This is a genomic window from Streptomyces qaidamensis (assembly GCF_001611795.1).
GTDB classification, from domain to species: domain Bacteria; phylum Actinomycetota; class Actinomycetes; order Streptomycetales; family Streptomycetaceae; genus Streptomyces; species Streptomyces qaidamensis.
Genome location: NZ_CP015098.1, coordinates 7,526,374 through 7,583,656, shown reverse-complemented (window position 1 = coordinate 7,583,656; position 57,283 = coordinate 7,526,374). Strand labels below are relative to the sequence as shown.

The window sequence follows — 57,283 nt, the reverse complement described above, 5'->3', positions numbered from 1 at the left end:
CTGGGCCTGACGGAGGCGCAGCCGGAGAACAACGTCCAGCGGATCGTGCTGGAGATGCTGGCCGTCACCCTCTCCAAGGACGCCCGCGCGCGTGCCGTGCAGCTCCCCGCCTGGAACGAGGCCCTCGGCCTGCCCCGCCCGTGGGACCAGCAGTGGTCGCTGCGCATCCAGCAGGTGCTGGCGTACGAGAGCGACCTGCTGGAGTACGAGGACATCTTCGAGGGCTCGAAGGTGATCGAGGCGAAGGTGGAGCAGCTGGTCGAGGCGTCGTTCGCCGAGATCGACCGCATCCAGGAGATGGGCGGCGCGATGGCGGCCGTCGAGTCGGGCTACCTCAAGTCGCAGCTGGTCGCCTCGCACGCCGAGCGCCGGGGCCGGATCGAGTCCGGCCAGGAGAAGATCATCGGTGTCAACGCCTTCGAGGGCACCGAGCCGAACCCGCTGACCGCCGACCTGGACACCGCGATCCAGACGGTGGACCCGGCGGTCGAGGCCCGGGTCATCGCCGCGCTGCAGCAGTGGCGCGACAGCCGCTACCAGCCGCCGTTCAACCACCCGCGCCCCTGCAAGGCGCTGGAGCGGCTGAAGGAGGCCGCGCGCGGCAGCGAGAACCTCATGGAGGCCACCCTGGAGTGCGCCCGAGCCGGGGCGACGACCGGCGAGTGGGCCGGGGCCCTGCGCGAGGTGTTCGGCGAGTTCCGGGCGCCCACGGGCGTCTCCTCGGCGCCGGTGGCCGTCCCCGTCGAGGAGGGCAGCACGCTCGCCCTGGTGCGCCGCAAGGTGGATCTGACGGCCGAGGACATGGGCGTGGGCAAGCTGCGCTTCCTGGTCGGCAAGCCCGGCCTGGACGGGCACTCCAACGGCGCCGAGCAGATCGCGGTCCGCGCGCGCGACGCCGGCTTCGAGGTGGTCTACCAGGGCATCCGGCTGACGCCGGAGCAGATCGTGGACGCGGCCCTCGCCGAGGACGTGCACGCGGTCGGCCTGTCCATCCTGTCCGGCTCGCACGCCCAATTGGTGCCGGACGTACTCGAACGGCTCCGTGTGGCCGGTGCCACAGATATACCGGTGATCGCCGGTGGCATCATCCCGAACGGTGATGCCGAGCAGCTCAGGGAAGCCGGAGTGGCCGCGGTCTTCACCCCGAAGGACTTCGACATCACCGGAATCATCGGCCGCATCGTCGACGAGATCCGGAAAGCGAACAAGCTCGACCCCCTGGAGGTCCCCGCATGACCAGCCCTGCTCCGCAGGTCAACCGCCTTCGCCCCCGGCGTTCCTGCCTGGCGGTACCGGGCTCGAACCCGCGCTTCCTGGAGAAGGCCCAGGGCCTCCCCGCCGACCAGGTCTTCCTCGACCTGGAGGACGCGTGCGCCCCGCTCGCCAAGCCCGAGGCGCGGCACACCATCGTGAAGTTCCTCAACGAGGGCGACTGGACGGGCAAGACGCGGGTCGTGCGCGTCAACGACTGGACGACCGAGTGGACGTACCGCGATGTCGTCACGGTCGTCGAGGGCGCCGGCCAGAACCTCGACTGCATCATGCTGCCGAAGGTGCAGACGGCCGAGCAGATCGTCGCCCTCGACCTCCTCCTCACCCAGATCGAGAAGACGATGGGCTTCGAGGTCGGCAAGATCGGCATCGAGGCGCAGATCGAGAACGCCCAGGGCCTGAACAACGTCAACGAGATCGCGACGGCCTCCCAGCGCGTCGAGACGATCATCTTCGGCCCGGCCGACTTCATGGCGTCGATCAACATGAAGTCGCTGGTCGTGGGCGAGCAGCCGCCCGGCTACCCGGCGGACGCCTACCACTACATCCTGATGAAGATCCTGATGGCCGCCCGCGCCAACAACCTCCAGGCGATCGACGGCCCCTACCTGCAGATCCGCAACATCGACGGCTACCGCGAGGTCGCCCAGCGGGCCGCCGCGCTCGGCTTCGACGGCAAGTGGGTGCTGCACCCGGGCCAGGTCGAGGCGTCCAACGAGATCTTCTCGCCGTCGCAGGAGGACTACGACCACGCCGAGCTGATCCTGGACGCGTACGACTACTACACGTCCGAGGCGGGCGGCAAGAAGGGCTCGGCGATGCTCGGCGACGAGATGATCGACGAGGCCAGCCGCAAGATGGCCCTGGTCATCTCCGGCAAGGGCCGCGCGGCCGGCATGCAGCGCACCAGCAAGTTCGAGATCCCGGAGGGCTGAGCGCGATGCAGTTCGGACGCACCTACGAGGAGTTCGAGGTCGGGGCGACGTACAAGCACTGGCCGGGCAAGACGGTCACGGAGTACGACGACCACCTGTTCTGCCTCCTCACCATGAACCACCACCCGCTCCACATGGACACGAACTATGCGGAGAAGACGACGGACTTCGGCAAGAACGTCGTCGTCGGGAACTACATCTACTCGCTGCTGCTCGGCATGTCCGTACCGGACATCTCCGGCAAGGCGATCGCCAACCTGGAGATCGAGTCGCTCAAGCATGTGGCGCCGACCTTCCACGGCGACACGGTCTACGGCCAGACGACCGTGCTCGACAAATGGCCGTCGAAGTCGAAGAACGACCGCGGCATCGTCTACGTCGAGACCAAGGGCTACAAGCAGGACGGCACGCTGGTCTGCGTGTTCCGCCGCAAGGTGATGGTGCCGACCGAGACGTACATCAAGGAGCGCGGCGGCGAGCAGCCCGGCCGCCCCGAGCTCAGGGAGCAGGAGAAGTAGCCATGGCGCGACTCGCCCAGACCGCCGGTCTGACGGACGTCCAGCAGGAGATCCTGTCCACCGTCCGGGACTTCGTGGACAAGGAGATCATTCCGGTCGCCACGGAGCTGGAGCACCGCGACGAGTACCCGCAAGCGATCGTCGACGGGCTGAAGGAGTTGGGCCTGTTCGGCCTGATGATCCCCGAGGAGTACGGGGGTCTGGGCGAGTCGCTCCTGACCTACGCGCTGTGCGTGGAGGAGATCGCCCGCGGGTGGATGTCGGTGTCCGGCATCATCAACACCCACTTCATCGTGGCGTACATGCTCAAGCAGCACGGCACGCAGGAGCAGAAGGACCACTTCCTGCCGCGCATGGCGGCCGGCGACATCCGGGGCGCGTTCTCGATGTCGGAGCCGGGCCTCGGCTCGGACGTCTCGGCGATCACGTCGAAGGCGGTGAAGGACGGCGAGGAGTACGTCCTCAACGGCCAGAAGATGTGGCTGACGAACGGCGGAACGTCGTCGCTGGTGGCCGTCCTGGTCAGAAGTGACGAAGGTCACCCCGAGGGCACCGCGCCGCACAAGTCGATGACGACCTTCCTGGTCGAGAAGGAGCCCGGTTTCGGCGAGGTCCGGCCCGGCCTCACGATCCCCGGCAAGATCGACAAGATGGGTTACAAGGGGGTCGACACCACCGAACTCATCATGGATGGCCTGCGGATTCCTGCGGATCGTGTGCTCGGCGGGGTCACCGGCCGTGGTTTCTACCAGATGATGGACGGCGTGGAGGTCGGCCGCGTCAACGTGGCGGCGCGTGGTTGCGGCGTCGCTCAGCGTGCGTTCGAACTGGGCGTCCAGTACGCGCAGCAGCGTCACACCTTCGGGAAGCCGATCGCGCAGCACCAGGCGATCCAGTTCAAGCTGGCCGAGATGGCTACCAAGGTCGAGGCCGCCCATGCGATGATGGTGAACGCAGCACGCAAAAAGGACTCCGGGGAGCGAAACGACCTGGAGGCCGGGATGGCGAAGTACCTCGCCTCCGAGTACTGCAAGGAGGTCGTGGAAGACGCTTTCCGTATCCACGGGGGCTACGGCTTCTCCAAGGAGTACGAGATCGAGCGTCTCTACCGTGAGGCTCCGATGCTGCTCATCGGTGAAGGTACCGCCGAGATCCAGAAAATGATCATCGGCAGGCGGCTGCTCGAAGAGTATCGATTCCAGGGCTAGATGTCCGGATACGGGGTGTTTTCTTGGAGAAGAAGATCACACCCCGTCAGCACTCTTCTGCCGCCGACTCGGCTGCCTGGCTTACCCAGTTACGGCCCCGAGCCGCTACGATCGCCGGAAAGCCGCCGTCCCCCGTCAGAGTGCGGCATCATCTCCGCTACGAAGGTCATCCATGCCCCACAGCCAAACCTCTGCACCTCGCGACAGCCGGGCCGGCGTACGCCTCGCGCGCGGAGCATCGCCGTGGCTCCTTCCGACCGTCGCCACCGCAGCCCTCAGCCTGGCCCGGGCCCGCCGCTCCGGCGCCGCCAAGGCCGTCGCCGTTCCCGCCACCGCGCTCGCGGCGGGAATGCTGTGGTTCTTCCGCGACCCCGAGCGCGAGATCACCCAGGGCCGGGTCATCTCGCCCGCCGACGGTGTGGTGCAGAGCATCATGCCGTGGAAGGACGGCCGCACCCGCGTCGCGATCTTCATGAGCCCGCTCAACGTCCACGTCAACCGCGCGCCGCTGGCCGGCACGGTGACGTCCGTGGAGCACGTACCCGGTGGCTTCGTTCCCGCCTTCAACAAGGAGAGCGAGAACAACGAGCGGGTCGTCTGGCACTTCGACACGGAGCTCGGCGACATCGAGATGATCCAGATCGCCGGCGCGGTGGCCCGCCGCATCGTCCCCTACCTGCCCCAGGGCACGAAGGTGGAGCAGGGCGAGCGGATCGGCCTGATCCGCTTCGGTTCGCGTGTCGACCTGTACCTGCCCGAGGGCGTGGAGGTCGCGGTCGAGGTCGGTCAGAAGACGGTGGCTGGGGTGACTCGCATTGACCGTGATTGATCCGGATACCAAGGCCGGCTGGGTCCCGGAGGCGGACGAGGTCGACGAGGAAGAGGAGATGCCCCTCTCCCTCCGCCTGTCGATAGCGGACACCCTGACCCTCGGCAACGCCACGTGCGGCTTCATGGCGGTGTACTTCACCACCACCGGCATCCTGATCCCGCACCTCACGGGCAGCCAGGAGACCGGCATGGCCCGCCACAGCGCGGCCACGGCGGTCATCCTCATGCTCTGCGCGGCGGTCTTCGACCTCTTCGACGGCCTGGTGGCGCGCAAGCTGCGCTCCTCCCCCATGGGCGCGGAGCTGGACAACCTGTCCGACCTGATCAGCTTCGGCCTGGCACCGGCGTACTTCGTCCTCGTCTACGGCATGGTCGCGAACGACGCCCACCAGCGGGTGGCGGCGGTCGGGGCGATCGTGGTGCTGCTGGCGGTGGTGCTACGGCTTGCGCGGTTCTCGTGCGTGACGGTGAAGGACGGCACGTTCCAGGGCATGCCCTCGCCGTTCGGTGCGCTGACGGTCGTCGCGATCGTGCTGCTGGAGCTGCCGTTCGAGGCCACGCTGCTGGCGATCGTGGGGACGGCGTGGCTGATGGTGAGCCGCGTCGAGTACCCGAAGCCGCGTGGCTGGCTCGCGGTGGCGATGCTGACCTGGATCGTGCTGTCCATGGGTCTGCTGGCGGCCTGGGCGTTCGGCGCGCCCGGCGGGCAGCTCCTCCTGCAGACGGGGTGCGCGCTCCAGCTGGTCACGGGCGCGGTGATTCCGCTGTTCGCGACGGCTCGGCGGGTGAACAACTTCCGCGACAACCGCCGCGAGGCGCGGGCGGCGCAGCTTCCGTAGCGACCGTACGACGATGAAGGCCACGACGACGATGAAGGCCCCGAGCTGAGCTCGGGGCCTTCTTCATGCCTGCGGCGGCGGGAACCGCGCGGCTCAGGTCAGGAAATCCCTGGCGATGCGTTCCGCGACCCGTTCCAGGATCGGGCCCGCTTCGGCGATGCACTTGGCCACGTCCGGCTCCGCGTCCGTCAGGGGGTAGGCCCGGCGGAACCCTGCGCGGCCGAGCACCTGGGGCGGCAGGGCGAGGCGTCCGCAGACCGCCACGACGTCCTTGTCCGCGGCGCGGGCCGCGGCGGCGACCCCCGCCGGGGCCTTGCCGTGGAGGGTCTGCTCGTCGAGGGAGCCCTCGCCGGTGATGACCAGGTCGGCGCGGTCCAGGGCGCGTGCGAAGCCCAGGACGTCGAGCATGACCTCGATGCCCGGGCGGAACCGGGCGCCGAGCAGCAGGGCGCCGTAGCCGATGCCCCCCGCCGCGCCGGCGCCCGGCGCCGCCGCGTACGCGGCGGCCTTCGGACCGGCCGGGCCCTGGAGCACCTTCGCGAAGTGTGCGAGGGCGCTGTCCAGGGCCTCCACGTCCTCGGGTGAGGCGCCCTTCTGCGGACCGTAGACCGCGGGTGCGCCCTTCGGGCCGGTCAGGGGGTTGTCGACGTCGCTCGCGAGCACCAGCTCGATCTCGGCCAGACGGGGGTCGAGTCCCGACAGGTCGGCGGTGGCCAGCTCGGCGAGTCCGCCGCCGCCCGGTGGCACCGGCTCCCCGGCGGCGTCCAGGAACCGGGCGCCGAGCGCCGACAGCATCCCGGCGCCGCCGTCGGTGGTGGCGCTGCCGCCGACCCCGAAGACGATCGTGCCGGCGCCCGCGTCCAGCGCGGCCCGCAGCAGCTCGCCGGAGCCGTACGTGGACGCCGCGAGCGGGGCGAAGACCCCGGCGGGGAGCCGCTGCAGCCCGCTCGCCTCGGCCATCTCCACGACCGCGGTGCCGTCACGCAGCGCGAACGCCGCCGTCACCTCGTCGCCGAGGGGGCCGGCGACCCGTACCTCCCGGCGCTGGAACCCGGCCGCGACCGCCGCCGCCACGGTCCCGTCTCCGCCGTCGGCCACCGGAAGCGCCTCGACCTCCAGCTCCGGCAGGACCCGGCGCAGCCCGGCCGTGACCCGCTCGGCGACCTCCACGGCCGTCAGCGACCCCTTGAACTTGTCCGCGGCGACGAGCACCCGCTCGGCCTTCCGGGTGCCGCTCACTGCAGCGTCCGCCACTTGTACTCCCCTTGCTCTCCGGGCCCTCACGCACGTCAAGGCCAGTCGCGCCGCTGTGACCTTAACCGGAGGACGCCCCCGTCGTCAGCACGTGCCCAGCCCCTGGACCGGGGCTCCGGGGGCGCGGGGAACCGCGTGACCGGCCACGACGGCCCCGCAGCCACGAACGCACCGCACACCCCCACCCCCGTAGGCACCTCGTGAAACGGGTAGACAATCATCATGGGCCCCGCACACACCGACACAGACGTCACCGACCGCATCCTCGGCGGCTGGACGGGCCGCATCGCAGGAAACATGCTGGGCAAGCCGGTCGAGCAGGGCGAGCTCTGGACGCGCGAGCGCATCGACCGCTACCTCCGGCAGGCCGCCGCCCTCCCCCTGACCGACTACCTGCCCGAGCCCACCGGCGACCTGGAAGTCGCGCTGCGCCCCGAATGGCCCCAGTGCGTCCGCGGCCGCATCCACGGCAGCTGCCGTGACGACGACGTCGACTACGCGATCCTCGGCCTCGACCTGCTGGAGACCCACGGCTTCGGCTTCAGCACCGAGCAGGTCGGCGACCTGTGGCTGTTGCGGCTGCCGTTTCTGCAGACGTTCACCGCCGAGCGGGCCGCCTACCGCAACCTCGCCAACGGGCTGAAGCCGCCGCTGACGGCGACGTACGACAACCCGTACCAGGAGTGGATCGGCGCCCTCATCCGCGCGGACATCTTCGGCTGGGCCTGCCCCGGCGTCCCGCGCCGCGCGGCCCAGCTCGCCCGGCGGGACGCGGTGCTGTCGCACACCGGGAACGGCGTCTACGGGGCGATGTGGGCGGCGGCGCTGATCGCGGCGGCGTTCACGGCGCCCAGCGTGCGGCACGCCGTCGGCGAGGCCCTGGCCGTGATCCCGGCGAGCAGCCGCCTCGCGCGTACGGTGCGCCGGGTGGTCTCCCTGCACGCCACCCGGATGTCCTGGGAGGACACGCTCACCACCGTCGCCGAGGAGACCGGCGGCATGGGGTGGATCCACACCGTCCCGAACGCGGCCGTCCTCACCGCGGGCCTGCTCTACGGCGACGGTGACTTCACCCGCACCATCACCCTGACCGTCCGCGGGGGCCTGGACACCGACTCCAACGGAGCGACCGCGGGTTCGGTGGCCGGCGTGTTCGGCGGGGCGGCGGCCATCCCCGACCAGTGGAAGGCCCCGCTGGAGGACACGGTCCGCAGCGCGGTGTTCGGCTACGACGGGGTGCGGATCAGCGAACTCGCGGAACGGACGCTGCGGCTGGCGGAGCCGGCGGCCTGACCGCGGGGTGGCGAGGCGGGACGCGGTGGTTACCCTGCACTGATGACCTCCTCTCCTGACTACGCCGCCTACATCGCCTCCCTGCCCCGCGTCCTGGCCGGTGCCGCCGTGCTGTTCCGGGACGGCGAGGGCCGTGTGCTGCTCGTCGAGCCCAACTACCGGGAGGGCTGGACGCTGCCCGGCGGCACCGTCGAGTCCGACGACGGTGAGACACCGCGCCAGGGGGCGCGGCGCGAGACGGCCGAGGAGATCGGCCTCGACCGTGAGCTCGGCCGGCTGCTGACGGTGGACTGGGTGCAGGGCGCGGGCCGTCCGCCGCTGGTGGCGTACGTGTACGACGGCGGGGTCCTGAGCGAGGACGAGCTCAAGGCGATCCGCCTCCAGGAAGAGGAGCTGCTGTCCTGGCGGGTGGTTCCGCGCGAGGAGCTGGCCGACTATCTGCCGGAGGCCCACAGCCGCCGTGTCCTGACCGCCCTGGACGTCCTGGCGGAGGGCTCGGGCACGGCGGAGCTGGAGAACGGCCGCCGCGTGTTCTGACCGGCCCCGGCCGCTCTTCCCTCACCCCTCGGCGTCCTGGTCGATAACCGTTCGCCGCCGCCTCGCAGCCCGGCCTACCCCCGGTGACATGGCCAAGCCCCTCGTCGCCCCGCTCGACGGTGCCGGCATCAGCACGGCCTCCGGGATCCCGGACCACCGGGGGCCGGCTGCCAGATCTTCGTCGCCGTCGGCACGAGCCTCCAGGTGCAGCCTGCGGCCGGCCTGGCCGGTGTCGCCGCCGACCACGGTGCCCGGCTGATCATCGTCAACGCCGAGCCGACGCCGTACGGCGACCGTGCCGACGAGATCGTCCGCGATCCCATCGGCACGGCGCTGCCGGAGCTGCTGCGCGGACTCACGGCCGAAGCGAGCCCCGCAGGTCCGCCAGGCGCGTGAGCGCGTCACGGCCCTCGTCGCGTTCGGCCGCGGTGAGGTCGAGCGCGGCGGCCCGGGCGAGGGCGGTGGCGGTGGCCTCCCCGTCGTCGAGCCGTGCCGCGACGTCCGCGCGCAGGACGAGGAGCTGAAGCAGCTGGACACGCGTCGGCGTCTCGTCCGGCAGGTTCAGGACCCGGTCGACGACCTTGGCGGCGCCCGCCGGGTCCCCCTTGGAGTCCGCCAGGAGGGACGCGAAGTGCAGGGCCCGCGCGAACGTCTCCTCGGGGGCGGGCCCGTGGTGCCGTTCCCCGCCAGTGCGCTGCCCGACGCGGACGCAGTTGCCTCCGGGGTCGGTCAGGAGGAACTGCCGTACGCCGTACGTCATGTCCTTGAGCGGCCCGACCCGCGGCAGCCCCCGGGTGGGGATCCTGCCGTACGTCTTCTTGAGACCGGCCCGGAACGCCTGGTAGAGGCCGTCGACGTCGTCGGTCAGGACGTAGCAGGTGCTGACCGACACGGCCGGCTCGTACTGCTTCATCGCGAAGAACTGCAGCTCGATGCCGCCGCGTTGCACGACCGCGTACGGGTTGGGGCTGCGCTGCTGGTACGTCACCTCGAATCCGAGGGCGGTGTAGAAGTCGAGGACGGGCTGGAGGGCCCGGCAGGGCAGGATCGGGATCGTCGTCTCCGGCATGACCCCACTCTAGTCAAATTTGACGAGCCGTGGAGTCAGAAGAGTGAGGCTCCGCGTTCGAAGTCCAGCAGGCGCTGCTTGCGCTCCAGGCCGCCGCCGTACCCCGTCAGGCTCCCGTTCGCCCCGATCACCCGATGGCACGGCACGATGATGCCGATGGGATTGCGGCCGTTGGCGAGGCCGACCGCGCGGGAGGCGGCAGGGGCACCGAGGATGCCGGCCAGCTGGCCGTAGGTGCGGGTCTCGCCGTACGGGATGCGGCGCAGTGCGTCCCAGACCGTGCGCTGGAACGGGGTGCCGTTCAGGCGGAGTTCGACCGTGAACTCCTCCAGGTCACCCGCGAAGTAGGCCTTCAGCTGCTCCTCCGCCTCGGCGAAGAGGGTGTCGTCGCGGGTGCCGAAGGTCTCCTCGGGCGGGCGGTGACGCTGGTCGGTCATGTAGAGGCCGCACAGGACACCGTCGTCGGCGACGAGGGTGAGGGGGCCGTACGGGCTGTCGGTCACGGTGTGCTGTTTCATCGGACGTCCCTATACCGGAAGGAAGTTGATCGGGTGGCTGTCGGTCGCCCAGAGGTACTGGACCGCGTAGGCCCGCCAGGGGCGCCAGGCCCCGGCGCGTGCGGTGAGGGCGGCGGGGGTGGACGGCAGGCCCAGTTCCCGGGCAGCGCGGCGGATGCCGAGGTCGGTGGGGAGGAAGGCGTCGGGGTCGCCGAGCGCGCGCATGGCGATGACGTCCACCGTCCAGGGGCCGAAGCCGGGCAGGGCGAGGAGCCGCTCGCGGGTGCGGGGCCAGTCGCTCTCCACGCCGAGGTGGAGGTCGCCGTCGGCGAGGGCCCGGACCAGGGTGGTGAAGGTCGTGCGGCGGGTGCGCGGCATCGCGAGGGTGTCCGGGTCGAGCGCCGCGAGGGCCTCGGGGGCCGGGAAGAGGTGGGTGAGGCCGCCCTCGGGGTCCTCGACCGGGTCGCCGTACGCGGTGACCAGACGGGCCGCGTGGGTGCGGGCGGCGGCGGTGGAGACCTGCTGGCCGAGCACGGCCCGGACGGCGAACTCGGCCTCGTCGACCGTGCGCGGCACGCGCCGGCCGGGCGCCTTGTCGACCAGCGGCGCGAGGACCGGATCCGTGCGGAGCTGGTCGTCGATGGCGACGGGGTCGGCGTCCAGGTCGAGCAGGCGGCGGCAGCGGCTGATGGCGACGGTCAGATCGCGCAGGTCGCTCAGGGTGAGGCGGCAGGCGATGTGGTCCGGGTTGGGGGTGAGGGCCACGATGCCGTGGCCGTACGGGAGGCGCAGGGTGCGGCGGTAGGAGCCGTCGCGCCACTCCTCCACACCGGGTACCGCTGTCGCGGCGAGGTGGCCGAAGAGGTTGTCGGGGTTCAGCGGGGCGCGGAACGGCAGCCGCAGGGACAGCGCCCCGGGCGTGCTCGTGCCCTGCCGTTGCGGGGCGCGGGCACGCAGCTCACCCGGGGCCAGGGCAAAGACCTCGCGGACCGTGTCGTTGAAGGTCCGGATCGAGGCGAAGCCGGCGGCGAAGGCGATCCGGGCCATGGGCAGGGCGGTCGTCTCGATGAGCAGCCGGGCCGTCTGGGCGCGCTGCGCACGGGCGAGCGCGAGCGGGCCCGCGCCCAGTTCGGCGAGGAGCTGCCGCTCGACCTGCCGGGTGCTGTAGCCGAGCCGGCCGGCGAGGCCGGGCACGCCCTCGCGGTCCACGACCCCGTCGGCGATCAGCCGCATGGCGCGGGCCACCAGGTCGGCGCGCTGGTTCCACTCCGGGGAGCCGGGAGTGGTGTCGGGCCGACAGCGTTTGCAGGCCCGGAACCCGGCCTGCTGGCAGGCCGCCGCACTGGGGTGGAAGACCATGTTCTCCGCCCTGGGCGGCACCACCGGGCAGCTGGGACGGCAGTAGATGCCGGTGGTCAGGACGGCCGTGAAGAACCAGCCGTCGAAGCGTGCGTCCTTCGACCGGACGGCGCGCACGCAGCGCTCGGTGTCGGTGTGCATCCCCATCTGCATGGGTCCAGCATCCGGCACCGGGCGGCGCGGGGCTGGCGAGAATCCGACATCGACGTGCCCGCCCGGCACCGCCCCACGGGCACGGATGAAGATTCATTCATGTGTTCGCGTGGGGCCGCTAGGATGACGTCATGGGTCATGGAGCCGTCACCCCCGTGCAGGACGCCGGCGAGCGCGTACGCCTGGACGCGGACAACGTCGCGAAGGTCGCCACCACGCTCCAGGCCCTGTCCACGCCCTCCCGGCTGCTGATCCTGGCGCGGCTGCGCGAGGGCCCGCTGCCGGCCACGGAGTTGGCCGCCGAGGTGGGCATGGAGCAGTCGGCCTGCTCGCACCAGCTGCGGCTGCTGCGCAATCTGGGCCTGGTCGTGGGCGAGCGGCGGGGCCGTTCGGTGGTGTACGCGCTGCACGACCACCATGTCGCCGAGCTGCTCGACCAGGCCGTGTACCACGTGGAGCACCTGCGACTGGGCATCAGCGACGCCGCCGACTGAGGCGGCGCCGCTGACAGGGTCTACGCGGTGGCGGTCGGCCGTCGCGAGGCCTCCATCGCCTCGCTCACGCGCGTGTGCGGACGCAGCCGGTAGGTGTACGCGTAGTCGCGGCCCGCGAGCAGCTTGAACTCGTCGTGCGTGTGCGCGCCCCAGCTGTTGTCGCCGCCCACGCCCATCTGGCGGTGGTTGAGCCGCAGGACCACCGCGTCCCGGGGGGTGAGCTGGTAGTCGTGGCGGGCGCCGACCGACAGGTCCTCGGGGGTGAAGTGCGAGGCGTTGACCTCCAGCAGCGGCTCACCGGACACGAGCAGTCCGCGGCCCCTGCCGTCGGTCAGCGCCGCCCAGCGGACGTCGGTCTTGTTGCCGTTCTCCTGGGGGCGCAGGTACGGGGTCCACTGCCCGGAGACGGTGCCGGAGTACAGGCCGACGTCGGTGGCGTTGTTGCGGTCCCACATGTTCTCCTCGGGGCCCCGGCCGTAGTAGTGCAGCCGGTCCAGGCCCCGCGGCAGGAACAGCAGGGTGCCGACCTCCGGGATGTACGGCAGGTTCGCCGCCCCCGGGTGCAGGGTGTTGTCGACCTTGATCTCGCCGTTGCCGAAGACCGTGTACGTCGTGCTGTACGTGGACTCCGTGCCGGTGGGCAGCGTGCCGGTGCAGGTGACCTCGACGGCCCGGTCGTCCAGGGGCCGTACCCGTACGTCGGCCACCTTCCTCTTCGCTCCGGCGTCGCGCCACGTCTGGTTGCGGGTGTGCTGGCCGTTGCCGCGGTCGTTGTCGGTGGGCGCCCGCCAGAAGTTCGGGACGGGTCCGGAGGTGATGAGCCGGGTGCCGCCCGCCTCGTAGGAGGTGATGGTTCCGGTGCTCTTGTCGATGGTGACGGCGAAGCCCTTGCCCTTCACGGTGACGGTCTTGTCCCCGTCGGTGTGGGTGAGGGCGGGCACGGTTCGCAGCGGCGCGGGCGTCACGGCCGGGCTGCCCGCGTCGAGTTGGATCTGCCGCTTGGCCACCTCGAAGCCGGCCCTGGCCCACTTGGTGGCTTCCCTGGTGGTGAAGGAGAGCTGGAGGAAGTACTCCGTGCCGGGTTCGGGCTTCGCCGGGAGCCGCACCGGGATCTTGATGTCCTTGCTGCTCAGTGGGGCGACGGTCAGCTGGTCGCGGGTCAGCCGGCCGCGCTGGACGACCTTGCCGTCGGCGATCAGGGACCAACGACCCTCGAACTCACGGAGGTTGGTGAACAGGTGCTCGTTGGTGAGCCTGACGGCGCCAGGGCCTCCCGCGGCCGGGGTGGCGTCGACGGCCTGGTAGATCTGCTTGACCTCGGCGGACTTGCCGGTGAGGGTGCGGTCGGGCAGGACGATGCCGTCGCCGGCGAAGGCACCGTCGTTGGGGTTGTCGCCCCAGTCGCCGCCGTAGGCGTAGAACGTCTTGTCGCGCGGGCGCTTCTCGGTGAGGCCGGCGGTGGCCGCGTCGAACCAGAAGCGCACGCCCTCGTCGTCGGGCCCCCGGGTGTCCGAGGCCAGTTCCGCGGCGCTCAGGGCGCGGGCGTACACGCGGGCGCGGCGGATGGTGCCGCTGAACTCCCGGGTCGGGTTGTCGATGTCGGTGGCGAGTGACAGGGACGCGGTGTTGACGCCGGGGCGGCGGGTGGTGGTCCGGGTGCCGCGCACCTGGCCGTCGACGTACAGGGTGAGTGCCCCCGCGTCCGCGTCGAAGACACCGGCGATGTGATGCTCCTTGCCGGTCCAGCCGTCGGGCAGGGCCCAGCTCGCGGTGACCCACTGGCCGCCGCCGTGGATGAAGAACTCCAGGTTCTTGTCGGTCTGCTTCAGGGCGTACTGGGTGTCGCCCTTGGCGACGATGGGCTGATGGCCGCCGGTGACGCCCGGAGTGACCCAGGCCTCCAGGGTCAGGGAGCCGGTGAGGTCGAGGCGGGTGTCACGGGGGAAGACGGTGCCGCCCGAGACGCCCTTGGCGCGGTCGAAGGTGCCCGAGGGTGCCATGACCTCGCCGCGCAGCGCGCCCGGGCCGGACTCGGTCAGCAGTTTGCGCGCGGGGGTGGGCCAGCTCAGGGCCTGGTCGGCGAAGTCCCAGATCCAGCCGCCCTGGAGGACGTCGTAGCGGCGGACGATGTCCCAGTACTTCTTGAAGTTGCCGTTGGAGTTGCCCATGCCGTGGGAGTACTCGATCATCACGTACGGCCGGGTGTCACCGGTGTCCTTGGCGCGCTGCTCGACCCGCTGCGGGCTGTCGTACATCTCGGAGCGGATGTCGCTGATGCCCGGGCGGTCGTCGCCCTCGTACTGGATGACGCGGGTGGGGTCGTAGGAGCGGATCCAGTCGTGCATGGCGTTGAAGGTCGTGCCGCCGCCCGCCTCGTTGCCGAGGGACCAGATGACCACCGAGGCGTGGTTCTTGTCGCGGTGGACCATGTTCTGGGCGCGGACCACACAGGCCTCGGTCCACTCCGGGTGGCCGCTGCCGGGGAACTCGTCGCGGATGCCGTGGGTTTCGAGGTTGGTCTCGTCGACGAGGTACAGGCCGTACTCGTCGGCGAGTTCGAGCCACAGCGGATTGTTGGGGTAGTGCGAGGTGCGGACGCTGTTGATGTTGAGGCGCTTGATGATCTCGATGTCCTCGACCATCTGCGCGCGGGTGAGGGCCGAGCCCGTGACGGGGTGCATCTCGTGGCGGTTGATGCCGCGGAAGGAGACCGGCTTGCCGTTGATGCGCATCAGGCCGTCCTTCAGCGCGAACTCGCGGAGGCCGACCCGGTGCGAGAGGGTCTCCACCACCTTGCCGGCGGGGTCGCGCAGGCGGAGCACGGCGGTGTAGAGGTTCGGGTGCTCGGCCGACCACAGCTTCGGCGCGGGGACGGCTCTGGACGCCTCGACCGTCACCTCGTCCCCGTCGGGGACGTCGGCGGAACGGTTCAGGGGCCGGGACCAGACCGCGTGGCCACGGGCGTCGTAGAGCTGCGTCTCGACGGTGTAGCGGCCCCCGCCCTTGCCGTCGTAGTCGCGTACGTGGGCGGTGACCTTGAGGTCGGCGGAGGTGTAGCCGTCGCCGAGCGGGGTGTCCAGCTTGAAGTCGCGCAGGTGCACGCTGGGCGTGGAGTACAGGTGGACCGAGCGGAAGATGCCGCTCAGCCGGATCATGTCCTGGTCCTCCAGCCACTCCGCGTCGGAGTAGCGGTACACCTCCACGGCGATCTGGTTGGTGCCCGGCTTGAGGTGGGGGGTGATGTCGTACTCGGCGGAGGTGTAGGAGTCCTCGTGGTAGCCCACCAGCTCGCCGTTGATCCACACGTAGTGGGCGGACTTGACGCCCTCGAAGTGCAGGAAGGTGCGCCGGCCCCGCCAGTTGCGGGGCACGGTGAAGGTGCGGCGGTACTGGCCGACGGGGTTGTAGCGGGTCGGGGCGGCCGGCGGCTGGGCATCCTCGCCCCGGCCGTTGGGGCCCCACCAGGGGTACGTGATGTTGACGTAGATCGGGAAGTCGTAGCCGTGCAGCTGCCAGGCCGAGGGCACCGGGATGGTGTCCCAGCCGGAGTCGTCGAGGTCGGTGCGGTGGAAGTCGGTGTCCCGGTCGTCGGGGCGGTCCGCATAGGCGAACTTCCAGGTACCGTCGAGGCTCAGCCGGTACGGCGAGCGCTCGCGGTCGCCCTTCAGGGCCTGCCCGAGGTCCGCGTAGGGCATGAGGGTGGTGTGCGGCGGCTCGGTGCCCACCCGGTACACGCTCAGGCCGTCGTTCCACTCGGGAGGGCCCTCCGCCGCCGGGCGCCGGCCGGCCGCGTGTGCCGCGACGGGCGACGCGGACAGGGCGAGCGCGCCGAGCACGGCGGCTCCTGACTCCAGCAGTCGGCGGCGGCTGACGACCGGCCGGTCGGCGGGAGAAGGGTGCGAGTGGGGGTGCGGCATGACCGTGGCCTTCCTCGGTTCGACAGGGTGCTGCACGGACTGAGGGCGTGTCAGACGAGAGCCCCAACGCCCCGCCCCTGATGGGTGTTTCTGTTGGGACCCGTGCAACTGACGGTGACGGAGCAACTGCTGAGCAGGCACACCCTAGGACTCGAACACAAACGAAGCAATGACCCCGTCGGACTTTGTGCGATCCTGATGGTTCCCTGGGGTCAGAGGGCCTTCACGCCAAGCGGTCTGCAGGCCGTACCGTGTTCAGGCCACACCGTCCTCAGACCACACCGTCCTCAGGCCATGAGGAAGGTGAGCAACTCGCCCGTCAGCCGGGCGGGCGCGTCCAGCGGGACGAGATGACCGGCCTGCGGGACGGGCACCAATCTGGCTCCCGGGATCAGGGCGGCGAGTTCCTGCCCCCTGACGAACGGGATCCAGGTGTCCTCGGTGCCCCAGCACACCGTGACGGGCAGGTCGATCGTCGGGTAGAGCGGCTGGATCTCGTCGGTGTAGCGCTGGTCGGCCTGCGCGATCTGCCGGTAGAAGGCCCCCTGGCCCTCCTCCCCCGTCCAGGGCCCGACCAGGGCGTCGAGGGTGGCGGGACGCAGGCCGAGGTGGCTCGCGGAGGAGACGTACTCGCGCACCAGGGCCTCGTGCAGTGCCGCCGGGAGCTGCTCGAAGACCCGGCTGTGCTCCCCGACCAGCCGGAAGAAGGGGGAGCCCCAGGGCTTCAGCGCCACCGGGTCGACCAGCGCGAGCCGCCGGTAGCGGGCCCCGTGCAGCAGATGGGCGCGCAGAGCCACGCACCCCCCGAAGTCGTGCGCGACGACCGCCGGCTCCTGAAGTCCCCAGTGCGCGAGCAGCTCGGCGAAGATCCGGCCCTGGGCGCCCAGTGAGACGTCCTGGCCGGCGTGCATGCCGGAGGTGCCGTAGCCCGCCATGTCCCACACGTGCACGCGGTACCCGGCGGCGGCGAGGGCGGGCGCGATCTCGTGCCACACGTACGAGGAGAAGGGCGTCCCGTGCAGCAGCACCACCGGCTCTGCGCCGGGGTCGCCGAGCCGGTCCCAGCGCACGGTCCCCGACCCGGTGACCAGGCTCTCCCGCAGCGTCCAGTCCTCCACGATGCCGCTCCCTCCCACCGCGAGCACCCACCCGCGGCTTTTTGTCATTTCGGCGCGACAGTGCCGCTCCTCCGACCGTAATGTGACCTCATCGGACAGCCAGAGCAACAGATCATGGCGGTACCTTTGCCGCGCCGGAAGGAGCGGCTCGCATGAACGGGTATGCGACCTCGGACCGCGACGCCGTCACGGCCGCGCCCGGCGGGCTGCTGGATCTGCTGAAGGTCGCGGCCGTGGTCCTGGACGCGGGCGGGCGCATCGCGCTGTGGAGCCCCGAGATCGAGCAACTGCTCGGCTGGACCGCGGCGGAGGCCCTGCGGCAGCGCGCCGACACCCTCCTGGTCTCCCCCGAGAACCGGCCCCGCGGCAGGGAGCTCTTCGCCCAGGTCAGCACGGGGGCCCGGTGGGCCGGTGTCTTCCCGCTGCGGCACCGCGACGGCACGGAACGCGCCGTGGAGTTCCGCACGATGCGTCTTCTCGACCCCGAGGGGCAGCCCCACCTGCTGGGACTCGCCACGGACGCGACGACCGTACGGCAGGTGGAGCGCGACCTCGCCCTCTCGCACAGCCTCGTCAACCAGACCCCGCTCGGCATCGCCGTCTTCGACAACGACTTGCGCTGGGTCGGGGTCAATCCCGCGCTGGAGCGGATCAACGGCATGCCCGAGGAGGCCGTGCTGGGGCGCCGGGTGGGTGAGGTGCTGCCGGATCTGGACGTGACGGCCATCGAGGCCCGGATGCGGCACGTGCTGGAGACCGGCAGACCCCTCCTCGACCAGCAGACCGTCGGGCGTACCGCGGCGGATCTCCAGGACCGCGCCTACTCGGAGTCGTACCACCGCATCGAGGACACCGACGGCCGGGTGCTCGGGCTGGCGATGGCCGTGCTGGACGTGACCGAGCGCCAGCAGGCCGCGGCCGAGGTCGCGCAGGCGCGCCAGCACCTGTCGGTGATCGCCGACGCGGGCGTGAAGATCGGCACCACGCTCGACCTCCAGCAGACCGCCCGGGAGCTGGCCGGCGTGGTCGTGCCGCATCTCGCGGATCTGGCCGCCGTGGACGTCCTGGAGTCGGTCGTGGCAGGCGGCACCATCACGCCCGTGTCGGGCGGCGCTCCGGCCGAGTTCCGGGCGCTGGCCGTCGCCGCCGGTTATCCCACCGACGCCATCCACGCCGCCGACCCGGTGGGTGAGCTCGCCACGTACGGCTCGTCGCGGGTCATCATGCAGTGCGTGCGCAGTGCCCGCCCGGTCCTGGTCGAGCGCGTGGACGGCAAGATGCTGCGGCGTCTGGCCCGGGACTCACGGGCCGCCCAGGCCCTGCACGAGGCCGGTGCCCACTCCTACCTGGCGCTGCCGCTGGTGGCCCGGGGCAAGGTGCTCGGCACGCTCTCGCTGTACCGCACGGTCAACGAGCGCCCCTTCGACGACCGGGACCAGGTGCTCGCCTCCGAGCTCGCCGCCCGGGCCGCGATCTGCATCGACAACGCCCGCCTCTACGGCCGCGAGCGCGGCACGGCCCTGACCCTGCAGCGCAGCCTGCTGCCCAGCACGCCCGCCGAGCGGGAGGGGCTGGACATCGCCGCCCGTTACCGTCCGGCCCTCAGCGAGGTCGGCGGCGACTGGTACGACGTCCTGCCGCTGGGCCCGCGGCGCACCGCGCTGGTCGTCGGGGACGTCATGGGCAAGGGCGTCCAGGCCGCGGCGATCATGGGGCAGCTGAGCACCGCGACGCGGGCGCTGGCCCGGCTGGACCTCCCGCCGGCCGAGCTGCTGCGCCACCTCGACGACATCGCCGGCTCGCTGGGTGACGCGATCGCCACGTGCGTGTACGCGGTGTGCGACCTGGAGCGCGGCACCTGCGAGCTGTCCAGCGCCGGGCATCTGCCGCCGGTCCTCGCCGGGGCGGACGACAGCGCGAAGCTCCTCGACGTGCCGGGCGGTGTGCCGCTCGGGGTCGGCGGCGTGGAGTTCGGCACGGTGGAGGTGGATCTCCCCCCGGGCTCCCTGCTCGCCCTCTACACGGACGGGCTGGTGGAGAACCGCGCGGAGCCGATCGACACGGGTCTCGACACGCTGACCCGCCTGCTCGAAAACGCGGGGCCCAGCCTGCAGCGCGCGAGCGACAGTCTGCTCAGCGCGCTGAGTCCCGAACCGGACGACGACGTGGCCCTGCTGCTGGTCCGTACGCGGGCCTGAGCCGCGACGGCTCAGGCATCACCCCTGCTTGGGGTGCACAGGGCCCAGATGATGAACGCGGACATCGCGATCATGACCACCGACCAGACCGGGTAGGCCGGCAGGGAGAGGAAGTTGGCGATGATGACGAGTCCGGCGATGCCCACGCCGGCGACGCGCGCCCAGCCCGAACCCTGGAACAGGCCCATGCTGACGAGCACGGCGACCACGCCCAGGGCGAGGTGGATCCAGCCCCAGCCGGTGAGGTCGAAGGCGAAGACGTAGTTGGGGGTCGAGACGAAGACCTCGTCCTCGGCGATGGCCGCGATGCCGCGCATCACGGCGAGGATCCCGGCGATCATGAGCATGACGGCCGCGAAGACCATCATGCCGGTGGCCAGGCCGTGCTTCGCCGTCCTGCGCCCGTGGGTGGGGTGTGTGGCGGTCATAAGCTGCCTCGTTTCTGCTGCGTCCGGCGCGGTCAGCGACCGGAGGTGGAGGTGGTGTGCGGCGCGGGTGCCGACGGGCCGGCCCCGCTCAGGACCAGGTCCTTGGCCTTGCGGAACTCCTCGTCCGTGATGTCGCCGCGGGCGCGGATCTCGGACAGCCTGGCGAGTTCGTCGACGCTGCTGGGCCGGTCGTCGCCGCCCCGGGCGGTCTGCCGTATGTAGCTGTCCATGGCGTCCTGCTGCTCGCGGGCGTGCGCGATCTCTCTGCGTCCCATGTTCTTGCCGCGGGCGATGACGTAGACGAACACTCCGAGGAAGGGCAGGACGATGCAGAACGCCAGCCAGCCCGTCTTGGCCCAGCCGCTCAGCGAGTCGTCGCGGAAGATGTCGAAGACGATCCGGAAGAGCAGCACGAACCACATGATCCACAGGAAGAACCACAGCATCGCCCAGAAGGCGCTGAGCAGTGGAAAGTCGTACGCCAGGTAGGTCTGCGCACTCATGTCACTCCTCCGTCCCGGGCACCCGCCCGGCAGCCGTTGCGTGCCGTCCTCAGCGTGCTCGCGGCCCGGACCGGGCCGCCTCACCCGGGGCGGGTGATCGTGCGGCCGCCGCGCGGCCGGCGGCGGGCGTCGAGCACCTTGCGGTACCAGCCGGACGTGGCCACCGTCTCGCCGAGCGCCAGCCCCGAGACGGCCACCAGGAAGACCGCGATCAGCCACGACAGAAAGGTGAACACCGGCCCCAGCAGGCCGAACTCCTCCAGGCTGCGGTCCATGGCCGTGGGCATCAGCAGACGGGCCGCCCAGCTGAGGACGACCGTCCCCGTCCCCGCCAGGACCGCTCCCGGCAGCAGCTCGCTCCAGCCGACCCTGGCACTCAGCAACAGGTGCTGCGACCACCACCACAGCAGCGTCGCCCCGAGCAGGGACAGCACCGCTCCGAGAACCGGGCCGACGCCGAAGCCGCCACGCATCGGCGCCTGGAGGAGCAGGTGGACGAGCCAGACCAGCAGCCACAGCGGCCAGCGCCAGGCCGCCTCCCGCAGCGGGGCCCGGGGCGGGTTCCAGCACCGCTGGCACACCGCCTGGAGCGCCCGGCTGAAGGCGGTCGCCGAAGCGAGCGTGACCAGCAAGCCCACAGCCCCGACCGTGTTCGCGGTGGGCCCGGTCGCCTCGAAGGCGCGCCGCACCTCCTCCAGCGTGTCGCCCCGGACCCTGAACAGCTCCTGGAGCGCGTCGGCCAGCAGGTCCTGGACGCCGTCGGGTGCGAACGCCGCCACCGTCATCAGCAGGGGCAGCGCGGCTAGGAAGGCCTGGGCGGCCAGCCGGACCGCCCCTTCCACGATGTTGAGCGCGACCAGCCGGGGCAGCAGCCGGGCCGCGGGGCCGGACCTCAGGTGCGACGAGATCCGCTCGGCCCTCGACCTGCGGGACGGCGGATGCGGGGCGGCGGTGCCGGACATGGCTCATGGAGCCGCGGCCGGGCCCGTTCGCGTCGTGTCCGGGCCCTGTGCGGCAGCGGCGAGCGTCTCCAGGACGATCAGCACGACGACGACCAGGCCCGCCACGAGCGCGACCGCGCCGGCCGTGGGGTGGTTCCACAGGACGAGGGCCAGCACGCCCGAGCCGATGACGATGCCGGTGGTCCACGAGCGGTGCTCCGCCAGGGCGAGGCCGGCGGATCCGGTGCGCAGCCCGGCACGGGACAGGCCCCGGCCGACGGCCGAGGTGCCCCGGCGGGCGAGGTTCCGGACAGCCGGGCCCCGCGCCCGGGGCCGTAGAGGTAGGCGGCCAGTGCGGTGATCACGGCCACCACGAGGAGGGTGCGGGTGCTGTCGCGCAGGAAGCGGACGAAGGTGTCGTAGATCGCCGCGGCGGCGTCCGGCGGCAGCGTCGCGCTCGGCACGGCATCCAGGTAGACCCGCCGCAGGAGGGCGAGCGCCACCAGGAACACGATCATCATCACGCCGACGCCGACAGCCGTGACCAGCAGCATGCGCCGGTGCCGGGGAGCGGTCCACACGGCGAGGGCGGCCAGGGCGACGGTCAGCACGGGCAGCCAGGTACCCATGGTGTCCAGCAGCCTCATCGCATCCTTCGCCTTGCCCAGTTCCTCGGCTTGGAACAGCGTGATGGTCCGGTCGGTGTCCGGGATGGCCGCGGCCTTGTCGAAGCCCGCGTCGACGAGACGCTGTTGCACCTCGTCGACCACCTGGCCGAGGTCGAGTTGCACGGTGTCGCCCTCGGCGCGGAGCGCGCCCTCGCGCTCTCCGGTGAGCATGCTCACCACGGCGGCGTGCGCCCGCGTGTTGGCGCCCTCCCACACCTGCGCGAAGACATCGCTGGTCACGACGCGGCTGATGGTCCGGTCCACGACGTCGCGGACGGCGGAGCGCAGGGGCCCAGCGAGGGACTCGGACGCCTCCACCACGCGCGGCGGCGCCCCGGCGTCCGCCAGCGTCCGCGTGAGCGCATCCGTCACCGCCTCGACATCCACCTGGGCCACGACGCGGTCGGTCATCCGGTCGGTCACCACGTCCTGGACCGCCGGGTCCGAGGCGAGCGGTGCCACGGTCTGCACGTACCGGCCCGTGTCGGAGACCTGCTCGTCCACCCAGACGGCGACGACCGACAGCGGCGCGAGCAGCAGGGCCAGGACGAGCAGCACACCGGCGCCGGAGTAGCGCAGCCGGCGGTGGCGTACGCCGGCGTTCCGGCGCAGCCGCTCGTACTCCGCGTGTTCTTCCGTGCTCAGGAAGCGCCCCGATGCCTCACTCCCCTCGGCAGGAGGTGGCGGGACGGAGCCGTCGGTCGGGGCCATGGCTGCTCCTCGAATGCGGTGAACGGCCTGTCGCCGTCCCGTGTCCCGCCGGCTCAGACGTTCCCGGTGGAGCCGTGCGGAACGGCGGTGGACGATCCACCCAGCGCGGCCCGCCAGGCGAACGCGAGCCCCGCCTCGGCCAGTCCGAGCAGGACGAGCCACAGGCCGAGCAGCCGGGTCAGCGCGCGGGCCGACTCCGCGGGCAGGGCCAGCACCACGATGCCCGCGACGATGCCCAGCACCGCGGCGCCCAGGACGAAGCCGCGGTGCGGCAGGTCCCGGGCGGCGAGGGCGGTGTAGAGCGTGAGGATGCCGGACACCAGCCAGACGAGGCCGACGATCAGCGACAGCGCGGTGATGGTCTGCAGCGGATTCCTCAGGCACAGCACTCCGGCCAGCACGTACAGCACGGCCAGGAGCAGACTGGGCAGGCGGTGGCCCTGCTCCTGCCGGGCGAAGGTCGCGACGAAGCGGAACGCTCCGGCCGCCAGCAGGTACAGGCCCATCAGCACCGCCACGACGTGCAGGGTGGCCTCGGGCCAGACCAGGAGCAGGATGCCCGGCACGAGCGTCGCCACCGCCGAGGCGAGGATCCACGTCCAGGAGCGTCCGAGGGCCGCCAGGAGCTGCGCGGGGTCGCCCGCGGGGCTGTACGCCGGCCCTGCGGGATCGTACTCGGCTCCGGCACGTGGCCCCTGACCCGGTGACGTGGCCATGGCTCCTCCTCACCGGCGATCCGCCGGTCTGCGGGAACGCCCTTGTCGAGCAGCGTCGCGTGCCCCGGCGGCCTCGGGATCACCCCCCACGGGTGATCCCTCTCCCGCGCTGCCGCGGTGAGGTGGTGACGACCCCATGTGCCGGCAAGGAGCACGAGACACGAGATGAACGATCCAGCGGCAGCCCGGACCACGTCCCCCCGGCTCCGGCAGAAGCAGGACCAGGACCAGGACCAGGAGCAGCGTCGGCGGCCGCACGGTCCGCGGCGACGCGCGACGGCCGCGGTCCTCGTGCGTGCGGCGCTCATCGCGACCGGTCTCGTCACCGTCTACTACGTGCTGCCTCTGGACGGGCGGAGCACCACCGGCACCTCGGCGCTGCTCGCCTGCGGCCTGCTGCTGGTCATCGTGATCTTCTCGTGGGAGGTGCGGGCCATCACGAGATCGCCCTACCCGCGGCTGAAGGCCGTCGAGGCCCTGGCCGCCACGCTGGTCCTCTTCCTGCTGCTCTTCGCGGGCACCTACTACCTGCTGGAGCACTCCACCCCGGGTTCCTTCAGCGAACCCCTGACGAAGACGGACTCCCTGTACTTCACGCTCACCACGTTCACCACGGTCGGGTACGGGGACGTCGCTCCCCGCACCCAGACCGGACGCGTACTGGCGATGGTTCAGATGGCGGGCGGACTGCTGCTGGTGGGCGTCGCCGCACGGATTCTCGCCGGTGCCGTGCAGGCGGGCCTGCGCCGTCGGGGACGGGAGCCCTCGGACGACTTCACCTCGCAGCCGGAGGACTGAGCCATGACCGTACCGGGCCCCCTCACGACCTACCTGTCGCCGGCCGAGCGAGCGGCCGAGGGGCGGAACGTGCGCCGGCACGTCCCCCGCTCCTCCCACGGCTACTTCGACGCGGGCCCGCAGCGCTTCGACCCGGTCGAGGTGCTGGAACGTCAGTCGGCCACGCGCATACCGGAGTTGGTGCCGATCCGCTACGCCCGCATGCTGGAGTCCCCGTTCCGCTTCTACCGGGGCGCGGCGGCCATCATGGCGGCGGACCTCGGGGCCGTCGCGGACACCGGACTGCGGGTGCAGCTCTGCGGCGACGCCCATCTGCTGAACTTCCGGCTGCTGGCCTCGCCGGAACGCCATCTGGTGTTCGACATCAACGACTTCGACGAGACCCTGGCCGGCCCGTTCGAGTGGGACGTCAAGCGGCTGGCGGCCAGTTTCGCCATCGCGGGCCGGGCCAACGGCTTCGAGACCGAGGAGCAGAACCGGATCGTGGAGGCGTGCGTACGGGCCTACCGGCAGCGGATGCGGGAGTTCGCGGGCATGCGCACCCTGGACATCTGGTACGCGCAGGACGACGCCGACCAGCTGCGGGAACTGATGGCCGCGTCGATGAGCAAGGAGGCGAGGCGCCGTACCGCCGAGGCGACGGCGAAGGCCCGGACCCGCACGCACCTCCAGGCCTTCGAGAAGCTCACCCGGGTCACGGACGAAGGCCGGCGGATCGCCCCCGACCCGCCCCTGATCACGCCGCTGCGCGACCTGGTGGACGACTCCGCGCCGCGCGGGCAGGAGAAGGAGCTGCGCGCCGTCCTGGAGGGATACGTCCGGACCCTGTCGTCCGAGCGCCGGCATCTGCTGCGCCGCTACCGGCTGGTCGACATCGCCCGCAAGGTGGTGGGTGTCGGCAGCGTCGGCACCCGGTGCTGGATCGTGCTCCTGCTCGGCCGGGACGACGACGATCCACTGCTGCTCCAGGCCAAGGAGGCGCAGGCGTCAGTACTCACCGACCACACCGACGGCATCCGCTACGACAACGAGGGCCGCCGCGTGGTGGCGGGCCAGCGGCTGATCCAGACGACCAGCGACATCCTCCTCGGCTGGACGCACGCCACGGGCCTCGACGGGCACGAGCGGGACTTCTACGTACGTCAGCTGCGCGACTGGAAGGGCATCGCACGGCCGGACACGATGGACCCGGGCCTGCTGCGGCTGTTCGCCGGGCTGTGCGGAGCGAGCCTGGCGAGGGCCCATGCCCGCTCGGGCGATCCCGTAGCCATCGGGGCCTACCTCGGCGGCGGGAACAGCTTCGATCGCGCCCTCACCGCGTTCGCACAGTCCTACGCCGACCGGAACGAGCGGGACTTCGCCGCGCTGGGCGCCGCCGCCCGGTCCGGCAGGATTCGGACGGCGGCCTCGTGAGCCGGTCACTCCGGCAACTGGCGCATCTCCACGACCCTGAGCCCCAGTGACTGGAAGCGGGTCAGCAGCCCGTACAGGTGGGCCTCGTCCACGACCGGGCCGTACAGCAGCGTCTGCCCGGACACCACCACGTGGTCCAGTTCCGGGAAGACCTTCGCCAGTGTCTCCGACATCTGTCCGGCGATGCGGATCTCGTAGCGCATGAGCTGCTCTCCCGCGGGCGGCCCGAGAGGGGGAGGCGCGCCCTTCCTTAGCGATGGTCCGCCCCGGCGGCCCGCGCGCCCTCACCCGGCGCAGGTGAACCTCCGCCCGCCCCGCGGGCCCGCGTCAGTGCTTGACGACGAACTTGAAGGCGATGATCAGCAACCCGAGCAACAGGTTCACCGCCGCCGACCCGGCCAGCTGCCCCCGGGAGGCACCGGCGCGCAGCGACGCGGCCACCGACCAGCCGACCTGCTCCGCCACCGCCACGGCCAGCGCCAGCCACACGGCGCCCTGCACGTCCAGGCCGAGCAGCGGGCTGACGGCGACGGCGGCGGCGGGCGGACCCGCGGCCTGCAGGATCGGCCACTCCTCGCGGCACACATGCAGTACGGTCGCGCGGTCGACGTTCCGCTGCGCCAGTCGCGCCCCGAACAGTTGCGCGTGCACGTGCGCGAGCCAGAACACCGCACCGGTCAGCACGAGCAGCAGCACCAGTTCCAGCCGGGGCAGCGACCCCAGGGTTCCGGCTCCGATCACCACGGAGGCGGCGAGCATGGCCCCGTAGACGCCGCCGGTGTAGTCGGCATGGGCCCGGCGCTCGGCGCCCCGCGCCTTGCGTGCGGCACCGCGGTCCGTGGTCATCGGGCCCCTCCTTCGCCGCCGGGCCGCCGCGTGGAGTGCTGCCCAGCCGTCGGCAGACGCGAGGTGACCAGGAAACTGGCAAGGGTGATCCCGCCGGTGGCGAGGACGGCCGCCTTCAGCCCGTCGAGCTGGGCCGATGCGTAGGAGTCCGTGACCGCCTCAACCTCCGCGGGCGGCAGACCGGCCTGCTCGGCCGCCGAGCGGACCTGGCCCGTGGAGACGAAGCTGACCCCGGCCTCCAGGGCTACGCCGGTCTGTCTGCGGGCCTCGTCCGACAGCCGGGGGTCGGCCTCGACCTGGGCGCTGAAGGCGTGCACCAGGGCTCCGATGAGCAGCGACCCGATGAGGGCGGTGCCCAGTGCGGAGCCCAGGTTCTGGGCCGTGAACTGGAGTCCTCCCGCCTCGCTGCGCTCCTCTTCGCCGACGCCCGACTGGACGACGTTGCCCAGCTGTGAGGCGAGCAGGCCCATGCCCACGCCCAGCAGGGCCATGGCTCCCGCGAACTGGGCGTCGTCGATGGCCGGGTCGATCGTCGCCAGCAGCCACACGACCGCTCCCGCGAGGGTCAGCAGAGCCAGCCGCACGACCCGGCGCGGACTGAGCGACCGGCCGAGCCGCGCTGCGAAGAGGGAGGTCGCGAGCATGGTGAGGGACACCGGGAGCAGGCGCAGGCCTGTCTCGAACGCGTCGAAGCCCTGCACCACCTGCAGGTACAGCGGGATCGCGAAGAACAGCCCCAGCAGGACGAGGTTCTGGCTCACCAGCATCAGCAGGCCCGACCGCAGGACCGGTCTGCCCAGCAACGACAGGTGCACCAGGGCGTCGGCCCCCCGGGCGTCGCGCCGCCGCTCCCAGCGCACGAAGCCGTACAGGACCAGGGCTCCGGCGCCGACGACGAACAGGGTCGGGGCGAAGCCCAGGACGGTGAAGGGCGGGTTGCGCGGCTGCACCCAGCCCCAGGTGCTGCTCTGGAGCACTCCGAGCACGCCCAGTCCGAGGCCGGTGGCGGAGAGCGCCGCGCCCACGCCGTCGAGCCGGGGCCGCGGTTCTCTCGGGGCCGTCCTGGGGATCACCCGGTGGCAGAGCAGCACGGCCAGGACGATCACGACCTCGCCGGCGAAGACCAGACGCCACGTGAGGTATGTCGTCATCCAGCCGCCCAGCAGCGGCCCCACCGCGATACCGGCGCCGGCGAGGCCGCCTATCACTCCGTAGGCGACGGCCCGGTCCCGTCCCCTGTAGGACTCGGCGACGAGTGCCGCCATGGACGGCAGGACCATGGCGGCACCGAGACCCTCGATCACCGACCAGCCCAGGGCGAGGACCCACAGACTGGGCGCCACGGCGGTCAGGGCCGATCCCGTGCCGTAGACCATCAGCCCGAGGAGGAACATGCGCCGGCGTCCCAGGACGTCCCCGAGGCGTCCGCCGACCATCATGAAGGCCGCCATGACCAGGGCGTACAGGGTGATGACCGCCTGGATGGCGGTGACCTCGGTGTCGAAGTCGTCGACCAGCCGGCTGATGGACACGTTCATGACCGAGGTGTCCAGGACCATCAGGAACTGGGCGGTGCCGAGGATGAGCAGGGTGCGCCAGCGTGTCACCCGTCCATCGCAGCCGCCGAGCGGCCGTCGCGCCTCACCCTTCCCGGGCGAGGGGGGCCGGAGCGGGCCGCCTGGTCACAGGATCCGCGCGTCGCGAGCACGGCGTACCGCGTCGCCGCGGCGGCTCACCGCGAGCTTGCGGTAGATGCTCTTGAGGTGGGTCTTCACGGTGTTCACCGACACGTGGAGGTCGGTTGCGATCTCCTCCGTCGACCTCATCTCGGCCAGCCTGCGCAGCACGTCACGCTCGCGCGCGCTCAGTTCCTCCCCCACGGGCGTCGGCTGCCGCTGCAGCTGTCCCGGGAGACCGTGCCCGGGCCCGGGGACGAGCCAGCCGCCCGCCAGCTCCCGCAGGCGGCCGGTGCTCAGCAGCGGGCGGATCCAGGGGCCGGCTTCCAGGAACGGCAGGCGCAGCTGATCGCGCCTGCCGTCCAGGAGGGCCCGGCCGAGCAGGCGGTCGGCGGCGGCGCGGTCGCCGAGCTCGTGGGTGGCCTGGGCGCGGACCAGCGTGGCCCGGACGGTCACCGCCGGCCCGGGCCGCTCGGTCTCCGGGAGGCTGTGGAGCATCGCGAGCGCTGCGTCGGGATGTCCTGCCGCGAGCCGGGCCCGGGCGGCCTGCACGGTGCAGGCGGCCCAGCGGCCGGCCACACCCTCGACGGCCTCGCGGGCCGACTCGGGCTGCCCCTGGGCCAGGTAGGCGGCACAGGCTAGGGCGGCGGCCTGGTCCTCGGCCCAGGGTGAGCTCACGCCGGCCGGGACGATCGCGTCCGCCGCCGCCAGCGCGGCCCGGGCGTCTCCCTTGGCCAGCAGCAGCCGGCCGCGGGTGAGCACCCGGCCCGCTTCCTCGACGGGATCCGCTACGAGCGGGTGCGAGGCGGCGGCCTCGTCGAGAAGCGCCTGCGCCTCGTCGAGTTCGTCACGGTCGATGAGGACAGCGGCCCGGACCAGAGCGCCGAGGCCGGCGCCGGAGCGCTGGGGCAGGCTGTAGCGCTGTGCCTGGCCGGCCGCCGCCAGGGCCTTGTGCTCCGCCCGGCCGAGCCAGCCGTTCAGGTAGTCGATCAGAGCCAGGTGGCCCAGAGCCTCCCACCGGGGCAGCGCCATGGCCGCTCCGCCGGGCCGTCCGGCCACCGCCGACAGGACGGTCCGGGCGTCCTCGAAGCGCCCGGCCCACAGGCGGGCGGACCCCAGGTGGGTGAGCAGCAGGGCGTTCAGCTCCGGGTGCTCGTCGAGCAGGTGCCCGGGAACTTCAGGCCTGAGGGCCAGCGCCTGCTCCGCGGCGCGCTCCGCCCTGCCCGGCGTTCCGGTCAGCCGCGCTGCCAGCGCTTCCAGCAGGGCGCAGGTGAGCCCGGCCGCCGCCGTGTCCGTCGCGCCGTCCCGGGCCAGCTCCTCCTGGGCCCGGTGCAGGTGCGCCAGGCCGTGTTCGACGTCGCGGCCGGCCAGCTCGCGGGCCGCGCGGACGAGGTCCGGGGCCGGGCCCCTGGCGTCGGGGCCCATCCGCTCGAACAGCGCGGCCAGGTCGTCGGAGCGCAGGCCGGTGAAGAGCTGCCCGAGGGCGAGGTCGTCGACCGCGGCCCGTGCGGTGAACTCCCAGTCGTCCGCCGCCGCACCCTGGGCGAGCGCTTCGGGCAGGGCTCCGGAACGCCGTAGCCACTGGGCCGCCCGACTGCGCAGTTCCGGCTCCAGGCCGGGGAAGCGCTCGCGCAGGTGGGCACGGAGGATCTCGGCGAACAAGGGGTGCAGGCTGTACCAGGAGTGACCGAGGTAGTGGACGAATGCGTTCTCGCGCTGCAACGCGGCGAGGACGGTCTCCGCGTCCGTGCGCTGCGTCAGCGCGTTGACCAGGTCGGGGCAGCAGCGTTCCAGCACGCTGATGCGCAGCAGCAGGTCCTGTGTGCCGGGTGCCTGCCGGTCGAGCACCTCGGCCAGCAGGAAGTCGGCCATCGCGCTGCGGTCCGCTTCGAACTGCTTCAGGTAGGCCTGCGGGTCCGTGCCCTGCCGGGCGGCGAGCGCACTGAGCCGGAGACCCGCGGCCCATCCCCGGGTCCGTTCCACCAGGGCCAGGACGGCGCTCCCGGGCAGGTCCAGGCCGTGCCGTGTCAGGAGCTCATGGGCCTCGTCCGGGGTGAAGGCCAGCTCGGCGTCCCGGATCTCCGTCATCTCGCCCGACGCCCGGTAGCGGTGGAGCGGCAGCAGGGGTTCGGTGCGGGTGACCACGATCAGACGCAGGCCCCGCCCGGCGTGGTGCAGGACGAACTCCAGCTGTTCGGCGATCTCCCGGGAGACCACGCGGTCGAACTCGTCGAGGACGACGAGCGTGGAATCGTCCCTGCCTTCGAGATCGGCGGCGAGGCGGGTGAGCGTGCGCTGGTCCACGCGACCGGCCTCCGCGGGGCTTCCGACCTCGCTCGCCACCGGCACGCCGGCGGCCCGCAGAGCCTGCAGCACGTGCGCCCAGAACACGCCGGGTGCCTGATCGGTGCTCTCGGCGGTGAGCCACGCGACCGGGCGGCTCAGGTTCGAGGCCCAGTCGGCGACCAGGAGCGTCTTGCCCGCGCCGGCCGACCCGTTGACCATGGTCAGGGGCGTGGCCAGGGCCTGGTCGAGGTGTCCGGCCAGGCGCGGCCTGCGCACGAAGGTGGCGGGCCTGGCCGGCAGGGCGAACCGGGTGCGCAGCAGCGGGTCGCCGGTGGGGTCGGCGATCCCCTCCCCCGGAGTCTCATCGGTCGCGGCCATGGGGTCCACCCCTGCCTGCCTGCCGTCCGTCAGTCGTTTCTGACCTGGCGATCGTCTCGCTCAGCATCTCAGTGTTCGCTCTGCCGCGCACGCTCTGGCCCGAGCCCCGGGTGCGCCGGAGACCACCCGTGGCGGGCGATGCGGCCACCGCTGCGGCCGGGGTCTCCTGGGGTCACGCACCGCCGCCCGGGCGCGCCGGGCGCATCGGCGATCATCATCCAGAGGCCGGCCGGCTCGGCCGGGGCGGCCCGGAACGGGAGTACCGACCATGTGCCGCTGGCTCGTCTACTCGGGAACGCCCGTGCTGCTCGACGACGTCCTCTACCGCCCCGAGCACTCGCTGATCGACCAGAGCCTGCACGCGCGGATGGGAGTCGAGACCACCAACGGCGACGGCTTCGGCGTCGGCTGGTACGCGTGGCATCTGCGCACCCCGGCCGTCATCCGCGACACGGGTCCGGCCTGGAGCAACCGCAATCTGCGGGAGATCGCCGACCACGTCCGCTCGTCGCTGTTCTTCGCCCATGTGCGGGCCTCGACCGGCACCGCCGTGCAGCAGACCAACTGCCACCCCTTCCGGCACGGACGCTGGATGTGGATGCACAACGGGGCGATCACCGGGTTCTCCGCAATGCGCCGGGATCTGATGATGTCCATAGCGCCGGAGCTGTTCCCTTCTCTCGAGGGCACGACGGATTCCGAGGTGATGTTCCACGTGGCCCTCACGCTCGGTCTCGACGCAGATCCGCCGGGCGCGGTGGCCCGGATGGCGGGGCTCGTCGAGCGGCTCGGGCACGAACACGGGGTGCCGGAGCCGCTCCAGATGACGGTCGCGGTGACCGACGGCGAGCGGGTGTGGTTCTTCCGGTACTCCAGCGGCGGGGCCTCGCGCTCGCTGTACTACAGCAGCCGGGTGGAGGACGTGCGCGCCCTGCACCCCGATCTCGCCTTCCTGAACCACATCTCGGACGAGACCCGGCTGGTGGTGTCGGAACCGCTGGGCGATCTTCCCGGGGTGTGGAACACCGTTCCGGAGAACAGCTACGGCGTCGTCCAGCCCGGCAGGGGCCTGCTGCGGCACTTCGAGCCCGAGCCCGTCTGAGCGCCGCCGTCCCGCGGCTCAGCCGCCGTCCCGCGGCTCAGTGAAGGTGCGCGGCGAACGCCTCGTACGCGGGCCGGTCGAAGAGGACGAACCTGACCTGCCCGACCGTGGTGTCGGCCGCCCGTACGGTCTCGATCGCGATGCGGGCGCCGTCGTCCATCGGCCAGCCGTAGACGCCGGTGGAGATGGCGGGGAACGCGACGCTGCGGGCGCCGAGTTCACCGGCGACGCGGAGCGACTCGCGGTAGCAGGAGGCGAGGAGGGCGGAGCGGTCCTCCGTCGCGCTGAACACCGGGCCGACGGTGTGGACGACCCAGCGGGCGTCCAGGTCGCCCGCGGTGGTGGCGACCGCCCGGCCGGTGGGCAGGCCCTTGCCGAGGTGCGCCGCGCGGAGCCTGCGGCAGTCCTCCAGGATGGCGGGGCCGCCACGGCGGTGGATCGCCCCGTCGACCCCTCCTCCGCCCAGCAGTGAGGAGTTGGCCGCGTTGACGATCGCGTCGACGCTCTCGCGGGTGATGTCGCCCTGGACCAGTTCGATGGCCGTCATATCTGCCTCAGCCGCTTCCAGACGGCCTTCGCCGCGTTGTGCCCCGACATGCCGTGCACTCCGGGGCCCGGCGGGGTCGCCGACGAGCAGATGAAGACGGCCGGATGCGGGGTGTTGTAGGGGAACAGGGTGAGCCTGGGGCGCAGCAGCAGCTGGAGGCCGGAGGCGGCACCGGAGGCGATGTCCCCGCCGACGTAGTTGGCGTTGCGGGCGGCGAGTTCGGGCGGGCCGGCCGTGGCGCGGGCCAGGACGCGGTCGCGGAACCCCGGGGCGAAGCGCTCCAGTTGCCGCTCGATGGTGTCGGTGAGGTCGCCGGTCCAGCCGTGCGGGACATGCCCGTAGGCCCAGAAGACGTGCTTGCCCGCCGGGGCCCGGGTGGGGTCGACGACGCTCGGCTGCACGGTGATCAGGAACGGCTTGTCGGGCGCCCGGCCCTCCCGGGAGACCGCGCGCAGGGCCGCGCCGATCTCCGCGCTGCTCGCGCCGACCTGCACCGTGCCGGCGGCGCGGGCCTCCTTCGCGGTCCAGGGCACGGGGCCGTCCAGCGCATAGTCGACCTTGAAGACGCCCGGCCCGTAGCGGTAGCCGGCGTAGTGGTTGCCGAAGCCGGCGATGCGGGCCAGGGCGGTGGGCGAGGTGTCGAAGACGTACGCCCGGGCCGGTGGCAGGTCGTCGAGGCGCTTGACCTCGTAGTCGGTGTGGACGCTGCCGCCGAGGTCCCGCAGGTAGGCGGCGAGCGCGTCGGAGAGGGACTGGGAGCCGCCGCGGGCGACGGGCCAGCCGCGGGCGTGCGCCGCGAGGGCGAAGACCAGGCCGATGGCGCCGGTGGCGAAGCCGTCGAGCGGGGCCATGACGTGGGCGACGAGCCCGGAGAACAGGGCCTTGGCCGGTTCGTCGCGGAAGCGGCGCATCAGCAGCGTCGACGGGGGCAGCCCGGCCAGGCCGAAGCGGGCGAGGGTCACCGGGTCGCGGGGCAGCGCGGTCAGCGGCAGCGACATGAAGTCCCGGGCGAGGGTGTCCCACTTGGGCAGGAAGGGCTCGATGAACCTGCGGTACGCGCCGGCGTCGCGCGGGCCGAAGGAGGCGGCCGTCTCGCCGACCGTGCGGGCCAGGACGGCCGCCGTGCCGTCCGGGAAGGGGTGCGCCATGGGCAGCTCGGCGTGCAGCCACTCCAGGCCGTACCGCTCCAGCGGCAGGGCGCGGAATGCCGGGGAGTTGATGGCGAGCGGGTGGGCCGCGGAGCACGGGTCGTGCCGGAAGCCGGGGAGGGTGAGCTCCTCGGTGCGGACTCCGCCGCCCACGGTGCTGCGGGCTTCGAAGACGGCGACGGAGAAGCCGCGGCGGGCCAGCTCCACGGCCGCGGTCAGTCCGTTCGGCCCCGCACCCACTACGACGGCATCGAGCATCGACGGCACCTCGGACCCCTTCGTCAGCCGACGGCCACTGGGCATCAGGATATGCCCGGGGACTGACAGTCACCGGTCACCGGTGACTTCCGGCAGGGAAGGCCGCTTTGCGGCGGCCCAAACCCCCTGCGTGCGCACACTGTGTAGTCATCTGTGTGCACCATGCAACGCAGTGACGCTCATGCCCCGCCCGACAGGAGGCTCACCACCCGGCGGGCCGTGGCCGCGTCGCGGGCGGCGGTGAAGGGCAGGGCATTGCCGCCCGCGATGCGGAACGGCTCGCCCGCGAGCGTCAGGTGGGTGCCGCCGGCCTCCTCGACCAGCAGCAGACCGGCCGCGTGGTCCCAGGCGGCTTCCCAGGAGAACGCCACCGCGTCCGACTCGCCGCGGGCGAGGGCGAGATACTCCAGTCCGGCCGAGCCGCACGGGCGCGGTGCCACCCCGTCGGTGCGCAGGCCGAGCAGGGCGTGCTTTTCCTCGTCCGTCGTGTAGTCGGGGTGGGAGGTGGCCACGCGCAGGTCCCGGCCGGGCTCCGGCACTCCGGCGAACAGCCGCTCCCCGTCGAGGTGGGCACCCTTGCCCCGCTGGGCGGTGGCGAGCCGGTCGCGGGCGGGCGCGTACGTCCAGGACGCGAGCAGGGTGCCGCGGTGAGCCAGGGCGACCAGGGTGCAGAACCCCGCCTCGCCGCGGACGAACTGGCGTGTCCCGTCGACCGGGTCGACGATCCAGACCGGGGCGTCGCCCCGTATCGCCTGGTACGACGCCGGGTTGGCGTGGACCGCCTCCTCGCCGACCACGACCGAGCCGGGCAGCAGGGCGACCAGCGCCTCGGTGAGGTACAGCTCGGCCTTGCGGTCGGCGTCGGTCACCAGGTCGTGCGGGCCGCTCTTCTGGTCGACCTCGTGCGCGGCCAGCCGGCGCCAGCGGGGCATGATCTCGGAGGCGGCCGCCTTGCGGATCGCCTCTTCGACGTCGAAGGCGTGCTGTGCGAGAAACTCTTCGATGGTTTCGTTGCTGTCGTTCACCCCTCCATGACAACACGTGCCACTGACACGGCGCGCCCGCCGGGTGCACCGCGGGTGGCATCGCGATGAACAGCGGGGCGTCCGGGCGCGGCCGGAGGGCGGTGCGCATCGCGGGGTCGCGCTCCGGCGACCGTCCGACGGAGTCACCGGCCCACCGCGTACCCCTGCATCCCGCGCGGGTTCGCCGCGGCCGACAGGACGCCCGTCTCCGGGTCCCGCGCGACCGCGCACAGCCGGCCCTCCGACCAGGGGCCGCCCACGGTCACGTCGTGGCCGCGGCGCCGCAGTTCCCCGACGACGGCCGGGTCGGTGCGGGACTCCACGGTGACGCTGCCCGGGCGCATGCCGCGCGGGTAGAAGGAGCCGGGGAAACTGTCGTTGTGCCAGTTCGGGGCGTCGATCGCGCCCTGGAGGTCGGGGCCGCCGCGCACCTGGGCGCGCAGTGCGACCGCGAGGAAGAAGTGCAGCTGCCACTGGTCCTGCTGGTCCCCGCCGGGCGTGCCGAACGCCATGACGGGCACACCGTCGCGCAGGGCGATCGAGGGCGTCAGGGTGGTGCGGGGGCGGCGGCCCGGGGTCAGGGAGCCCGGCAGGCCCTCCTCCAGCCAGGTCATCTGGAGCCGGGTGCCGAGCGGGAAACCGAGTTCGGGCACGACCGGGTTGGACTGGAGCCAGCCGCCGCTGGGCGTGGCCGAGACCATGTTGCCCCAGCGGTCGACGACGTCGAGATGGCAGGTGTCGCCGCGGGTGGTGCCGTCGGCGAGGATCTCCGGTTCGCCCGGGACGGGGGACGCCGGGCTCTTGGCGACGGTCGGTTCGCCGACGCCCAGGGCGTCGAAGCCCTCCTGGACGCTGGCGGCCACGCGCGCGTGCGCGCCCAGGCGCGGGGTACGTCCGCCGGGACTGCCGGGCCGCAGGCCGTTCTCGGCCCGCTCGCCGACGAGGGAGCGGCGGGCCGTGTTGTACGGGTCGGACAGCAGGTCGTCGAGCGGTACGTCGGCGGCGTCCCCGTACCAGGCCTCCCGGTCGGCCATGGCGAGCTTGCAGTTCTCGACCAGGAGGTGGACGTAGTCGGCGGAACCGTACGGGGGCAGTTCGGGCGGGAGCAGGGCGAGTTGCTGGAGGAGGACGGGGCCCTGGCTCCAGGGGCCCGGCTTGCACACGGTCCAGCCGTTCCAGTCGTACGTCGCCGGTGTCTCGTAGGTCGCGGACCAGGCGGCGAGGTCGGCGACGGTGAGGGTGCCGGTGTGCCGCCGGCCGCTGGTGTCCCTGGTCGGGCGACCGGCCTGGCGGACGAGGGCGTCGGCGATGAACCCGCCGCGCCACACCTGCCGGGCGGCCTCGATCCGTGCCTCCCTGTCGCCCGCGCCGGCGGTCTCGGCGAGCAGGCGCCTCCAGGTGGCCGCTAGTGCGGGGTTGGCGAAGAGCTCGCCGGGGCGCGGCGCCTTGCCGCCGGGCAGGTAGACCTCCGCCGACGAGGTCCACTCCGTCTCGAACAGCTCGCGCACGGTCTCGACGGTCTCGCCGACGCGCTCCACGGGCGCGTGGCCGTGCTCGGCGTAGCCGATGGCGTACTTCAGGACGTCGTCGAGGGACCGGGTGCCGTGGTCGCGCAGCAGCAGCATCCAGGCGTCGAACGCGCCCGGCACGGCGGCGGCGAGCGGCCCGGTGCCGGGGACGAGGTCCAGGCCGAGGCCCTTGTAGTGCGCGACACTCGCCCCGGCCGGTGCGACGCCCTGCCCGCACAGCACCCGCACCTCTCCGCCGGCCGGGGCGAGCAGGATCGGCACCTCGCCGGCCGGGCCGTTGAGGTGCGGCTCGACGACGTGCAGCACGAAGGCGCCCGCCACAGCCGCGTCGTAGGCGTTGCCGCCGTTCTCCAGGACGGCCATCGCGGACTGCGAGGCGAGCCAGTGGGTCGAGGAGACCATGCCGAAGGTGCCCTGGAGGGTGGGGCGGGTGGTGAACATACGGCCTTCTCATCTCTCGTCGTCCGGGGCGCTCAGGGGCACGCCACCCGTCCCCCTCCCCTGGTCGGGGTCCTGGCAAAACCTCGGGAAAACCACCCACCGGCTGCTGAACCGACCGATTTCCGGGCGGTGAAAAGGGGTCCCCCGTCACCGCGCAGCCACGGAGCGAGTTCGCACTTCCGCACCACAGACACTCGTGTGAGACTGTCGTCCCGTCCGCCGTGCGGACCCGCTCCGCACCTTCCGTCCCACACGAGAAGGGCGCCGTGCGTTCCCTACCTCTGCCCCTCGCCCTGACCGCCCGCCTGTCCCCGGTGGTGGTGCTCGCCGCGGCGGGCTGGGCGCTGTCGTCCGGTCCGCTCGCCGCGCCGCAGGCCGCCGAGCACAAGCCGGCCCAAGAGAAGACCGAGAACCGGTCCGCGTCCGCCCCGTCGACGTCGACGGTGTCGAAGGCGTACTCGGCCGCGCCCGCCCCGTGCGAGAGCGTCGCCAAGAAGACGATCGAGTCGCTGGTGCCGGGCGCCAAGACGGCCGGCAAGGAGATCCCGTCCACCGACTCGGAGCTGCGCCGCACCTGCTCCTGGAACGCGCTCAAGGGGTACGACTACCGCTGGCTCGACGTGTCCTACGAGGTCATGGAGTCGGACGAGGCCGCGCAGAAGTCGTACGAGGCGCACCTCGACAAGAAGGGCGGCGGCGGGGCCGTCCCCGGTCTGGGCGACAGCGCCTACTCTGTCGTGAACCTCACGACAGAGGACAAGCAGGAGACCCGCGAGGGCGTCGTGATCGCCCGCGCCTCCAACGCGCTGGTGACGATCAACTACAACGGCAGTGACTTCGAGTCGAAGAAGGCGCCCAGCACGGACACGATCAACAAGGGCGCCATCAAGGCCGCGAAGGAAGCCGTGGCCGCGCTGGAGAGCGACAAGGGCTGAGCGGGCCCTCCAGCGCGCCGGGCTTCCTCAGACGGTGCTGCGGCCCCGCGTGGCCATCAGCACCAGGTACAGGACCATCGACGTGCCCAGGCCCACCGCCCAGCCGTAGTCGGCCAGATCGGCCAGCGCCGGGATGGGACGGCCGTCGGTCAGCGGCTTGAAGCTCGCGCCGCCGACGGCGAGGACACCGCCGACGGCGAAGGCGACGACGGCCCGCCAGTTCCAGCCGCCCTCGTACCAGTAGCGGCCGCCGGGGCGGTACAGGTCGGCGAGGTCGAGCCGGGAGCGGCGCAGGATCCAGTAGTCGGCGATGAGGATGCCCGCGACGGTGCCGAGCAGGCCGCCGACCAGGCCCAGCCAGGTGAAGATGTAACCCTGCGGGTCGGAGTACAGCTTCCACGGGAAGATCAGCACACCGAGGACGCAGGTGGCGAGGGCGCCCGCCCGGAAACTGATCCTGCGGGGCGCGATGTTGGAGAAGTCGAACGCCGGTGAGACCAGGTTGGCAGCGACGTTGACGGAGAGTGTCGCCACCAGGACGGTGACCAGCGCGAAGAGCAGGCCCACCGTGCTGTCGGTCTTGGCCGCAAGCTGCACCGGGTCCCAGATGGCCTCGCCGTAGACGGCCTGGGAGCCCGAGGTGACCATCACCGACAGGAACGCGAACAGGGTCATGGTGGTCGGCAGGCCGAGCGCCTGGCCCCGCATCTGCGCCTTCTGGCTCCTGCCGTAACGGGTGAAGTCGGGGATGTTCAGCGACAGCGTGGACCAGAAGCCGATCATGCCCATCAGGGCGGGGGCGAACAGCTTCCAGAAGTCCGCGCCCCAGCCGAGCTTGGAGGGCTGGTCGAACAGCGGGCCGAAGCCGCCCGCCTTGTCGCTCATCCACCACAGCATCACGAACGCGCCGACGAGCACGAAGGGCGCCGCCCAGTTCTCGAAGCGGCGGATCGTCTCCATGCCCCGGTAGATGATGACCACTTGCAGCGCCCAGAAGATCGCGAACGACAGCCACATCGTCCAGGCGTAGCCGCCGACCTTCGCCGCGTCCGTCCAGCCGGTGCCGATGAGCTTGCCGGCCAGGAAGTAGATGGCCTCGCCGCCGATCCAGGTCTGGATGCCGAACCAGCCGCACGCCACCAACGCCCGCACGACGGCAGGGAGGTTGGCGCCGCGGATGCCGAAGGAGGCCCGGGCGAAGACCGGGAAGGGTATGCCGTACTTGGGTCCGGCGTGCCCGGTGAGCAGCATCGGTATCAGCACGATGACGTTGGCCAGGGCGATGGTGAGCACCGCCTGCTTCCAGTCCATGCCGACGGCGATGAGCCCGGAGGCCAGGGTCCAGGAGGCCGTGTTGTGGGCCATGCCGACCCACAGCGCGGAGAAGTTGTACGTGGTCCAGGTGCGCTTCTCGACCGGGACCGGCAGCAGGTCCTCGTTGGCGTAGGGACCGGTCGGTGCGGGGGCGCCCGGGGCGATCTCCACCCGGCCGTCGGCGCGGGTGACTTGGGTGGGCGGCGGTGGGGCCGTGGGAGCGGTATCGGTCATGGGCCGGGCCAATCAGGGGAGGTGGGACGGGAAAGGCCGTGCGGTGGCGCCGATGGGGGGTGCGCTCCGGGTGCACCGGGGAGCGTCCTGGGCCCCCTTCCCGAGCCGCTGGGAAGGGGGAGCTCACAGGGGGTGGAACGGAGAGGTCAGCCGTTGACGGCCGGGATCACCTGGGATCCGTAGGTCTCGATCACGGACTCCTGCGCGTCGTGCATGTCGTAGACGGCGAACTGGTCCACGCCGAGCGCGCGCAGCGCCTCCAGCTTCTCGACGTGCTTCTCGACCGGGCCGATCAGGCAGAACCGGTCGACGATCTCGTCGGGCACGAACTGGGTGTCGGGGTTGCCGCTGCGCCCGTGGTGGGAGTAGTCGTAGCCCTCGCGGGCCTTGATGTAGTCGGTGAGTTCGTCGGGGACGGCGGCCGAGTGCTCGCCGTACTTGGAGACCAGGTCGGCGACGTGATTGCCGACCATGCCGCCGAACCAGCGGCACTGCTCGCGCGCGTGGGCGAGCGCCTCGGGCGAGTCGTCCTCGGTGACGTAGGCCGGGGCGGCCACGCAGACGGTCACCTCGGCGGGGTCCCGGCCCGCGGCGACGGCCGCGTCCTTCACGGCCTTGACCATGTACTCGGTGAGATAGAGGTCGGCCAGCTGGAGGATGAACCCGTCCGCCTCCTCGCCGGTCATCTTCAGTGCCTTCGGGCCGTACGCGGCCATCCACACGGGCAGTTCGGCGCCCTCCTTGATCCACGGGAACCGGACGACGGTGCCGCCGCCGAGGTCGGCCTCCCGTCCGCTGCCGAGGTCCCGGATCACCTTCATGGCCTCGCTGATCCGGGCCAGGGTGTTGGGCTTGCGGCCGGCCACGCGCATCGCGGAGTCGCCGCGGCCGATGCCGCAGACCGTGCGGTTGCCGAACATGTCGTTGAGGGTGGCGAAGGTGGAGGCGGTGACCTCCCAGGTGCGGGTGCCGGGGTTGGTCACCATCGGCCCGACCTTCAGGGTCGTGGTGTTGGCGAGGATCTGGCTGTAGATCACGAACGGTTCCTGCCACAGCACGGCGGAGTCGAAGGTCCAGCCGTAGGTGAAGCCGTTGCGTTCCGCCCGCTTCATCAGGCTGATCACCCGCGAGGCCGGCGGGTCGGCCTGGAGCACGAGTCCGAAGTCCATCTGCACCGCTCCTAGTTGAGGTACTGACAGGTGGATCGCGGGGTGAACACGCCGTGCCCGGCGTGGCCGGTGTACTCCCGCTCGGTGATGACGGGTTCGCCGCGCGAGAGGACCGTCTCGACCCGGCCGGTGGTCCGCCTTCCCTCGTACGCCGAGTAGTCGACGTTCATGTGGTGCGTCTCGGCGGACATGAGCTGCTCGGCCTGCGGGTCGTAGATGACGACGTCGGCGTCGGCGCCCGGCGCGATCGTGCCCTTCTTCGGGTACAGGCCGAACATGCGGGCCGGGGACGCGCAGGCGATCTCGATCCAGCGGCGGCGGGAGATGTGTCCGTCGACGACCGCCTGGTGGAGCAGGTCCATACGGTTCTCGACGCCGGGCAGACCGTTGGGGATCTTGGAGAAGTCACCGCGGCCCAGTTCCTTCTGGCCCACGAAGCAGAAGGGGCAGTGGTCGGTGGAGACGACCTGGAGGTCGTTCGTGCGCAGGCCGCGCCACAGTGCGGCCTGGTGTTCCCTCGGCCTCAGGGGCGTACTGCACACGTACTTGGCGCCCTCGAAGCCGGGCTCGGCGAGGTTGTCGGTCGACAGGAACAGGTACTGCGGGCAGGTCTCGCCGAAGACGGGCAGCCCCTCGTCGCGGGCCCGGGCCAGCTCGGCGACCGCCTCCGTCGCCGAGACGTGCACGACGTACAGGGGCGCGCCGGCCACCTGCGCGAGCTTGATGGCGCGGTGGGTGGCCTCGGCCTCCAGCAGGGCCTTGCGGACCTCGCCGTGGTAGCGCGGGTCGGTCTCGCCCCGGGCCAGGGCCTGCTCGACCAGGACGTCGATCGCGATGCCGTTCTCGGCGTGCATCATGATCAGGCCGCCGTTGTCGGCGGATCGTTGCATGGCCCGCAGGATCTGGCCGTCGTCGCTGTAGAAGACGCCCGGGTAGGCCATGAACTGCTTGAAGGAGGTGACGCCCTCCTCGACCAGGTGGTCCATCTCCTTGAGGGTGTGCTCGTTGACGTCGGAGACGATCATGTGGAAGCCGTAGTCGATCGCGCAGTTGCCGTCGGCCTTGGCATGCCAGGCGTCCAGGCCCTCGCGCAGGCTGTGGCCGACGCTCTGCACGGCGAAGTCGATGATCGTCGTCGTGCCGCCCCAGGCGGCGGCCCGGGTGCCGGTCTCGAAGGTGTCGGAGGCGAAGGTGCCGCCGAAGGGCAGCTCCATGTGGGTGTGGGCGTCCACGCCGCCGGGGATGACGTACTTTCCGGTTGCGTCGATGGTGCGGTCCGCGGTGAAGGTTTGCGCCGCCGGGGCGTTGGACGCGGCGAGGGCGGCGATGCGGCCGTCCTCGATCAGGACGTCGGCGTGGATCTCGTCGGATGCGGTGATGACGAGGCCGCCGCGGATGACTGTACGGCTGCTCATGTCGTGGTCGCTCCTCGCTGTGGATGCGTGCCGGTTGTAGGTGGTTGCTCGCGCCCGTGCGGCGGTAGCCGCATATCGAATACAGCCCCGCGCCTGTGAGGGCACGTCCCCCGCGGACGCCTCAAGGTGCTGTCAGTGGTCCGTACGCGCCCGGTGCGCGGTCCCGGTAGAACTGCCAGCGGTCGCGGACCTCGCGGAGTTTGGCCATGTCCAGGTCGCGGACGACCAGTTCGGGCTCCTTGTCGCTCGCCACCTCGCCGACGAACTGGGCCTCCGGGTCCACGAAGTACGAGGTGCCGTAGAAGTCGTTGTCCCCGTACTCCTCGACCCCGACCCGGTTGATCGCGCCGACGAAGTACTCGTTGGCGACGGCCGCCGCCGGCTGTTCCAGCTGCCAGAGGTAGCCGGACAGGCCGCGGGAGGTGGCCGAGGGGTTGAAGACGATCTCGGCACCCGCGAGGCCCAGGGCGCGCCAGCCCTCGGGGAAGTGGCGGTCGTAGCAGATGTACACGCCGACACGTCCGACCTTCGTGTCGAAGACGGGCCAGCCGCTGTTGCCCGGGCGGAAGTAGAACTTCTCCCAGAAGCCCCGCACTTGCGGGATGTGTGTCTTGCGGTACTTGCCGAGGTAGGAGCCGTCCGCGTCGATCACGGCGGCGGTGTTGTAGAGGACGCCGGGCTGCTCCTCCTCGTACATCGGCAGCACCAGAACGATGCCCAGCTCCTTGGCGAGTGCCTGGAAGCGGCGGACGATCGGGCCCTCGGGGATCTGCTCGGCGTACTCGTAGAAGGCCGGGTCCTGGACCTGGCAGAAGTACGGACCGTAGAACAGCTCCTGGAAGCACAGGACTTGGGCTCCCTGCGCGGCCGCGTCGCGGGCCGCCTGCTCGTGGACCTGGATCATCGATTCCTTGTCGCCCGTCCAGGCTGTCTGGAAGACGGCGGCACGGATCACTCGGCTCATCGGGACCTCCGGTCGCTCGGTGTGCCGTGAGCCTAGGGAGCGCGAAGGGCGTCTTTGAGTTGCAGCGTGTCACGTCCGAGGGCGTGCGGCGTGCCACCGTGTCACTCTTTCGTGGACCCATGTTTCACCGCCGTTTTCCCAGGTGGTCGCGTGTTTCACTGCTGTTGCGCGTCGTGCGCGAGGAGTGCGATGTGCACCGAGGCGGCCTGTTCGAAGTCGTCGAGGTCCACCCCGAGCCGGACCTGTATGGCCTCCAGGCGGCGGTAGAGGGCCGGCCGGGAGACGTGGTGGAGCTGGGCGGTGCGCGACTTGTTGCGACCGGTGGCGAGGTAGGTGCGCAGCACCGACAGCAGGTCCTCGTCGGTCTCGCGCAGCAGTCCGTCCAGCTCTCGCTCCGCGAAGGACTGCACGTGCGGGTCGTCGCGCAGGAGGCGGATCAGGCCCCGCAGGTGGACGTCCTTCAGGCGCACGACCGGCGGGAGGTCGAGGACGGCGGAGGAGTCGGCCACGGCGTCCGCGACGTGCTGGGCCTCGCGCAGGCCGGTGGGTACGTCGTCCCAGGCGGCGCGGGCTTCGGCCGCGGCCACGACGGTGTGGTCCGGGCCGGTCTCGGTCCGCAGCCGGGTCGCGAAGTGCGCGGCGAGGGCGCCCGCGTCCTGGTCCCGGGGCAGGCTGAGCAGCACGGCGGTGGCACCGTCGGCCAGTTCGGCGACCAGCCCGGGCAGGCCCAGCAGCCGCAGGAGGCGTTCGAGCCGGGCGGGGTCGCCGTCGCGGACGACCAGCGGCACGAAGGTGCGCCGGTTGACCGGCAGCCCTGCCGCACGGGCCCGGGGCAGCAGTTGCCGTGCCGGTACGACACCGCTGACCAGGTCGGTCAGCAGGCTCTGCGCGGACTGCTCCTCCCAGGAGCGGGCGGCGCCGCCGGCGAGCATGCGGTGCAGGACGAGGGCCTCGGCGGCCCGGTCGGCCAGCAGCCGTCCGGTGGCGGTGTCGCCCCGGTAGCCGCACAGCACGATCCGGCCCCACCGCTCCCCGCGTCCGCCCAGTTCGGCCCGGATCCAGCCGTCGCCCTCGACGCCGCCGGCCTGCCGGGCGATGCGCTCCCAGTCGCGCAGCACGTCGTCCACCGCGGGCCGCTCCCCCGCCGTGCCGAGGACGCGGTGGGCGAGGTTGGTGACGACGACCGGGCAGGCGCTGTGCCGGGCGACCTCGTCGAGCAGGCGTTGCAGCGGCGCGCCGGCCGTGATGAGGGCGGTGAGTTCGGTGCGGACGGCCTCGGAGAGGCTGACGGCGGCGAACTTGCGCCGCACGAGCCGCGACTGCACCTCCTCGGTCAGCTCGGCGAAGGGGAAGGGCCGGTGCAGGACGACCATCGGAAGCCCGCACCGCTCGGCCGCCCGGCGCATCACGTCCGGCGCCGCGGGGAAGGCACGGCCGAGTCCGAGGACGACGGCGGCGGCCTCCGCGCGGTGCAGCGACCGGACGTACTCGGCCTGCTTGTCCTCGTCACCGGCGAGCAGCACTCCGGTGGTGAGGACCATCTCGCCGCCGCTGAGCATCACACCGACGTCGGCGGCCTCGGCGACGTGCACCCAGCGCACCGGCCGGTCGAGGTGGCCCGCGCCGGCCACCACCTCGGGCTCCCCGGCGAGCACCCGCTCCAGGGTGAGGACCTGCCGGACCGACAGGGCGGGCTCCAGGGAATCCAGGGTGATGGTCATGATGGCGGGCCCCTTGCTCAGTGCACTGCTACGGGATGCTCCGCAGAGCGTTCTCGAGAATCGCGGCGCCCTCCTCGGCCTCCGCGACGTTGAGGGACAGCGGCGGGGCGACGCGCAGCGTACTGGTGTTGTGCCCGCCGCCCTTGCCGATCAGCAGGCCGCCCTCGCGGGCCGCCTCCAGGACGGCCGCCGCGGTCTGTGGATCGGCCTCGTCGGTCCCGGGTTTGGTGATCTCGATACCGATCATCAGCCCGCGTCCGCGTACCTCACGTACGGCCGGGACGTGCGCGGCGACGGCCCGCAGCCGTTCGATGAGCAGGCCGCCCACGCGCCGGGCGTTGCCCTGGAGGTCGTGCTCCAGCAGGTAGGTGAGGTTGGCGAGGCCCGCCGCCATGGTGATCTGGGTGCCGCCGAAGGTGGAGATGCTGTTGGAGTCGAGGCAGTTCATGATCTCGGAGCGGGCCACGACCCCGCCGACGGACATGCCGTTGCCGATGCCCTTGGCGAAGGTCATGATGTCGGGCGGCCCGTTGCGGCCGTGGGCCTGCCAGCCCCAGAAGTGCTCGCCGGTGCGGCCCCAGCCGGTCTGCACCTCGTCGGCGATCCACAGGATGCCGCGCTCGTGCAGCACCTCGCGGAAGGCGGCGTAGAGCCCGTCCGGTGGTGCGGTGAAGCCGCCGACGCCCTGGACGGGTTCGGCGATCAGCGCGGCCGGCGGGCGGGTGTGGCCGAGCAGGTCCTTCAGGTCGTCGACGCAGGCCGCGATGAAGGCGTCGTCACTGAGCGAGGCGAACGGTCCCCGGGTGCGCACGCCGCCGTGGACGTACAGCGTCTGGAGCGGGGAGAGCGACGTCGGGGACCAGCCGCTGTTGCCGGTGATGCCGACGGCGCTGAAGGAACGGCCGTGGTAGCTGTTGCGCATGGCCAGGATCGTGTTGCTGCGCCGGTACGCGGTGGCCAGCAGCAGGGCGGTGTCGTTGGCCTCGGTGCCCGATGTGGTGAAGAAGACGCGGGCGTCCGGGATTCCGCTCAACTGTGCGATGCGCTCGGCGAGTTCGACCATCGGCCGGTTGAGGTACAGGGTGGAGGAGTGGATGATCCGCCCGGCCTGCTCGCTCACCGCCTTGGTCACCTCGGGCAGCGCGTGCGCCGTCATGGTGGTGAGGATGCCGCCGAAGAAGTCGAGGTACCGGTTGCCCTGCGCGTCCCAGACGTGGCGGCCCTCGCCATGGGTGATCTCCAGGGGCTCCTCGTAGTAGAGGGCGAGCCAGTCCGGGAGCACGGCCCGGTGACGGCCCAGGAGGTCGTTGGTCACGGCTGAACCAGCCCTTCGTAGGCGTCGGGACGGCGGTCGCGGTAGAAGGCCCACGTCTGCCGCACTTCTTCGATGAGGTCGATGTCCAGCTCCCGGATCACGAGCTCCTCCTGGCTGTCGCTGGCGACGTCCCCCACGAACTGCCCACGCGGGTCGACGAAGTAGCTCGTGCCGTAGAAGTCGTTGTCCCCGTACTCCTCCTGCCCGACGCGGTTGATCGCGGCGATGTAGTAGCCGTTGGCGACGGCGGCCGCGGGCTGCTCCAGCCGCCACAGGTGGGACGACAGGCTCCGGTGGGTGGCGGAGGGGTTGTAGACGAGTTGGGCGCCGGCCAGGCCGAGTTGGCGCCATCCCTCCGGGAAGTGGCGGTCGTAGCAGATGTAGACGCCGACCTTGCCGACGGCCGTGTCGAAGACGGGCCAGCCGAGGTTCCCGGGCTTGAAGTAGAACTTCTCTCGGAAGCCCTTGAGCTGCGGGATGTGGTGCTTGCGGTACTTGCCGAGGTAGGTGCCGTCGGCGTCGATCACGGCCGCGGTGTTGTAGTAGAAGCCGGGCTGCTCCGCCTCGAACACCGGCGCGACGATCACCATGCCGGTCTCGCGCGCGAGTGCCCGCATGCGCCGGACGGTCGGCCCGTCGGGGACGGGCTCGGCCCAGCGGTAGTGCTCCGGCTCCTCGACCTGACAGAAGTAGGGGCTGTTGAAGACTTCCTGGAACCCGATGATCTTCGCGCCCCGGCGGGCCGCCTCGCGGGCGTGCTCCTCGTGTTTCGCCACCATGGACTCGGTGTCGCCGGTCCAGGTGGCCTGGACCAGGGCGGCACGTACGACGTTGGCCATGAGCTGCTCCTTCGACGCGACGTCTGCGCCTCTACGCCCGTAGAAGCGGGCCGTAGAGCCACGAACGTAAGCCTCTGGCACGGGGTTGCCAAGACCATCGTCGCCAACCCGCGGGGCATTGCGCGATTCGCACTCCTGTGGGTGAGTCGCCCGGGGTGCGACGTCGCCGGTCAGGCGGCGTATCCGGCGACCCGCAGGGCGTGCACGAGGTCCCAGCTGCGCTCGTCCGACACGCCTCGGGCAGCCTCCAGGAGGAGCGGCACGAGGCGCCGCGGGTCGGGTGCGGCGCTGCGGGCGGCTTCCTCGGGGGTCCGGGCTCTCACGTACGCGTCGAGCAGCACGCGCACCTCGCGGTGGCGCCCCTCGGCGGCCAGGCCGAGAACGGCCGCGCCCACCTCGCCCGGCGGCCGTGCGACGCCCTGCCGCAGCATCTGCTGCCCGTCCCCCGCCCGCCCGGCGGCGGCCAGTGCGTCGGCGGCGGCGACCAGCCGCCCCGCGGGCAGCGAGGCGGCCTCCCACAGCAGGGTCTGCCAGTCGGCGTCCAGGCCGGCGCGGTGCAGCCGCTCCGCGAGCAGCGGAAACCGGGCGGGCTCCCACGAGGCGACCTCGGTCAGCAGCGCGTGGGCCTCCCCGCTGCGCCCTTCGCTCCGCAGCCGGGCCAGCAGATCGACGGTCCGTCCGACCTCGGCCAGGTCCGCGGCCCCGGGCCTGTCTGCCTCCGGTGCCGCGCGTTCCACGACTGGCTCCTCGGCGGCCCAGGCGAAGCGCGCGCCGCGCGGGGTACGGCCGGGGGCCGTGGGGGCGGGCGCGGGCAGATCCGGCACGGCGGCGGCCGGCGGCACGGCGACGGCTGCGGCATCCTCGTCCACCATCCCGGCGAAGCGAGCACTGCCGCGACGTCGTTTGCGCTGCTTGGGGGCGGGAGGCTCCGGGGCGGCCGGGGTGGGGTGGGTGGTGGAGGGCCCAGCGGCCGGGCTGGAGTCGGCGGCTCGGGACCCCGGAGCGGCAGGAGTGGAGCCGGCGGTCGAGGCTCCAGCGGCCGGGCTGGAGTCGGCGGCGCGGGACCCCGGGGCGGCAGGAGTGGAGCCGGCGGTCGAGGCTCCAGCGGCCGGGCTGGAATCGGCGGCGCGGGACCCCGGAGCGGCAGGAGTGGAGCCGGCGGCCGAGGCTCCAGCGGCCGGGCTGGAATCGGCGGCTCGGGACCCCGGAGCGGCAGGAGTGGAGCCGGCGGCTGGGGCGAACGCGCCGGGGACGGTTGCGGCCGGGGCTGCGCCCCAAGGGGTGATCCCGCCGGAGTTACCGCGTGCGGCGGCTTCCCCGCGGGCGGTCGGGCTCGCGGGGTACTGCGGAGCGGACCGCCGAGCCGCCTGGCCTACGGCGTCATACCGGCCGACGGCACCGGTCCCGGCCGGGGCCGGGAGACCGTCGGACCCGGCACCTTCCCCCGGGGCGGTCCGGCTCGCGGGGTGCTGCGGAGCGGACCGCCGAGCCGCCTGGCCTACGGCGTCATACCGGCCGACGGCACCGGTCCCGGCCGGGGCCGGGAGACCGTCGGGCCCGGCACCTTCCCCCGGAGCGGTCCGGCTCGCGGGATGCTGCGGAGCGGACCGCCGAGCCGCCTGGCCTACGGCGTCATACCGGCCGACGGCACCGGTCCCGGCCGGGGCCGGGAGACCGTCTGGCCTGGCGACCCCGGCGGGCTCGCCCGGGCCGATCCGGCTCTTGGGGTACTGCGGGGCGGGCCGCCCGGCCTCCGGAGCCACGGCGTCGGCCTCGGCCGGGGCACGGGCTGGGAACGCGTCGGACCCGGCGGCCCGGGCGACGTCTTCCGGGGCGGGCCGGCTCGTCGAGTGTTGTGGAGTGTGCCGCCCGGCCCCCAGGCCTCCGGCACCGTATCGGCCGGCGGCACCGGTCCCGGCCCACCGGCCCCCGGGCTCGTACCCGTCACCAGTCGTGGACGGCCCGGCCGTGTCCTCCCACGCCCTCGGGAGGACCTCCTGGTCGCGTCGGTCCAGGTGGGCCATCCGCGCCCGGAGTTCCGCGCAGCGCGCCGCGGCCCGTTCGTGGTCGTCCTGGGCCCAGGCCAGGTCCAGGCGCAAGGCGTCCGCCTGCTCGCGGGTCGTGGCCGAGGTCAGGTGGCGGGCCAGGGCGGCCTGGCGTTCGGCGGCGTACTTCTGTTCGCGGAGCATGACGTCGAGGCGGTCGTCGAGGGCGTCGCGGCCCCCGGGCCGCCCGTCGTACGCGGCGAGCGCTGCGGCATGCAGGGCGCGGGCCCGGTCCGTCTCCGGGCCGGCTCCCCCCGGGCCGTACTGCCCGGCGAGGTCCCGCAGCAGGGCCTCGACCACGTCCCAGGGCGGCATCTCGCGCCCGTCGAGGCAGGCCCGCATGCCCTCCGGGTCACGCTGCCAGAACACCGCGCACCAGCCGCCGGACGGGTCCAGGCGCGCCAGCAGACCGTCCAGGTAGGTCGCGAACTTCCCGACTTCAGCCGGGAGTTGATCCGCCGCCATCGCTCAACTCCCGTGAGACCGGAGCACTCCGCCCCCTTAGGCAACACCAGTCGTGTTACGGGCACGCTACGGGGAGTTTTCACGCACGGCGCAGGAGCCTCAGAGGGGCACCGGCACGCACCGTCCGGCCAGTTCGTCCATGGACAGCCCGAGCACGCCGGCCAGCGCGGCCACCGTGAAGAAAGCCGGGGTCGGGGCCCGGCCGGTCTCGATCTTCCTGAGGGTCTCCGCGGAGATCCCCGCGCTCGCCGCGATCTCCGTCATGCTCCGGCCGCCGCGCGCCTCACGCAGCAGCTTGCCGAGCCGCTCGCCGCGTTCGCGCTCTTCGGGGGTGAGAGGGGTGCGCACCATGACCCCCATTCTAATACCGGTATAGTAATTGGCATGGTGGAGCTCAAGACAGACACTTCTATCGACGCGATGTACGAGGCGGGCCAGGTCGTGGCCCGAGCCCTGACGGCCGCCCGGCAGGCCGCCGCCGTGGGCGTATCCCTGCTGGAACTGGACGAGGTGGCACACGGCGTCCTGCGTGAGGCGGGCGCGACCTCGCCCTTCCTGGGGTACCGCCCGTCCTTCGCACCGACCCCCTTCCCCGCCGTCCTCTGCGTCTCGGTCAACGACGCGATCGTGCACGGCATCCCGGGCCGCTACCGCCTGCGCGACGGCGACCTCGTCTCCATCGACTTCGGCGCCGAACTGGGCGGCTGGGTCGGCGACTCCGCGCTCAGCTTCGTCGTGGGCACTCCGCGCGCGGCGGACCTCCGCCTGATCGAGACCGCCGAGCGGGCCCTCGCGGCCGGCATCGAGGCGGCCGTCGTCGGCAACCGCATCGGCGACATCGCCCACGCGATCGGCACGGTGTGCCGGGGCGCCGGCTACGGAATCCCGGACGGCTTCGGCGGCCACGGCATCGGCCGCCGCATGCACGAGGACCCCGGGGTGCCGAACGAAGGCCGCCCCGGGCGCGGCATGCGGCTGCGGCACGGCATGGTGCTGGCCATCGAGCCCATGGTCATCGCGGGCGGTACGGACGGCTTCCACGCGGCTCCCGACGGCTGGACTCTGAAGACGAACGACGGCTCCCGGGCGGCCCACGCCGAGCACACGGTGGCTATCACGGAGTCGGGGCCGAGGATCCTGACAGCACGCTGAACCCCGCGCGCGATCGCCTTTTCCTCCCGGTACACACCAAAGATGCCCCTCGCCCACGATCGTGCGAAGGTGTTCTACGAGCGCGCCCCAGGTGTAACCGGCTGCCACCCGGGTTACCCGACCCCGGCACGTCGACCAGCGAGGGCGTCCCCCGCCCGCGCGCCGGGGACGCCGGGAACGGAAGGCCCATGAGCAGCGGCTTCACCAGCCCGGAGGGCTACGGCTCGGATCCCTTCGGAGAATTCCTCGCACGCTTCTTCGGCGGACCGCGCCCCGGTCCTCGGCAGATCGATCTCGGGCGGCTGCTCAGCCAGCCGGCCCGGGAGCTCGTCCGCGGCGCCGCCCAGTACGCCGCCGAGCACGGCAGCCGGGACCTCGACACGCAGCATCTGCTGCGAGCGGCGCTCGCCACCGAGCCCACGCGCACCCTGCTCAGCAAGGCCGGTGCCAACCCCGACTCACTGGCGTCGCAGATCGACGACCGCTCGGGACCGGCCCAGCACAGGCCGGACGACGCCCCGCCACCGACCGCGCTCTCCCTCACCCCGGCCGCCAAGCGGGCCCTGCTGGACGCGCACGACATGGCCCGGGCCCGTGGCTACGGCTACATCGGCCCGGAGCACGTGCTCAGCGCTCTGGCGTCCAACCCCGACTCGGCCGCCGGGCACATCCTCAACGCGGCCCGCTTCGCGCCCTCCGAACCGCCCGAGGCGCAGGAGGTCCCCCAGTCGGAGCGTCCGCGCCCGACGAACACCCCGACCCTCGACAAGTACGGCCGTGACCTCACCGAGCTGGCCCGGCAGGGCCGGATCGACCCGGTGATCGGCCGGGACCAGGAGATCGAGCAGACCGTCGAGGTCCTCTCCCGGCGCGGCAAGAACAACCCGGTGCTGATCGGTGACGCGGGGGTCGGCAAGACGGCCGTCGTGGAGGGGCTCGCGCAGCGCATCTCCGAGGCGGACGTGCCCGACGTGCTGATCGGGCGCCGCGTGGTCGCCCTGGACCTCACGGGTGTGGTCGCGGGCACCCGCTACCGGGGTGACTTCGAGGAGCGGATGAACAACATCGTGGGCGAGATCCGCGCCCACTCCGACCAGTTGATCATCTTCATCGACGAGCTGCACACGGTCGTGGGCGCCGGTTCCGGTGGCGGCGACGGCAGCTCGATGGACGCCGGCAACATCCTCAAGCCGGCCCTGGCCCGGGGCGAGCTGCACATCGTGGGCGCCACCACGCTGGAGGAGTACCGCCGGATCGAGAAGGACGCGGCGCTGGCCCGCCGATTCCAGCCGATCATGGTGCCGGAACCGACGCCCGCGGACGCGATCGAGATCCTGCGCGGCCTCCAGGACCGCTACGAGGCCCACCACCAGGTCCGCTACACCGACGAGGCACTGGTGAGCGCCGTGGAGCTGTCGGACCGCTACCTCTCCGACCGCCGCCTGCCCGACAAGGCGATCGACCTGATCGACCAGGCCGGTGCCCGGGTGCGGCTGCGGGCGCGGACCAAGGGCACGGACGTACGGGCCCTGGAGCGGGAGCTGGAGCAGCTGACCCGGGACAAGGACCAAGCCGTCGCGGACGAACAGTACGAGCAGGCCACCCAGTTGCGTGACCGCATCGTGGACGTGAAGCAGCGGATCACCGAGGCCGGCGGCGACAGCGAGGTCGACGAGGGCCAGGACCTGGTGGTCGGGGCCGAGTCGATCGCCGAGGTGGTGTCCCGGCAGACGGGCATCCCGGTCAGCAGCCTCACCCAGGAGGAGAAGGACCGCCTGCTGGGCCTGGAGGAGCACCTGCACGAGCGGGTGGTCGGCCAGGACGAGGCCGTGCGGGTCGTCTCGGACGCGGTGCTGCGCTCCCGCGCCGGGCTGGCGGCCCCCGACCGCCCGATCGGCAGCTTCCTGTTCCTCGGCCCGACGGGCGTCGGCAAGACCGAACTGGCCCGGGCGCTCGCCGAGGTGCTGTTCGGCAGCGAGGACCGCATGGTCCGGCTCGACATGAGCGAGTACCAGGAGCGCCACACCGTCAGCCGGCTGATCGGCGCCCCGCCCGGCTACGTGGGCCACGAGGAGGCGGGCCAGCTCACCGAGGTCGTGCGCCGCCACCCGTACTCGCTGCTGCTGCTGGACGAGGTGGAGAAGGCTCACCCGGACGTCTTCAACATCCTGCTCCAGGTCCTCGACGACGGCCGGCTGACCGACTCCCAGGGCCGCACGGTGGACTTCAGCAACACGGTCATCGTGATGACGAGCAACCTCGGCTCCGAGGCCATCACCCGCCGGGGCGCCACGACGGGCTTCGCCGCGGGCGGCGCCGACGCGGACGAGGAGGCCCGCCGCGAACAGATCCTGCGGCCCCTGCGCGAGCACTTCCGCCCCGAGTTCCTCAACCGCATCGACGAGATCGTCGTCTTCCGCCAGCTCACCACGGAGCAACTGCGCCGGATCACCAACCTCCTACTGGACCGCACCCGGTCCCTCGTCCAGCACAAGGGCGTCACGGTGACCTTCACCGACCGCGCGGTGGAATGGCTGGCCGACCGCGGCTACCAGCCGGAGTACGGCGCCCGCCCGCTCCGCCGCACCATCCAACGCGAGGTGGACAACGAACTGTCACGCCTGCTGCTGGACGGCAGGGTGGAGGAGGGTGGCCGTGTCACGGTGGACACGGCGGACGGCCACTTGACGTTCCAGACACCGAGTTCGGCAGCGCCCTCTTAAGGGGCGTGGGGAACTGCGCGACCAGCCCCCCACCCACCCGCACCCGCACCCGCACCCGGCACTCAACGCACAGGCCGCACCACCATCGCCGACCCCCCGCCTCGCCGCACGGTCTCAGCGGCTGCCAGCCACTTACCGCCCGGCAGCCGCTGAACACCCGTAGCCGCACCGATCTCGGGGTTGACCTTGAAGGAGTGCCCGATGGCCTCCAGCTGCTGCCTCAGGGCACTGTCGTACAGCCCCGGCTCCAGCTCGGTCTGCGCGGCGTTGCGCTGACTGGCCCGGGGCGCGGCGATCGCGTCGACCAGCGGCAGCCCCCGGTCGACGAACCCGGTGAGCGTCTGCAGAACGGTCGTGATGATCGTCGCGCCACCCGGCGATCCCAGCGCCACCACGGGCTGATGGTGCCGGTCCAGCACGATGGTCGGCGAGATCGACGACCGCGGGCGCTTGCCCGGCCCCGGCAGGTTCGGGTCGTGCACCGCGGGGTTGGCAGGGGTGAAGGAGAAGTCCGTCAGCTCGTTGTTGAGGATGAACCCCCGCCCGGGGACGGTGATCCCACTGCCGCCGGTCTGCTCGATGGTGAGGGTGTAGGCGACGACGTTGCCCCACTTGTCCGCCACCGTCAGGTGCGTGGTGCTGTCGCCCTCGTACGTCGTCGGCGCGGCCGTACCACCGGAGCCACACCGCTCAGGATGACGCGGATCGCCCGGCGGTACCGGGCTGGAGAGCACGGCGTCGTCCTTGATGAGGCACTCGCGCGAGTCGGCGAACCGCTGCGACAGCAGTTCCTTCGTCGGCACGTCCTCGAAGGCCGGGTCACCGACCCAGCGCCCCCGGTCCGCGAACGCGATCCGGCTGGCCTCGATGAAGCGGTGCAGATAGCGGGCTTTGCTCGCCTTCGACAGGTCGGTCCGCTCCAGGATGTTGAGCGCCTCCCCGACCGTCGTGCCTCCGGAGGAGGACGGCGCCATGGAGTAGACGCCGAGGCCCCGGTACGTGGTCCTGGTGGGTGCCTGGACCTTGGTGCGGTAGGCGGCCAGGTCCTTGGCGGACAGGTCGCCGGGCCGGGCGTTCCAGCCGGAGCCGGGGTCCACCGGCGGCTTGTTGACGGTGTCGACGATGTCCCGGCCGAGCCGGCCGTGGTAGAGCGCGTCGACGCCCTTGCGTCCCAGCTCCGCGTACGTACGGGCGAGGTCGGGGTTCTTGAAGGTGGAGCCGACGACGGGGAGTTGGCCACCCGGCAGGAACAGGTCGGCGGTGTCCGGGAAGTAGCGGAAGCGGGTCTCGTTGGACGCCGTCTGCGAGCGGAAGGTCTCGTCGACCGTGAAACCGTCGCGCGCCAGCCGCTCGGCCGGCTTCAGGACACTCGCCAGCGGCTTGCTGCCCCACCGGTCGAGAGCCGTCTGCCAGGTGGCGGGCGTGCCCGGGGTGCCGACGCTCAGGCCGCTGCTGACGGCCTCGGCGAAGGCCAGGGGCTTGCCGTTCTCGGTGAACAGGTTCTCGTCGGCGGTCAGCGGGGCGGTCTCGCGGCCGTCGATGGTGCGTACCGTGCGGGACTTGGCGTCGTAGTACACGAAGTAGCCGCCCCCGCCGATGCCGGCGGAGTAGGGCTCGGTGACGCCGAGCGCGGCGGCCGTGGCGACGGCCGCGTCGACGGCGTTGCCGCCCTTCCTCAGGACCTCGATCCCGGCGGCGGAGGCGTCCGGGTCGACGCTGGAGACGGCGCCCCCGTAGCCGACGGCCAGCGGGGTTTTCCCACCCCCGGTGCTCTGCGCGGCGGGTGGCGGCGCCGCCGCTCCCACCGACACCACCACGGCGGCCGAAACCGCCAGGACCGTCAGATTCCGTGCGACAGGGCGACGCATCCGCACCTCCAGTCAAAGGCCGTCCGCGCAGCTTAATTCATCGCCATGGCCGCGTCAGGCAGGCGTCGAACACCGGTGCGTCGGGCCCGCTACCATGCGCGCCCATGAATGACGACGTGCGCAACATCGTTCTGGGTGTGGTCGCGGCGGGCATCAGTGCCGCGCTCGGCTGGGTGGCCCGCACCTACCTGTGGCGGCGCAAGCTCCGCCGGAAGCAGGTGTTCTTCGGACTTCCGGACAACTCAGAGTCCCTGCTGGTGGTGAACCGGGGCGCCACGGGCCCCGAACTCTCGGTGATGCGCTACGACGTGTTCGCCCTGCTCGAACTCGCCGCGCTGATCAAGGACTGCAACGCCCACGCCCAGATACTCCCGCACGACACGGCACGCCAGGGCTTCGGGGAGCGCACCGAGTTCTGCGTGGGCGGCCCGGCGTCCAACCGCCGGATGGCGGCCCATCTGTCCTCCCTGCTGCCGGGGGTGCGGGTGAACGTCGACTCCGAACCGGGCCCGGACCGGGGCGCGTTCCAGGTCGGTTCCGAGCGCTACCGCATGGAGAACGGCAGGGAGGAGTACGCGCTGCTGGCCCGGGTCACGGCGGAGCGCAGCCAGAACACCCGTCCCGTGTTCCTGTTCTGCGGCCAGACCTCGATCACCAACCAGGCGACCACGCGCTACCTGGCCCGCAACCACGAGCGCCTCACCCACAAGTACGGCAACAGCTCGTTCGTACTGCTGCTCAAGGTGATCAACTCGCAGGCCTACGGCCCGGACGTCGTCGAACTGGTGGAGGACGTGACGCGGGCGGCGCAGACCGCACTGCCCGCCGCGGCGACCGCTCCACGCAATACACACCGCGCCTCCTGAAGTCCTCCACTGCTCAACAATCGTTACTGGCACGTAACTTACCGACGGGTTACCTCTGGTAAGAGGTCGCGGTTACCGTTCCGTCACTTTGCACTGACACGAGTGAGGAGTGACCCGTGGGACCCCACCGCAAGGCTCTGCGCACCACCGCCGTAGGCGCCGTCTCGGCGACCCTGGTCGCCGGAACCGCCCTCGGATTCGCCCCCACCGCGCAGGCGGCGCCCAACCCCGTCCGCTTCGTCGACATCGCCGGCGACGGCGGCACCGTCCTCAAGGCCAACGTCGTGACCCCGGCCGGCGCCCGCGGCACCGACCGCTACCCGCTGCTCGTCATGCCCACGAGCTGGGGCCTGCCCCAGGTCGAGTACCTGGCCCAGGCACAGAAACTCGCCGACTCCGGGTACGTCGTGGTCACGTACAACGTGCGCGGTTTCTGGCAGTCGGGCGGCGAGATAGAAGTGGCGGGACCACCCGACATCGCCGACGCGTCGAAGGTCATCGACTGGGCGCTCACCCACACCCCCGCGGACGCCGGGCACATCGGCATGGCGGGCGTCTCCTACGGCGCGGGCATCAGCCTGCTCACCGCCGCGCACGACAAGCGGATCAAGGCGGTCGCCTCGCTCAGCGGCTGGGCCGACCTGATCGGCTCGATCTACGCCGGGCGCACCCAGCACCTCCAGGCCGCCGCCCTGCTGGACGGCGCGAGCGTGGTGACGGGCCGCCAGAGCGCGGAACTCCGGCAGACCTTCAACGACTTCTACGGCTCCAACCTGGCGAAGGAGCCGGAACTCGTCGCCTGGGGGAAGAAACGTTCCGCTGCGACCTACGTCGACCGGATCAACGAGAACGGCGCGGCGATCATGCTCGCCAACGCCTGGGGCGACAGCGTCTTCCCGCCCAACCAGTACGCCGACTTCTACGAGAAGCTGACCGGCCCGAAGCGGCTGGAGATGCGGCCCGGCGACCACGCCACGGCCGAACTGACCGGCCTGTTCGGGCTGCCCAACGACGTGTGGAAGGACACCGAGCGCTGGTTCGACCACTACCTCAGGGGCGAGGACAACGGCATCGACCGCGAGCAGCCCGTCCAGCTCAAGTCCCGTTCCACGGGCGGCTACGAGGGCTACCCGGACTGGAAGTCGGCCGGGGCGACGGACCGCAAGATCGCCCTCGGAGGCTCGAAGACGATCCGCGCGAACGTGAACTCGGGGGCGGACGGTGGTGTCGTCTTCCTGTCCAGCATCCTCGACCAGGTGGCTCAGCTGCCGCCCATGGCCTCGATCCCGCTGCTCCCCCGCCGCTGGGCCGCCGTCTGGCAGTCGGAGAAGTCGGCCACGGCCCAACAGGTG

At 72.0% G+C, this 57,283-nt stretch carries 46 protein-coding genes and 2 pseudogenes (2 of these 48 running past the window's edge); 19 read left to right on the top strand and 29 right to left on the bottom strand.

The window, feature by feature from the left end; translation table 11 throughout:
* The 6 genes from A4E84_RS33265 to pssA form a co-directional block, all read left to right on the top strand.
* A protein-coding gene (locus A4E84_RS33265) for a protein meaA (RefSeq protein ID WP_062930089.1) crosses the window boundary here: on the top strand, positions 1-1,236 show its 3' portion. The gene continues 813 nt to the left of window position 1, outside the view; only the last 1,236 of its 2,049 coding nucleotides appear in the window; its start codon lies beyond the left edge, outside the window; its stop codon occupies positions 1,234-1,236.
* A complete protein-coding gene (locus tag A4E84_RS33260; protein WP_062930088.1) occupies positions 1,233-2,207 on the top strand; it encodes an HpcH/HpaI aldolase/citrate lyase family protein in 975 nt (324 codons plus the stop codon). The genes A4E84_RS33265 and A4E84_RS33260 overlap by 4 nt, the downstream gene beginning before the upstream one ends.
* 5 nt (positions 2,208-2,212) lie before the next feature.
* Entirely contained in the window at positions 2,213-2,725 is a 513-nt protein-coding gene (locus A4E84_RS33255; protein WP_062930087.1) for a MaoC family dehydratase, read from the top strand.
* Positions 2,726-2,727: 2 nt separating this feature from the next.
* Positions 2,728-3,933, top strand: coding sequence for an acyl-CoA dehydrogenase family protein (locus tag A4E84_RS33250; protein WP_062930086.1), 1,206 nt, complete (start codon positions 2,728-2,730; stop codon positions 3,931-3,933).
* A 172-nt stretch (positions 3,934-4,105) separates the two neighbouring features.
* Positions 4,106-4,762, top strand: coding sequence for a phosphatidylserine decarboxylase (locus A4E84_RS33245; protein ID WP_030843916.1), 657 nt, complete (start codon positions 4,106-4,108; stop codon positions 4,760-4,762).
* A gap of 58 nt (positions 4,763-4,820) precedes the next feature.
* The gene (gene pssA, locus A4E84_RS33240; protein ID WP_062931704.1) at positions 4,821-5,603 is read left to right on the top strand and encodes a CDP-diacylglycerol--serine O-phosphatidyltransferase; all 783 of its coding nucleotides are present in this window, start codon (positions 4,821-4,823) and stop codon (positions 5,601-5,603) included.
* A 93-nt stretch (positions 5,604-5,696) separates the two neighbouring features.
* Here the strand turns inward: pssA and A4E84_RS33235 are convergent, their stop codons facing one another.
* Entirely contained in the window at positions 5,697-6,815 is a 1,119-nt protein-coding gene (locus tag A4E84_RS33235) for a glycerate kinase (protein ID WP_062931703.1), read from the bottom strand.
* Between the two features lie 264 nt (positions 6,816-7,079).
* On the opposite strand from A4E84_RS33235, the gene A4E84_RS33230 reads away from it, so the two are divergent.
* The 3 genes and pseudogenes from A4E84_RS33230 to A4E84_RS33220 form a co-directional block, all read left to right on the top strand.
* Positions 7,080-8,150: an ADP-ribosylglycohydrolase family protein gene (locus A4E84_RS33230; protein WP_062930085.1), complete on the top strand. Its 1,071-nt coding sequence runs from the start codon at positions 7,080-7,082 to the stop codon at positions 8,148-8,150.
* Positions 8,151-8,192: 42 nt separating this feature from the next.
* Positions 8,193-8,687, top strand: a complete 495-nt coding sequence (locus A4E84_RS33225; RefSeq protein WP_062930084.1) for an NUDIX domain-containing protein — start codon at positions 8,193-8,195, stop codon at positions 8,685-8,687.
* 168 nt (positions 8,688-8,855) lie between these two features.
* Positions 8,856-9,083: pseudogene (locus tag A4E84_RS33220) on the top strand (NAD-dependent deacetylase); the annotation flags it as partial.
* Here the strand turns inward: A4E84_RS33220 and A4E84_RS33215 are convergent.
* Genes A4E84_RS33215 through A4E84_RS33205 form a run of 3 tightly spaced genes read right to left on the bottom strand, consistent with a single transcriptional unit; the run spans position 9,043 to position 11,753 of the window.
* Complete coding sequence (locus A4E84_RS33215; RefSeq protein ID WP_062930082.1) at positions 9,043-9,756, bottom strand: bleomycin resistance protein; 714 nt, start codon at positions 9,754-9,756, stop codon at positions 9,043-9,045. The pseudogene A4E84_RS33220 and the gene A4E84_RS33215 sit on opposite strands and share 41 nt — an antisense overlap.
* A gap of 35 nt (positions 9,757-9,791) precedes the next feature.
* A complete protein-coding gene (locus tag A4E84_RS33210) occupies positions 9,792-10,274 on the bottom strand; it encodes a methylated-DNA--[protein]-cysteine S-methyltransferase (RefSeq protein WP_062930081.1) in 483 nt (160 codons plus the stop codon).
* Between the two features lie 9 nt (positions 10,275-10,283).
* Positions 10,284-11,753, bottom strand: a complete 1,470-nt coding sequence (locus A4E84_RS33205) for an AlkA N-terminal domain-containing protein (protein ID WP_062931702.1) — start codon at positions 11,751-11,753, stop codon at positions 10,284-10,286.
* A gap of 143 nt (positions 11,754-11,896) precedes the next feature.
* Here A4E84_RS33205 and A4E84_RS33200 point away from each other — a divergent pair, with 143 nt between their 5' ends.
* Entirely contained in the window at positions 11,897-12,259 is a 363-nt protein-coding gene (locus A4E84_RS33200) for an ArsR/SmtB family transcription factor (RefSeq protein ID WP_033309205.1), read from the top strand.
* Positions 12,260-12,279: 20 nt separating this feature from the next.
* On the opposite strand, the gene A4E84_RS33195 is transcribed toward A4E84_RS33200, so the two are convergent.
* Positions 12,280-16,176 (bottom strand): glycoside hydrolase family 2 TIM barrel-domain containing protein, encoded by a 3,897-nt coding sequence (locus A4E84_RS33195; protein ID WP_062930080.1) that lies wholly within the window; start codon positions 16,174-16,176, stop codon positions 12,280-12,282.
* A gap of 287 nt (positions 16,177-16,463) precedes the next feature.
* On the bottom strand, positions 16,464-17,294 hold the full coding sequence (locus tag A4E84_RS33190; protein WP_418082273.1) for an alpha/beta fold hydrolase: 831 nt from the start codon (positions 17,292-17,294) through the stop codon (positions 16,464-16,466).
* 152 nt (positions 17,295-17,446) lie between these two features.
* On the opposite strand from A4E84_RS33190, the gene A4E84_RS33185 reads away from it, so the two are divergent.
* Positions 17,447-19,492, top strand: coding sequence for a SpoIIE family protein phosphatase (locus tag A4E84_RS33185; protein ID WP_062930078.1), 2,046 nt, complete (start codon positions 17,447-17,449; stop codon positions 19,490-19,492).
* A gap of 11 nt (positions 19,493-19,503) precedes the next feature.
* On the opposite strand, the gene A4E84_RS33180 is transcribed toward A4E84_RS33185, so the two are convergent.
* The 5 genes and pseudogenes from A4E84_RS33180 to A4E84_RS33160 form a co-directional block, all read right to left on the bottom strand.
* Positions 19,504-19,920, bottom strand: coding sequence for a DUF7144 family membrane protein (locus tag A4E84_RS33180; RefSeq protein ID WP_062930077.1), 417 nt, complete (start codon positions 19,918-19,920; stop codon positions 19,504-19,506).
* A gap of 32 nt (positions 19,921-19,952) precedes the next feature.
* Entirely contained in the window at positions 19,953-20,423 is a 471-nt protein-coding gene (locus A4E84_RS33175) for an SHOCT domain-containing protein (protein WP_062930076.1), read from the bottom strand.
* A gap of 80 nt (positions 20,424-20,503) precedes the next feature.
* Positions 20,504-21,385: a YhjD/YihY/BrkB family envelope integrity protein gene (locus A4E84_RS33170; RefSeq protein WP_062930075.1), complete on the bottom strand. Its 882-nt coding sequence runs from the start codon at positions 21,383-21,385 to the stop codon at positions 20,504-20,506.
* A gap of 3 nt (positions 21,386-21,388) precedes the next feature.
* A pseudogene (locus tag A4E84_RS33165) lies at positions 21,389-22,743 on the bottom strand (hypothetical protein).
* 53 nt (positions 22,744-22,796) lie between these two features.
* Positions 22,797-23,459 (bottom strand): HdeD family acid-resistance protein, encoded by a 663-nt coding sequence (locus tag A4E84_RS33160; RefSeq protein WP_062930074.1) that lies wholly within the window; start codon positions 23,457-23,459, stop codon positions 22,797-22,799.
* A gap of 165 nt (positions 23,460-23,624) precedes the next feature.
* On the opposite strand from A4E84_RS33160, the gene A4E84_RS33155 reads away from it, so the two are divergent.
* Both A4E84_RS33155 and A4E84_RS33150 read left to right on the top strand, forming a co-directional pair.
* Positions 23,625-24,257: a potassium channel family protein gene (locus A4E84_RS33155; RefSeq protein ID WP_079129213.1), complete on the top strand. Its 633-nt coding sequence runs from the start codon at positions 23,625-23,627 to the stop codon at positions 24,255-24,257.
* Positions 24,258-24,260: 3 nt separating this feature from the next.
* Positions 24,261-25,670 (top strand): DUF2252 domain-containing protein, encoded by a 1,410-nt coding sequence (locus A4E84_RS33150; RefSeq protein WP_062930073.1) that lies wholly within the window; start codon positions 24,261-24,263, stop codon positions 25,668-25,670.
* Positions 25,671-25,675: 5 nt separating this feature from the next.
* On the opposite strand, the gene A4E84_RS33145 is transcribed toward A4E84_RS33150, so the two are convergent.
* The 4 genes from A4E84_RS33145 to A4E84_RS33130 form a co-directional block, all read right to left on the bottom strand.
* Entirely contained in the window at positions 25,676-25,873 is a 198-nt protein-coding gene (locus A4E84_RS33145) for a hypothetical protein (protein WP_062930072.1), read from the bottom strand.
* Positions 25,874-25,997: 124 nt separating this feature from the next.
* The gene (locus A4E84_RS33140) at positions 25,998-26,516 is read right to left on the bottom strand and encodes a hypothetical protein (protein ID WP_062930071.1); all 519 of its coding nucleotides are present in this window, start codon (positions 26,514-26,516) and stop codon (positions 25,998-26,000) included.
* On the bottom strand, positions 26,513-28,123 hold the full coding sequence (locus A4E84_RS33135; protein WP_107308413.1) for an MFS transporter: 1,611 nt from the start codon (positions 28,121-28,123) through the stop codon (positions 26,513-26,515). Before A4E84_RS33135 ends, A4E84_RS33140 begins: the two co-directional genes overlap by 4 nt.
* A 75-nt stretch (positions 28,124-28,198) precedes the next feature.
* The gene (locus A4E84_RS33130) at positions 28,199-30,856 is read right to left on the bottom strand and encodes a winged helix-turn-helix domain-containing protein (protein WP_062930070.1); all 2,658 of its coding nucleotides are present in this window, start codon (positions 30,854-30,856) and stop codon (positions 28,199-28,201) included.
* Positions 30,857-31,124: 268 nt separating this feature from the next.
* On the opposite strand from A4E84_RS33130, the gene A4E84_RS33125 reads away from it, so the two are divergent.
* The gene (locus A4E84_RS33125) at positions 31,125-31,958 is read left to right on the top strand and encodes a class II glutamine amidotransferase (RefSeq protein WP_062930069.1); all 834 of its coding nucleotides are present in this window, start codon (positions 31,125-31,127) and stop codon (positions 31,956-31,958) included.
* Between the two features lie 37 nt (positions 31,959-31,995).
* On the opposite strand, the gene A4E84_RS33120 is transcribed toward A4E84_RS33125, so the two are convergent.
* From A4E84_RS33120 to A4E84_RS33105, 4 genes are all read right to left on the bottom strand, one after another.
* Positions 31,996-32,505, bottom strand: a complete 510-nt coding sequence (locus A4E84_RS33120; RefSeq protein ID WP_062930068.1) for an O-acetyl-ADP-ribose deacetylase — start codon at positions 32,503-32,505, stop codon at positions 31,996-31,998.
* Entirely contained in the window at positions 32,502-33,911 is a 1,410-nt protein-coding gene (locus tag A4E84_RS33115) for a phytoene desaturase family protein (protein WP_062930067.1), read from the bottom strand. The genes A4E84_RS33120 and A4E84_RS33115 overlap by 4 nt, the downstream gene beginning before the upstream one ends.
* Before the next feature lie 179 nt (positions 33,912-34,090).
* Entirely contained in the window at positions 34,091-34,936 is an 846-nt protein-coding gene (locus A4E84_RS33110) for an inositol monophosphatase family protein (protein WP_062930066.1), read from the bottom strand.
* Between the two features lie 143 nt (positions 34,937-35,079).
* On the bottom strand, positions 35,080-36,906 hold the full coding sequence (locus A4E84_RS33105) for a gamma-glutamyltransferase family protein (protein ID WP_062930065.1): 1,827 nt from the start codon (positions 36,904-36,906) through the stop codon (positions 35,080-35,082).
* A 266-nt stretch (positions 36,907-37,172) separates the two neighbouring features.
* Here A4E84_RS33105 and A4E84_RS33100 point away from each other — a divergent pair, with 266 nt between their 5' ends.
* Positions 37,173-37,841 carry a hypothetical protein gene (locus tag A4E84_RS33100; RefSeq protein ID WP_062930064.1) on the top strand — a complete coding sequence of 223 codons (669 nt, stop codon included), beginning with the start codon at positions 37,173-37,175 and terminating at the stop codon, positions 37,839-37,841.
* Between the two features lie 27 nt (positions 37,842-37,868).
* Here A4E84_RS33100 and A4E84_RS33095 read toward each other — a convergent pair whose 3' ends face one another.
* From A4E84_RS33095 to A4E84_RS33050, 9 genes are all read right to left on the bottom strand, one after another.
* On the bottom strand, positions 37,869-39,389 hold the full coding sequence (locus tag A4E84_RS33095) for an NCS1 family nucleobase:cation symporter-1 (protein ID WP_062930063.1): 1,521 nt from the start codon (positions 39,387-39,389) through the stop codon (positions 37,869-37,871).
* Between the two features lie 146 nt (positions 39,390-39,535).
* The gene (locus tag A4E84_RS33090) at positions 39,536-40,558 is read right to left on the bottom strand and encodes a TIGR03842 family LLM class F420-dependent oxidoreductase (protein WP_062930062.1); all 1,023 of its coding nucleotides are present in this window, start codon (positions 40,556-40,558) and stop codon (positions 39,536-39,538) included.
* A gap of 11 nt (positions 40,559-40,569) precedes the next feature.
* On the bottom strand, positions 40,570-41,973 hold the full coding sequence (gene hydA / locus A4E84_RS33085; protein ID WP_062930061.1) for a dihydropyrimidinase: 1,404 nt from the start codon (positions 41,971-41,973) through the stop codon (positions 40,570-40,572).
* 121 nt (positions 41,974-42,094) lie between these two features.
* The gene (locus A4E84_RS33080) at positions 42,095-42,937 is read right to left on the bottom strand and encodes a nitrilase-related carbon-nitrogen hydrolase (protein ID WP_031109741.1); all 843 of its coding nucleotides are present in this window, start codon (positions 42,935-42,937) and stop codon (positions 42,095-42,097) included.
* A gap of 155 nt (positions 42,938-43,092) precedes the next feature.
* A complete protein-coding gene (locus A4E84_RS33075; RefSeq protein WP_062930060.1) occupies positions 43,093-44,658 on the bottom strand; it encodes a PucR family transcriptional regulator in 1,566 nt (521 codons plus the stop codon).
* A gap of 28 nt (positions 44,659-44,686) precedes the next feature.
* Positions 44,687-45,973, bottom strand: coding sequence for an aspartate aminotransferase family protein (locus tag A4E84_RS33070; RefSeq protein WP_062930059.1), 1,287 nt, complete (start codon positions 45,971-45,973; stop codon positions 44,687-44,689).
* Positions 45,970-46,812 (bottom strand): nitrilase-related carbon-nitrogen hydrolase, encoded by an 843-nt coding sequence (locus A4E84_RS33065; protein ID WP_031136537.1) that lies wholly within the window; start codon positions 46,810-46,812, stop codon positions 45,970-45,972. Before A4E84_RS33065 ends, A4E84_RS33070 begins: the two co-directional genes overlap by 4 nt.
* Before the next feature lie 170 nt (positions 46,813-46,982).
* Positions 46,983-49,322 (bottom strand): hypothetical protein, encoded by a 2,340-nt coding sequence (locus A4E84_RS44885; protein ID WP_237305034.1) that lies wholly within the window; start codon positions 49,320-49,322, stop codon positions 46,983-46,985.
* Positions 49,323-49,421: 99 nt separating this feature from the next.
* The gene (locus tag A4E84_RS33050; protein WP_174569481.1) at positions 49,422-49,673 is read right to left on the bottom strand and encodes a helix-turn-helix domain-containing protein; all 252 of its coding nucleotides are present in this window, start codon (positions 49,671-49,673) and stop codon (positions 49,422-49,424) included.
* 33 nt (positions 49,674-49,706) lie between these two features.
* On the opposite strand from A4E84_RS33050, the gene map reads away from it, so the two are divergent.
* Positions 49,707-50,474 carry a type I methionyl aminopeptidase gene (map, locus tag A4E84_RS33045; RefSeq protein ID WP_062930057.1) on the top strand — a complete coding sequence of 256 codons (768 nt, stop codon included), beginning with the start codon at positions 49,707-49,709 and terminating at the stop codon, positions 50,472-50,474.
* A gap of 188 nt (positions 50,475-50,662) precedes the next feature.
* A complete protein-coding gene (locus A4E84_RS33040) occupies positions 50,663-53,197 on the top strand; it encodes an ATP-dependent Clp protease ATP-binding subunit (protein WP_062930056.1) in 2,535 nt (844 codons plus the stop codon).
* A gap of 62 nt (positions 53,198-53,259) precedes the next feature.
* On the opposite strand, the gene ggt is transcribed toward A4E84_RS33040, so the two are convergent.
* On the bottom strand, positions 53,260-55,065 hold the full coding sequence (ggt, locus tag A4E84_RS33035; RefSeq protein ID WP_062930055.1) for a gamma-glutamyltransferase: 1,806 nt from the start codon (positions 55,063-55,065) through the stop codon (positions 53,260-53,262).
* A 104-nt stretch (positions 55,066-55,169) separates the two neighbouring features.
* On the opposite strand from ggt, the gene A4E84_RS33030 reads away from it, so the two are divergent.
* Both A4E84_RS33030 and A4E84_RS33025 read left to right on the top strand, forming a co-directional pair.
* Positions 55,170-55,931: a hypothetical protein gene (locus tag A4E84_RS33030; RefSeq protein WP_062930054.1), complete on the top strand. Its 762-nt coding sequence runs from the start codon at positions 55,170-55,172 to the stop codon at positions 55,929-55,931.
* A 116-nt stretch (positions 55,932-56,047) separates the two neighbouring features.
* Positions 56,048-57,283, top strand: the 5' portion of a protein-coding gene (locus tag A4E84_RS33025; RefSeq protein WP_062930053.1) for an alpha/beta fold hydrolase. It continues 333 nt past the right edge of the window; the window shows 1,236 of its 1,569 coding nt (coding positions 1-1,236); it begins with the start codon at positions 56,048-56,050; the stop codon falls past the right edge of the window.

Coding starts and splice junctions, on each gene's coding strand:
- A4E84_RS33260 (WP_062930088.1), top strand. CDS start 1,233: ATGACCAGCCCTGCTCCGCAGGTCAACCGCCTTCGCCCCCGGCGTTCC.
- A4E84_RS33255 (WP_062930087.1), top strand. CDS start 2,213: ATGCAGTTCGGACGCACCTACGAGGAGTTCGAGGTCGGGGCGACGTAC.
- A4E84_RS33250 (WP_062930086.1), top strand. CDS start 2,728: ATGGCGCGACTCGCCCAGACCGCCGGTCTGACGGACGTCCAGCAGGAG.
- A4E84_RS33245 (WP_030843916.1), top strand. CDS start 4,106: ATGCCCCACAGCCAAACCTCTGCACCTCGCGACAGCCGGGCCGGCGTA.
- pssA (WP_062931704.1), top strand. CDS start 4,821: ATGCCCCTCTCCCTCCGCCTGTCGATAGCGGACACCCTGACCCTCGGC.
- A4E84_RS33230 (WP_062930085.1), top strand. CDS start 7,080: ATGGGCCCCGCACACACCGACACAGACGTCACCGACCGCATCCTCGGC.
- A4E84_RS33225 (WP_062930084.1), top strand. CDS start 8,193: ATGACCTCCTCTCCTGACTACGCCGCCTACATCGCCTCCCTGCCCCGC.
- A4E84_RS33215 (WP_062930082.1), bottom strand. CDS start 9,756: ATGCCGGAGACGACGATCCCGATCCTGCCCTGCCGGGCCCTCCAGCCC.
- A4E84_RS33210 (WP_062930081.1), bottom strand. CDS start 10,274: ATGAAACAGCACACCGTGACCGACAGCCCGTACGGCCCCCTCACCCTC.
- A4E84_RS33205 (WP_062931702.1), bottom strand. CDS start 11,753: ATGCACACCGACACCGAGCGCTGCGTGCGCGCCGTCCGGTCGAAGGAC.
- A4E84_RS33200 (WP_033309205.1), top strand. CDS start 11,897: ATGGGTCATGGAGCCGTCACCCCCGTGCAGGACGCCGGCGAGCGCGTA.
- A4E84_RS33195 (WP_062930080.1), bottom strand. CDS start 16,176: ATGCCGCACCCCCACTCGCACCCTTCTCCCGCCGACCGGCCGGTCGTC.
- A4E84_RS33185 (WP_062930078.1), top strand. CDS start 17,447: ATGAACGGGTATGCGACCTCGGACCGCGACGCCGTCACGGCCGCGCCC.
- A4E84_RS33180 (WP_062930077.1), bottom strand. CDS start 19,920: ATGACCGCCACACACCCCACCCACGGGCGCAGGACGGCGAAGCACGGC.
- A4E84_RS33175 (WP_062930076.1), bottom strand. CDS start 20,423: ATGAGTGCGCAGACCTACCTGGCGTACGACTTTCCACTGCTCAGCGCC.
- A4E84_RS33170 (WP_062930075.1), bottom strand. CDS start 21,385: ATGTCCGGCACCGCCGCCCCGCATCCGCCGTCCCGCAGGTCGAGGGCC.
- A4E84_RS33160 (WP_062930074.1), bottom strand. CDS start 23,459: ATGGCCACGTCACCGGGTCAGGGGCCACGTGCCGGAGCCGAGTACGAT.
- A4E84_RS33155 (WP_079129213.1), top strand. CDS start 23,625: ATGAACGATCCAGCGGCAGCCCGGACCACGTCCCCCCGGCTCCGGCAG.
- A4E84_RS33150 (WP_062930073.1), top strand. CDS start 24,261: ATGACCGTACCGGGCCCCCTCACGACCTACCTGTCGCCGGCCGAGCGA.
- A4E84_RS33145 (WP_062930072.1), bottom strand. CDS start 25,873: ATGCGCTACGAGATCCGCATCGCCGGACAGATGTCGGAGACACTGGCG.
- A4E84_RS33140 (WP_062930071.1), bottom strand. CDS start 26,516: ATGACCACGGACCGCGGTGCCGCACGCAAGGCGCGGGGCGCCGAGCGC.
- A4E84_RS33130 (WP_062930070.1), bottom strand. CDS start 30,856: ATGGCCGCGACCGATGAGACTCCGGGGGAGGGGATCGCCGACCCCACC.
- A4E84_RS33125 (WP_062930069.1), top strand. CDS start 31,125: ATGTGCCGCTGGCTCGTCTACTCGGGAACGCCCGTGCTGCTCGACGAC.
- A4E84_RS33120 (WP_062930068.1), bottom strand. CDS start 32,505: ATGACGGCCATCGAACTGGTCCAGGGCGACATCACCCGCGAGAGCGTC.
- A4E84_RS33115 (WP_062930067.1), bottom strand. CDS start 33,911: ATGCTCGATGCCGTCGTAGTGGGTGCGGGGCCGAACGGACTGACCGCG.
- A4E84_RS33105 (WP_062930065.1), bottom strand. CDS start 36,906: ATGTTCACCACCCGCCCCACCCTCCAGGGCACCTTCGGCATGGTCTCC.
- A4E84_RS33095 (WP_062930063.1), bottom strand. CDS start 39,389: ATGACCGATACCGCTCCCACGGCCCCACCGCCGCCCACCCAAGTCACC.
- A4E84_RS33090 (WP_062930062.1), bottom strand. CDS start 40,558: ATGGACTTCGGACTCGTGCTCCAGGCCGACCCGCCGGCCTCGCGGGTG.
- hydA (WP_062930061.1), bottom strand. CDS start 41,973: ATGAGCAGCCGTACAGTCATCCGCGGCGGCCTCGTCATCACCGCATCC.
- A4E84_RS33080 (WP_031109741.1), bottom strand. CDS start 42,937: ATGAGCCGAGTGATCCGTGCCGCCGTCTTCCAGACAGCCTGGACGGGC.
- A4E84_RS33075 (WP_062930060.1), bottom strand. CDS start 44,658: ATGACCATCACCCTGGATTCCCTGGAGCCCGCCCTGTCGGTCCGGCAG.
- A4E84_RS33065 (WP_031136537.1), bottom strand. CDS start 46,812: ATGGCCAACGTCGTACGTGCCGCCCTGGTCCAGGCCACCTGGACCGGC.
- A4E84_RS44885 (WP_237305034.1), bottom strand. CDS start 49,322: ATGGCGGCGGATCAACTCCCGGCTGAAGTCGGGAAGTTCGCGACCTAC.
- A4E84_RS33050 (WP_174569481.1), bottom strand. CDS start 49,673: ATGGTGCGCACCCCTCTCACCCCCGAAGAGCGCGAACGCGGCGAGCGG.
- map (WP_062930057.1), top strand. CDS start 49,707: ATGGTGGAGCTCAAGACAGACACTTCTATCGACGCGATGTACGAGGCG.
- A4E84_RS33040 (WP_062930056.1), top strand. CDS start 50,663: ATGAGCAGCGGCTTCACCAGCCCGGAGGGCTACGGCTCGGATCCCTTC.
- ggt (WP_062930055.1), bottom strand. CDS start 55,065: ATGCGTCGCCCTGTCGCACGGAATCTGACGGTCCTGGCGGTTTCGGCC.
- A4E84_RS33030 (WP_062930054.1), top strand. CDS start 55,170: ATGAATGACGACGTGCGCAACATCGTTCTGGGTGTGGTCGCGGCGGGC.